This is a genomic window from Pontibacter beigongshangensis (assembly GCF_014332515.1).
Lineage (GTDB): Bacteria > Bacteroidota > Bacteroidia > Cytophagales > Hymenobacteraceae > Pontibacter > Pontibacter beigongshangensis.
Map to the genome: position 1 here is coordinate 1 of NZ_VFSD01000021.1, position 57,671 is coordinate 57,671.

Genomic DNA, 57,671 nt, shown 5'->3' on the forward strand with positions numbered 1-57,671 from the left:
TAATACTGAAATGGCTCAAGATTTAAGTGAAGGTGAAAAAACCGCAATTGCTTTCATTTATTTTATAACAACACTTAAAGAAAAAGGAAATAAGCTCGATGAAAGTATTCTATGGATTGATGATCCTATTTCAAGTTTTGACACCAACCATCTATTTAATGCATTTGTCTTTCTAGTTAAGAAATGTCATAGCTGTAAACAACTCTTCATTACAACTCATAACTTTTGGTTTTTTAAGCTAGTTAGAGATTGGATGACTAAAGATGGTAGACGCAGAGAATCTTCTTTTTATGTAATTGATTCATTTTTTATAGATTCAAATAGAATCTCTACAATAACTGAAGCCAACAAATCTATAGTTGATTTTCATTCTGAATACCATTTTCTATTTTCTCAGATTGTAAAGCATTATGATAAACCTGTTATAGATTTTGAAACCAGCTATATGCTGGCAAATGCGGGCCGTAGAGTTTTAGAAAGTATTCTTACTTTCAAGTATCCTAAGACTAAAGATTTAAGAGCTTTGATTAACAAGACTAGCTTTGATACTGATAAGAAGGAAAGAATCTACTGGTTCGTACAAAAATTTAGTCATAGCGACAGAATAGAGACACATGAAAGTATTCCTGACAATTTGTTTTCTGAAGGCCATAATGTAATTAGGGATATAGTTGATTTGATTAAAGAAGTAGAACCGGAGCATTATCAGGAGTTGGTTGAGATAGGGAGTTAATATGACAAATTGGAAAACATGTAAGCTTGGAGAAATTAGTACTGATATTTCCTACGGCTACACAGAAAGTGCAAAGCAGGAAAAAATTGGTCCTAAGTTCTTACGAATTACGGATATACAAAATGATCATGTCGATTGGGAAACTGTCCCTTATTGCATAATCACTCCGAAAGATTTTGAGAAGTATAGGCTTGAAATTGGTGATATAGTCATAGTGTCAGCTTCCCTTTAAATAGAACGGTTTAAAAGTAGAGGAAAAGTAGTTAACTTTAAACTGTTAGATATGAAAAGGAAGACATTTACCCCCCAGCAAATCGCTAAGCTTCTCAAGGAGTTTGAGGAAGGGAAAAGTGCTGCTGAAATTAGCCGAGAGCATGGCGTAAGCCAAGCGGCCTTCTACAAGTGGCGCCAGCGCTACAATGGCATGGATGCCACCGAGCTAAAACGGCTAAAGGAACTGGAGGAGGAGAATCGCAGGCTCAAGCAGATGTATGCCGAACAGGCCCTCGACCTGAAGGTGGCCAGGGAGATTATCGAAAAAAAGCTTTAAAGCCCTGCCAGAAAAGACAGATAGCAAAGGAAGTTGTAAAGGAGAAGAAGGTAAGCATCAGCAGGGCGTGCAGGGTATTGAACCTGAGCAAATCTGTATATTACCACCAGTCCCAGAAGGATGACAGGCCCGTGATAGATGCCTTGCGCAAAAAGGCAGAAGAACATCCAAGGGAGGGGTTCTGGAAAGCATTCAGGCGCCTACGCAACGAAGGCAGCCCATGGAATCACAAGAAGGTCTACAGGGTCTACACAGCTATGGGGCTGAACATCAGGAGAAAAGTGAAGAAAAGGCTTCCTCAGCGAGTGAAGGAGCCATTGCAAGTGCCTTCAGAGCTGAACCATACCTGGTCCATAGACTTTATGAGTGACGCTCTGATGAATGGCAGGAAGTTCCGTTCTTTCAATGTGATGGACGACTTCAACAGGGAAGCGCTGCATGTTGAGATAGATTATTCCCTGAAGAGCAACAGGGTGGTGTGGGTACTAAACCATCTGATAAAGCGCAGAGAAAAGCCCGAGCGCATCAGGATGGATAACGGCCCTGAATTCATTGCCTCCCTCATGGAGGAATGGAGCAAGATGAACGGAATCGAGTTTGTTTACATACAGCCTGGCAAGCCGACGCAGAACGCGTTTGTGGAGCGGCTCAACGGCACTTACAGGAGGCATGTGCTGGATGTTTACCTCTTTGATTCCTTGAATGAGGTACGGGAAATCACGAGCACCTGGATGGAAGATTATAACTGCTTCAGGCCTCATGACAGCCTGCAGGGGCTTAGCCCAGTCCAATATGCCAAGGCTAAAGGCGGGGCGTTAACAGTGGATAACTCTACCGAGTTAACCACAATTAACACCCATAGTAAAAGTAGTAGTAACTAATTTATTGATTGATTGGAAAAATTGATTCTCTCTACTCCAGAGCAGTTCTAAGGAGGGGAAGCTGACACTGCGCCAGCTGCCCGAGCTGAAGAACCCGACCATTGTGGTGCAGGTAGACCGCTTCGACCTCAACCGCCAGCTCTTCGACGATTTTGTGGCCGCCAAAGACCTGGTAGGCGACGTGCAGATCGCCAACACCACCGACGAGCTGCGCAGCCTGCTTAGCGGCGAAGGCGGCGGCGTGGTGTTCAGCACCGTGCAGAAGTTCAACCTCAAAGACACCGCCACCGGCCGCGAGCTGGAGCACCCCGTCCTCAGCGCCCGCGACAACATCATCGTGATAGCTGACGAGTGCCACCGCACGCAGTACGGCCTGGTGCAGGGCTTTGCCAACAACCTGCGCCGCGCCCTGCCGCAGGCCTCCTTCATCGGCTTCACCGGCACCCCCGTCGACAGCAAAGACGCCGACACCGTAGCCGTGTTCGGCGACATCATCCACACCTACGACATCCGCCAGGCCACCGAAGACAAAGCCGTGGTGCCGATCTATTACGAGCCGCGCCTCGCCAAGCTGCACCTCGCCAACGCCCTCCTCGACGAAGAAGCCGAAGAAATAACCGGCGACCTGGACGACAAAGACAAAAACAGAATACTCTGGGCCGCCATGGAAGACGCCGCCGGTGCCAAAGAGCGCGTGGAAGTGGTTGCCAAAGACATTCTGCAGCACTACCTGTACCGCACCAAAAGCCTGGAGGGCAAAGCCATGATCGTGTGCATGAGCCGCCGCAACTGCGTAAAGCTATACGATGCCTTGACCGCCCTGGAAGGCTGCCCCGAAGTAGCCGTGATCATGACCACCAACATCGCCAAAGACCCGGAGGCCTGGAACCCGCACGTGCGCAGCAAAGAGGGAATGGAGGGCATCAAAACCCGCTTCAAAGATCCGGACGACCCGCTGAAGATGGTTATTGTGCGCGACATGTGGCTCACCGGCTTCGACAACCCCGCCCTGCACACGCTCTACGTCGACAAAGTAATGAGCGGCCACAACCTGATCCAGGCCGTCAACCGCGTCGCCACCGTTTTCCGCGACAAGCCCAGCGGCCTGATCGTAGACTACATCGGCATTGGCGACAAACTTCGCGACGCCACCAAAAAATACACCTCCGCAGGCGGCGCAGGCAAAGTAGCCTTCGACATAGAAGAAGCCTTTGAGCTGGCAAAAGAAGTGATACAGCAGCTAAGGGAGCAGTTGCCAACTGGTCCGGTTACCATCTCAACGGCTGCTGTTGGCACTGGTAACGGTGCTGCGAAAAAGTCCCCCTTTGAAGGGGGCAGGGGGATGACCATGGCCGCTGAAGAGCCAACCGGCTACGGCACTACACAATGTAATCCGGAAGAAACAAATAATGATTTTTTCAGCACGCGTAAACATCCCCCTACCCCCTTCAAAGGGGGACTTTCGGTTTTCGCTTCTTTGCTGGAGGCTATTCCGTATTTTTCGGCTCTACCAAAAGGTGAACCACTTAAACTGGTGCAGCACGCCGTTAACCATCTGATTGCCGATGATGAACTGTGCAAGTGCTTCATGCTGAACGAAAAGAAGCTCAGCGGCCTCGCCCCCATCATCAAGAGCCACGACAACATACAAGAGCTGGCGGCTGATATTATTTACCTGCAGCACGTGGGCGCTGCCCTGCGCAAGCTCAAGAACCCGCAGCAGCACATCAAAAAATCAGCCAATCAGATAAAGGAGCTTATTCACCGCAGCATCGAAAGCGAGGAAGTGGTAGACGTGTTTCAGATGGCCGGCATCGAGCGCTTCGACATCTCCATCATCAACGACGATTTCCTGGCCACCGCCAAAGAGCAAAAGACCGGCAACGAACTGAAGCTGGAGCTCCTGCGTCAGATCATGAACAACGAGATAAAGCTCCGCGCCAGCAGCAACCTGGTGAAGTACCGGAAGCTAAAGGAGGCGGTAGAGAAAATAATACAGGACTACCACAACCACTTCTTCGACAGCCTGGTGGCCATGGAGAAAATACGCGAAACAGCCCGCGAAATGCAGGACGAAGACCTGCGCCGCCAGCAGCTCGGCCTCACCGAAGAGGAAGAAGCCTTTTATGAGATCCTGGCCAAACACCCCAACGCCGTGCAGGATTTCGAGCTGATAAAAGAACTGGTGCGCAAGATCCTGGCCGTGGTCAAGAAAAGTGCCACCCAACCCGACTGGTACAAAAAAGACGACACCAAAGCCCAGCTGATGCTAGCGGTAAAGCAGGTGCTCCGGTTTAAAGTAAAAGCTGAGCTGCAGGAGATATTGGAGGAGGTGATGGAGCAGGCGGAGGAGCGGTACAAGGACTGGGAGTTTGGGGTGGCCTAATATACAAGTTGTAAAACCAACCATTTTTATATAATGTCAAAATTTATTACCGGAAAGGAGCTAGAAGTAGCTGTAGACAAAATTATCTGGGAAGCGAATGAGAGTTTGATGATTGTGTCGCCTTATATTAAATTAGATGATCACTTTAGAAAGTTGTTTGTAGAACACCTTCAAAAGCCAAAGCTCCACATCACGTTGATATTCGGTAAAAACGAAGGTCGTGTAGATAAAAGCTTCAACAAGACGGACCTGCAGTTCTTCCTTCAGTTCCCTAACGTCACCATCGTTTACGTGCCCAACCTGCATGCTAAATATTATGCAAATGACCTAATGGGGGTGGTCACATCCATCAACTTATACGATTACTCCTTCGTGAACAACATTGAGTTTGGAATTCTCTATGAATACAAACTACTTTCCTTGTCCAATAGCTCCGATGACAACGTATGGGAGACCTGCGTGGATATAGCTAATAAACATGAAGTAGTATATGTGAAAAGGCCAATCTTCGAGAAAGGGTTTTTGGGACTAAGTAAAAGCTACATGGGTTCCAAAGTACTACTCGACAGAACTGAAGAGATGTACAGCGGAAAGCCACTTGCCAAAGGCACACAGAAAATGGAAGATTTTAAGGTAGAGCTTGATGCTAAGGAACAAACTGAGAGGCCAAGCCGCGAAGTGGTAGAAAAATCAGCTGGTTTTACATATAACGAAAAGAAACCCACTACTGAAAAGCCATTTGAACCGGGTTACTGTATCAGAACCGGCATTAAAATAGCCTTCAATCCTGAGCGCCCTTTATCTTACCAGGCCTACCAGAGTTGGAGTAAATACAGTGATGAAAATTACGCTGAAAAATATTGCCACTTTTCCGGAGAACCTTCAAACGGTGAAACCAGTGTGAAACGACCTGTCCTGTACAAAAACTGGAAGAAAGCGAAAGAGTTAAGTGTTTCATGAAGGCGGTTCATTATTTTCATTCCCTACCTCATCAGTACGTAGGATCATAGCAACTCAAATCAACAATAATAAAAAGCCAGTAGCTACTCTGACGTGGACTAGCTACTAGCTTTTATAAGCCGGAAACAAATCCTTTCTAAACGTCCTCACGATATTCCACCTGGATGGCTCTCATTCTCCTCCAGTTGCCACCTCGGCGCGCTTTCCGGCAACTGTAATTTTCAGATAAACAGGAACCACTCCTGTTTGGTAGACTTTTAAAACAAGAAAGCCTGCAATCATATGATTTGCAGGCTTTCTTGTTTTTGATCTGATAATCAGCAGAGAGGGAGGGATTCGAAACACCTGAATTTCTAACTGATAATCAACTTGTTGCTATAACAGTAATTATTTACTCACCGAATTACTCACCAATCTTTAACTACAGCCTAACTGCAAATTATGGAAATAAATATACGAATTATATGATGAATAAGCAAAGGCACATTCCATTCATCACCCTCTTGCTCTACACTTTATCCAATAAAAATATCAGTTTTAAACTATTATAATACTTTTCCTTTGATTCTTCATTTAATGTTGGTGCACATCTTTATAAAGCATGATAGGCTCTCATATTTAGGCTCGACATGCCCAGACCATCGATACCCAGTCCTACCACATCATCCGGCTTGTAGTATACGGGCGGATTGAAGCATTGTCCCACACCGGCTAGTGTACCGGTATAAAACAATATCACCTGGCAGCAGGGTCATGAAACGACTCACATAGGACACCAGGAGCGGAATACGGAAGATGAAATTGGAGTTGTCGCCGTCCTGCATCATGTGCCAGAAATATGGAGGTGCCCAGTTGCTAAAATAGCTCCACCACTTGTTACTGTTTGATCTCATCACATTGCTGCACATGGGCCTCGCCTCCAACTTCACGTATCTCAGCCACCGTCTGCTCTGCCTGCTGCGCTTTCAGGTTCAGCACATGCACCACAGCGCCTTGCCGGGCAAAAATAGGAGCAACCGCTTTCTCATATGCTACGCCACTACCAGCTACGGTTACCACGGCTGTTTTGATTTTTAATTAAACATGATTGGTTGGTATATTTTTTCACAATTTATATGAACTCCATCAGGATTAGCAGAAATTAACATAATTCACTTTTCAAGTTGACCTCTTTATCACAGCATCAGATCTATATTAAACTTTTCCACAGTGAGCATAAATAGAAGTCGATATAACGTGTTTTTGCTATTCTTATAAATAATAGATGGTGGCATAGTTTTTAAATTCAGAGGCGCCTCTTGAACAATACAAATAATGAAAGATGCTTTTATTTTACCGGAGTGGTTGCATTGATATATTCTTCGATATTCGTGTAGCCATCCCCATCCTTGTCTTGCGTGGCATCTGCCGCGGAATGAGGGTTAAGGCCATACTGTAGTTCCCATTCATCGGGCATTCCATCCCAGTCTGAATCTCTAGGTGCTTTTGCTTTAGGGTAGGTGGCAAAGCCACCACCCGGCCAATCAGCTGGATTTCCTGGAATGGTTCCAATGCCTTCTAATACAGTTTTGGCAACATAGCGGGTGATTATATCGCGTACTGGAAGGTTGGCTCCTCCCGACTGCAACACCTTTTGGTAAGCCAGCTCCGGTGTATCGGTGGTTACCGGATAGGCTTTAAATGGTTCGGACATCAGGGTTTCAGACAGCACTTTCAGGTCGGATGGACCGTCGGCAGGCATCTTATTATTAATGGCATAAAACCGCGCGTACACCGACTCGCTCTGAAAACCCCACTTCCAAGGCCGAAGCCTCTGTGAATCCGGCCCTTCCTGCTGTACGTTGCCAATGTAGTTCAGCCTTATATAATCGTTGGGACTTCCGTAGCCGGCGCCGCCGTAGTTGTAGAGAATGTTGTTGCGGTAATCGAGCGAGAGCATTTCTGCGCGTATGTTGCGGCGCTCACCATGTGCTATCAGGTTGTGATGAAACGAAATATAACCCCATCCATTTGCAGCTGCCGACATAGAGTGATTTCCTTTTTCGTGCGTGGATTTGCGCGGCGCTCCATAAATGTACGACCACTGCACCGTCGAAGCCACACGCTTTTCTGCTCCGTAAATATTAAAAATCTGGTCATTGGCAAAGGCTGCTTCGCAATGGTCCACCACCACGTTCATCGCCCGTATGTCAAGGCCGTGTGTCTGGTCGCCGAGCACCCGCTGCAGTTTTCCGGGCCCTTTAGTTTCACCAACCCGGATGCGCAGGTACCGCAGCACCACATCGTGCGCCCGCACATCTATTCCCCAGTTTTTTAGCTGAATGCCGGCACCCGGCGCTGTGTTTCCGGCGACTGTCAGGTAAGGATGCATGATGGTGAGCGGGGCCTTTAGTTCGATAGTACCGGTAACGGCAAACACGATGATGCGGGGTCCCTCTGCTTCTATGGCTTCGCGCAGGCTGCCGGCAATTGGCTTCTCTTTCGGAATCATCGGGTAGCCCGGCAGCTTTGGTCGCGCCTGTTCCGGATGCTGTTGCCCCAGTGCGTCCACATAGGGTATCCAGTTACCTTTCCCCAGTGTCTTGGCAAATTCGCTTGGCTGCCCGTATAAGCCTTCTTCCCGGCCGGGCCTGTCTTCGGGGAGGTAATCTTCCAAGGTGGTCACAACAAACACTTTGCCGCCCCTGCCTCCGGGGGTATAGCAGCCATAGCCTTCCGCACCCGGAAATGCAGGTATGTGCTTTTCCTGCATGGCTCTGATAGGCTGTTCCGGCTCCAGGGTGAGCTGTATGTAAACAGTTCCGTTGGTTGAGCCGCTGTAATCGCTGACGGTAAGTACTATTCCTTCCGGAAGCAAATATTTTTTAATTTTAGGATGGTTGAAAGGAAGTTCTTTTGCGCCATAAGGTGCCAGTGCCTTAACAACCTGCGAGATGTTTTCAAAAAGCGGCTGCTTCATGGATTCATCCAGGTAAGGAAAGATTGATTTGCCCTTCTTCGATGCTGCCAGCGCCTCCACACGCCCATGCTGCATGTCGAACCGCAAGGGCCTGCCGATGTGGATTTTGATGACGGGCCGGGTCAGGTCAAAAACGTAATATTCTACCTCGTAGGCCAGTTGCCCAAAAACAGGAAGGCCGGGCCAGGTGGCGTTCCGCTGTGCAGTGTAAAGGAGCGGGTACTTTTCAGTGCCCTGCGCCAGCCTGAGCTCTTTTGGGAAAATGGTGTCTTTGAGCAACAACGGGTTTCCTTGCCACGGCTCCTGCACCTGGAGCAGCTGGGCAAGCAGCGGAAACTCTTTAGTTAGAGGCACCACAGCAGCAGCAGCTTGCGGAAACTTGTGCTCCAGCTTTTCCTGTCGTGCCTGGGCCGCTGAGCCTCCAGCTATCATCAGAAACAGAATAATTAAAAAGAATAATGCAGGTCTTTTACTCATGGCTTTTCCGGGAGCTGCTGTTTCAATGTATACTCAGTGGATTTGAACAAGTCAAATGTAATGGTTGCATAGAAACTGAACACGCAGTTGTATTTAAATAAAAGTGATTGGGGTGTACGACAAAGTACATTAAATTATATTGAATCTTGCCTTACTGGTTCAGAAGCAATTATTCAAATGAAAATAGCCTTCCAAAGCCATTTTACTGTATTGGAGGCTGTTACCAGATGAACATATAGGAACCGGTATAGATGAAAATTGTGCACGTTGTCCTACACCCAAGTGATTGTTGTCAATAATACCTGAAGCGCTGCATTTACAGCTATTTTAATTTCTTTTGCATTAGATTCTATTCATCTTCACGTTCAAAGATGTTCTCTAAGGTATATATCTCCGCTACCTTTTTTGAAAATTGCCTTTACCAGGCAGGTAACAGTATATCATAGACTGGCTTCTGCGAGAAATCCAACTACTTCACCAGTACTTTAGCACTACCCTGCCTACCATCCGAAGCATATCGAACGATGTACAGGCCAGGCTTCAGGTTACGAAATGAAACGGTTTTAGAAGTTGTCTCGCCTACTATCACTGCACCGGTTTCGCTATACACTGAAACAAAAGTTTTTGAACCAGTAATGTAAAGCGTCTTTTCAGCGTAGTCAATTAGTTTGTTTTCGATGTCCTTTTTTACAGAAGTTACGTTAGCAACGACAAGAGAACCAGTGCCTTCGAAAACGGCAGGATGTGTAGTGACAGTGTAAGTACCAGGTGCCATGTCTGTACCATTCAGCGTGAAAGCATCTACACGAACTGTTGTATTTAGCACTGCTTTGCCGTTGCCGCTGGTATTAAGTTTCAGGTGGTCGCCTACACTTTTCTCGTGGCTGAGGAGCACCTTGTTGTTTAAGCCTACCTCTATCAGACCTGCACCGAATGCATGGGCAGTAGTACCTTCCATACGAACCACACCATCTGCATGCGCAGGGGCATTGGTTACATCCCAAATGCCGGTGAAATTGCTGTTGTCTCCCCCAAGAATGAGTGTAGCTACTTCAGTACCGTTTCTGGTATTTCGGGCCGTAATCTTGCTGTTTCCACTGATGTTACCGATTAATACCATTGCGTTTCCTGCACTATTGCCACTGTTCATTTCCATACGGACATCACCTAACACTTCTATAGGGGCATCCAGCGTAAATCCTGTGCCACTGGTGGCATAGCTCATCCGGGAGCCCTCCTCCATCCGAATAACACCTGTTGCTCTGTGAGCTCCTCTCAAGCGAACGTTACCGGTGCTGCTCAACATAATATCAGCAGGGAAAACAAAGTTTGTAGTCTCTATCTCTCTGGCAACCATAACCGTTTCACCTGCCTCAGGCAGTAGCTGTGGCGAGAAGTGTGCAGGATTATCCCAGTTCCCGTTTGTTCCACCTATAAAGTCAAAGCTGCTGGGGCGGCCTACAATTACCTTACCGGTACCACTAATTAAGCCTGCATGGGTGGTTGCGGAATATTCACCCAGAGACTGCATGGTACCATCAATATAAAACTCACTTAGCGTTACATCTGCGTTGAGTACAAGCTCTGAGCCTGTTACCACTCTCAGAGCTGCCGTAGGCTGCATTGCGCCACCGTTTCCGATAACAAGTGTGGCTCCACTGTTTACTGTTACATCACCCTTACCAATGGCACTGGCTACGTTTACTTCCAGTGTGCCGGCCGTTACGCTCCAGTTTCCTGAGTAGTCACTGTTGTTAGCAGCCAGCACTACGCGTCCGCTACCTTCTTTCGTGAAGGTGTGCACTCCGCTTAATGCTGCATTTAGGGTAAGCGTACCTGTTCCATTCAGTTTATTCGCTTCTTTGGTAGCTATCTTACCTTCCAGGGTTACATTGTCGGCAGTAGTGAGTTCGGCCCCGGCCATGGAGATGTAAGTAGCGGTGCTGTTACCTGTCACGTTCAGTTTGGCTCCGTTCTGCAGGTGCAGGTCGGCCAGGAAAGAACTGCCGGTCGCCAAGACTTCATGCTCTCCGTTCACAGTTGCAGATTCTCCAACGGCAGGCACTTCGCCCGGATTCCAGTTTCCGGCTACTAACCATCCTTTCGTATTGCCGCTGCCGGTCCAGTTAAAACTCCGGGCAGCTGGTGCCTCTGCGGTTGGGTCCCATCCGTCAGAACCTCCCATTACATTCTGTATTGTAAAGGTAGCTGCTTCTGCTTCTGACAGTGCCCGGAGGCCAGTCCAGTTGGCACGCTGGCTCATATCAGCACCTGGCCCGGTGTTGTTGTACTCGTAGAGGTGCAGGTCCGGACTGGTATCGGAATAGTCCATCCCCCACTTATCACCCCAGCCTTCTGGATGGATTTTTTCCGTCATATAAGAATTAAGAATTGCCACTTTAGGATATTCATGCCACGGACGGCCGATTCTTACAAGATTTCCGTCATCTCCAGCACGGGGGCTATTGGTTGCGTATGTAAAGCGGCTGTTGTTAAATACATAGCCATATGGTTGGGATCGCGGTGTGGAGGGAGCTGTAATCCAGCCACCACCCCAGCTGCGGATTTCGCAGTTTTCGAACCATGCAATGCCTCCGCCATAGATGTAGTCGGTACGGCCCAGCACAAGGCAGTTCTCAAAATAGCTGCGCTTGCCGGCATCCCATAAGTAAATAGTATCCTGGTAACCCAGAAAATTACAATTCAGGAATACATTCTTGTCGGATTTAACTGTAATAGCCAGCGCCTGCCCTACCGGACCTGCCGTATTCTGGAAGGTAAGGTTTTCGGCCCGGAAGCCATCGCCCTGCAGGGTGATGGTTGATGAAGTCCGGATATTCTCGCCTGTCCACTTGGCAGCATCGGCAGCCGGGCATTTATTACCTGAGCCCGGACTGTTACAATCGTAAATGTGGTAACTGATAATGGTTTCATCACGGCTTTCCCCGATGAAAGTTACATTCTTCTTATCACTTGGGACGATCAGCTTTTCGGTATTGTAGAGGCCGCGCTTGATGTAGATGACCGTGCGCCTGTCGCTGTTGGAAGGCACAGCATCGATAGCGTCCTGTATCTTAGTAAAATTGCCACTGCCATCTAGAGCCACAACCATGTCGGCATTGAATGGATTCTGAGCCCTCGCTGAAAAAATAATCAGGAACAGGAATAGCAGTATTGAAATCTGCGGTAAAGGTTTAGTCATTTTCATACGCATTGAAAGGTTAATTAAAGAAGTAAAATCATATTTTAGTGATTCGCAAATGCTTGTATTTTGAATATTATTCTATCACGGAAGCAGAAGTCTGCAGGTCAAACCTCTGCTTCCATAACAGCATATTCGTGACTTAATTTGCTACCAGCTTATAGGTTTTGCCTTTCCGCGTTTCCAAATCGAGTAAAATCGTTTGCGGCAGCTCGACATTTGCTGTGTTTGCCTTTGGCGAAATCAGCGGCTCTTTAATATGGGAGACCTGGTAAAATGCATTCGGATTCTCCCCTGCTGCTTTTTGCAGCTTACCCTTGCCCTGCATTACCAGGTTATCCGCCACTCTTATCCGGCAGTTGCCGCCCAGCTTTGATTGTATCGCCAGTTGCTTCACTTTTCCGTTCTCCCAGCGCATGTCTACTACAAAGCCCCCGCGTGCAACCAAACCTTTTACCTCACCGGAGGACCATCTGTCGGGCAGGGCGGGCAGCAGGTGCAGCGTGCCGTCGTGGCTCTGTAGAAGCATTTCGGCAATACCGGAGGTACAGCCAAAATTGCCATCTATTTGGAAAGGTGGATGCGCATCGAAGAGGTTCGGGTAAGTACCGCCACTCTGGCCTGTTGCCTCATAACCGGCTGGCGATAGCTGGTCTTCAATAAGTTTATAGGCGCGGTTTCCGTCCAATAGCCTGGCCCATAGGTTCACTTTCCAGCCCATCGACCAGCCTGTAGATTTGTCCCCACGGTAAACGAGGGAGTTTTTGGCTGCATTGAACAGCTGTGGATGGCTGTAAGGCGACACCTGGTTGCTCGGGTAAAGCCCGTACAGATGCGAAACATGACGGTGTTTATCATTGGTGCGGTCCCAGTCGTGCATCCACTCCTGCAACTGCCCGTGCTGGCCTATTTGCATAGGCGGCAGGCGGTCGCGAATGGCTTTCATGGAATCAGCGAAGGCTATGTCTGTGCCCAGTATTTCAGCTGCCCGAATAGTGTTGCTGAATACATCAAACACTAATTGGTTATCCATGGTGGTGCCAGCGGCAATAGACACGCCGCTCTGATGCCCGTTTTCAGGCGACATAGAAGGCGTTACTACCAGCCATTTATTCACCGGCTCTTCCTGCAGCACATCGGCATAGAACAAGGCTTTACCTTTCAGGATGGGGTAGTACTCCTGCAGGAACTTTTTATCGCCGGTGTACAGGTAATGCTGCCACAGGTGCTGCGTAAGCCAGGCACCGCCCATCGGCCACAGTCCGTAAAAAGCGCCGTCGATGGGTCCGGTCATGCGCCAGATATCGGTGTTGTGGTGCATGTTCCAGCCACGGGCACCGTACATGCTTTTCGCGCTTTCTTTTCCGGTCTCTGCCAGGTCTTTGAGCATGGCGAACAGTGGCTCGTGCATCTCGGGCAGGTTGGTTACCTCGGCCGGCCAGTAGTTCATTTCGGTGTTGATATTCACGGTGTACTTGCTGTCCCAGGGAGGCGACACTCTATCGTTCCAGATGCCCTGCAGGTTGGCCGGCTGCGTACCCGGCTGGGAGCTGGAAATGAGTAGGTAGCGCCCAAACTGGAAGTATAGCGAAACAAGCTGCGGGTCGTTGCCTCCGGCGAATTGCTCCACCCGTGCATCGGTAGGCTTGTTTGCTGCATCTGTTTTACCTAAGTCAAGTGACACCCTGTCGAAATATTTTCGGTAGGCTTTGATATGCTCCTCCCGGGCTTTGCTGTACTTCTTTTTGGTAGCAGCAGCCAGAAAACCGGCTGCCCTGGAAGCTTCATCACCGCTCAGGTCTTTGTAGTTTTTGAAGTTGGTGCCCATCGACACATAAATGATGGCCTCGTCGGCACCGGTTATTTGCAGCTGGTCGGCTGTGGCTGCTACCGTTCCTCCCTTCACGATCGGTTGTATGCGAGCCTGGAATTTTACTTTTCCTTTTTTGTTGTCGCTGTCGCCCGATATTCCTGCCAGCACGAGCTGTTTATCCTGTGTTTTTACGCTATAGCTTTTATGGGGGCTATCGGCTCCGAGGGTACAGGAAATACTTTTAGGCTTATCTGCGGTTAGTCTGATAATAATAACTTCATCCGTAAAGGAAGAGAACATTTCGCGCTTATACGTTACGCCATCCACCTTATAAGAGACCGAAGCCAGTGCGTTCCCGATGTCCAGATCGCGGGTATAGGCGGTAGCTCCTTCGTGACCAGGGAAGGAGATGAACATGTTGCCCACAGGCTGGTACTGCATTCCGTAATTCAAATGAGCCGGTGCACCTCTTGGAATCTTCTCCAGCGCCAGCGCCTGAGCTTCCTTGTGTTTGCCTTCGAAGATTAACTGACGAATCTCCGGCAAGGCACTGTAGAGGGCGGCATTGACATTGTTGCCCGGTTCTCCTGACCAAACGGTTTCCTCATTTAACTGGAGCTGCTCCCTGGCCGTTTCGCCAAATACCATGGCGCCTATACGGCCGTTGCCCAGCGGCAGAGCTTCGTTCCAATTTGAAGCGGGCTTGTTGTACCAAAGCTTCATGTTTGTACTTTTCTGTGCAGAGGCATCAACAAGGACAGTCATTATTAATACAAATGCACAAATAACACTTCTAATCATAATCATATTTTTTAAAAACTTAAAACTTGTAATTTTCTACTTTTATAGCAGTAACAAGAAATTACCAATTCTTTTTCTTAATTATTCAAATTTCTTGCCTGCAGAGGATTTATCCGGAACCAATCAAAATCGGCATAGCCTGCGTCATTTATCTTGTCTTGTCGCACGGCAAATAAACCCACTTTGGCGCCTATCCATTTGCCTGGTTTAGCTGCAAGCGGTGTGCCTACCAGCTTGAATTGGCTGCCGTCTTCGCTGTAGCTAAACTGGCATACAGCTCCCTTGTCCACATCCACTCTAAAGTAGATTTCGTTGCTCTTCACCTTGCCCAGCAGCTCCTCTTTGTCGGGGATGCCTTTCTCGGCTTTCTCGCCTTTGGTGTAAGCCAGGTAAAGCCCGTCTTTTTTGCTCACCAGCGAAAGGTGCGCATAGCTGTCGCTCATCACAATCAACCCTGCCCGCTCGTTTACTAGTTTCTCGTTTGGCGTGAACTTCATCTTTGTAATGACAGTGAACTGCTCGGCCGGGAACTTCTGCAACAGGAGGTTTGGAATGTCCCAGAAGTTTTTATAGTTCTCCGGAAGCTGCTCTGTAAACAGCCTTATTTGTTCTTGGGCAGGATTCACAAATGCCCAAGTAGCTTTAGGATTAGCATGCCACTGCCACTGTAGCCCTAGCCTATGCCCCTCAAACTCATCCGAATCCTGCGGCGTTACCACCGGATAAGTTTTGCCAACGTTTGGCTTTTTGTGCACCAGTACAGGCTGACCCTTGCCGTCGCCATCAGCGTCTTCGCCGATTACCGGCCAGCCGTTCACCCACTTCATGGGTTGCAGGTGCACAATGCGGCCATAAGCCTCCACGTCCTGGAAATGAATAAACCAATGTTCTTTGCCATCGGGTGTGTCTATCCAGGCGCCCTGGTGCGGACCGTTAATGGGAGTTTTTCCCTGGTCCAGTACGATTTTCTCCTCGTAAGGGCCATAGATGTTTTTGGAGCGCAGCACCAGTTGCCAGCCTGTAGACACGCCGCCGGCAGGGGCAAAGATGTAGTAGTAGCCGCTACGCTTGTAAAATTTAGGACCTTCTACGGTGGGGTGGGCATCGTGCCCATCGAAGACCATCACGCCTTCGTCGAGCACTTTGGTGCCTTCCGGGTTCATGCGGTTTATTGTCAGCACGCTTTTGATGCCGGCCCGGCTACCGGCCCAGCCGTGCACCAAGTAAGCCTGTCCGTCCTCATCCCAGAAAGGGCAGGAGTCGATAAGGCCTTTGCCTTCCTTTACCAATACCGGTGCCTCCCATTGCCCAGCAGGATTTTTGGTCTTCACCATATAGATGCCGAAGTCAGGATCTCCCCAGTAGATGTAGAACTCGCCTTTGTGGTAGCGGATAGCCGGCGCCCACACCCCATTACCGTGCTGCGGCCTGGAAAAGTGTTCGAACGGGGGCAGGCGGTCCAGCGCATAGCCTATGATTTTCCAGTTCACCAGGTCCTTGGAGTGCAGCACCTGAAGGCCAGGCACGACATTGAAGCTGGAAGAGGTCATGAAGTAATCATCTCCTACTCTACACACATCCGGGTCGGAGTAGTCGGCATTGATGATAGGGTTTTTGTAGCGGCCATCACCCAGGTCCGCCACCCATACTTTCGACACCTCGCCCGTGGGTGCGGGTAGCGACACCCAAGTCTGTGCTTTGTCGGCGGATGCTATTTCAGTACGTGTTTTCTCACTCTGGCAAGCAAGCAAAGCCAGTAAACTTAATGTCAGATATTTCTTTGAAAGCATAATTGGTTTTATTAATATAATCATTAACTGAAGCAGCCACTATTCTCTTAGCAGTGCCAAACGCTTTACTATAAGTTCATTTTCCGTCTGAACAGACACCAGATAAATGCCCGCAGGCAGGCTGTTCTCTCTGACATCGGTGCCGTTCCACTTCACTTCATGGTTACCAGGCGCCAGGCGGCTGTTGAGCAGTATATTTACCTGTTTCCCTGTCAGGTCGGTTACCGCAATTCGCACCTGACTTTGCTGTTTCAGTGCAAAGGCAATGGAGGAAGCCCCTGAAGATGGATTCGGATAAATCTCAGTTTTCTCAAGCATTTTCTCCTGCGGCAGCCTGGTCACATTTCGGGCAACGAGGCTGTTGAGGTATACTTCCAGGTTGGTATAACCGCTGGAATGGAGGGTATTACCGTCGGCAGCACTATTCGAGTTGAGGCCGTTTTCCTGCTCCCAAGCATCAGGCATGCCATCACCGTCTGTGTCGGTGGGAGCCGGCAAAGACTGCAGTTCCGGCCAACCGCCCACATCGGCCTGTGAGTCAATGATGCCGTTGTTGCTACCCCTGGAGCCTGGGGCTGTAAAGGTTTTGTCACGAACTGTATTGACAACACGCTCATCTACAGCATCGCGTTTCAAAGAAGCACCAGCCTGCTGCAGTACCAGCTCAAAAGCTTCTTCCGCTGTATGGGTGGTTACATTGTTATTGACAGGATGAGGTTCAGCCATGCGCATAGCAGCCTTATCTACTTCTGAAACAGTGCCGTAACTGCCATGAAACTGGTTGTAAACACCATAGGTCCAGTTGTCGTTGGTGGCGCGGGTGCTGCCATCCACATAGTTGCCAGTGATATAGAATTTGCCCCAGATATCTGATGTTGGAGTGCCTGGGGTTTTATTTTTATCTATTGAAAATATGCGTTCATTTTTAGTAGTGGCAGGACCAGGCTTGTAATAACAATTTATAATGTTAACATTCATCGCCTCACCGCCATAGGCGCTGTTGCCACCCCAGTTATAAATAACGTTATTGCGCATATCCACCAGTTCTGTTTGGGCACCGCCAAGCCTAGGATTACGGCTGTCGTGGTGTGCCAGCAGGTTGTGATGGAAAGAGGAATATTTTCCTCCCCAGATGCCCCCATAGCCATGGGCTCCTTTTTCGTGCAGCGAATTGCGCAAGCTTTCGGAAATAATGCACCATTGGAGTGTAAAGTTTTCATTGTCATAGAACGACACACACTCGTCAGTAGACCAACTCATGGAACAGTGGTCTACAATAATATTTTTTCGGTACCTGCCGCCAATGGCATCAGCCTCTTGCTGTGTCTCATCTCCCATCCGGAAGCGGATGTAGCGTATAATCACATTGTCGGCATTTACATTGACGGGGTAATTTTTAATGGTAATTCCATCACCAGGAGCCGTCTGTCCGGCAATGGTAATATTGGGGTTGTTGATGTTGAGGGCAGAGTTCAGAGAGATGGTTCCGGAAATTCTAAAAACAATAGTACGCGCACCCAACCTGGTTACGGCGTCCCGTAAGCTGCCAGGTCCGGAATCGCTCAAGTTGGTAACGGCATACACTGTGCCGCCCCTTCCGCCAGTTGTAAACCGGCCGAAACCCTCGGCTTCCGGAAAAGCTAATTGCTGTGCCTGTAAAGAAATACAGCTTAACAAAAAAAGAATCAATATATTTAATTTAATCATAACAGTATATTTTTTAATAATACCAAATTAGAATATTTATCTACTGTTGCAGAATTCCAAGCATTGGATGCAAATGTTGGCATGAAAATCTACTACAGATGAATAAGCTGGCCAAATTTTCACACCCTCACTCTTTATCTTTTTATAGTAACCTTTAAACAATATTGGTAGATGAGGAGCAATGGCTATGGTGGAAGGAGTAGCAAAATTTTGAAACAGACCTATATCCAGCTAAACATTCAGCAGAATAAATTCAGCAGTTTTGACTGGATAGAACCATCCGACGATGATGCTAAACAATGATGATTTTTGTTAAGAGGTGCGGTCATTAATTACCGCACCTCTATAAAAACCAATTCGCATTATCACCACCAACGGGGGTCGCCTGCCGTGCCTCTTCCACCAAAACCAGATTCCGGTTTCACAGCAAAGTTCTTATTTCCCGGGTCGACAAATAAGTCATTAGAAGAACCGTTAAATAAGGTAATGCTAGCAAAGTCATACCTGTTAATGATTAATTCATTTGTAATATAGCTTCCTCCAAAAGAAACATTAAGTCCCGTAGTGGTCATGTCGAAACTAAGTGAGTTGATTTTTGCTCCTGCATTATTACCCGCTAAAATGTTTGCTTCTGTTTGAACTGATAATGGCAAGGCATTGGTATCAAAACGTAATAGCTGAGATAAGGCATTTGTTACATTATAGAATGTACAATTGCCAATATAGATATAAGGAACAGCAGTGCGGACATCCATCAGTTGAGTTGAAAGTTCAGTAAGCGTACTGTTTTGAAATACTATTGAATCCAGTTGTACATTACCTCCACCAACATTTACTACTCCGTAGCCTCCTATGTTATTTATTAAACAGTTATCAAATAAAACCTTGTTCATATCCATTTGGTTATTCCCCAGACGCACTAAGCTCCTGTAGTTTGCAATTCTGCAGCCTTTAAAATTGAATTGCCCAACCTGTAAATTATCTGTACCAAGAGAAAATAGGTATTTCCCAATATCACCAAGCAGTTCAATATTCTCAAATAGCAACTGCCCATAAATTAAATCTGAAAGTTTTACTTCTAGTATATTCAACTTAGGTAGGGCTCCGGCTTGAGCAGGTTTACCTGTAAAACTTAGATTTGACACGCCAGCGGGAATTGTCAAAGTGGCTAAGTCGTAGGTTTGACCTCCATCAAATAGTAGAGTGATATTAGATTTACCTTGTGCAACGGCACCCGAAATCAAGTCCGGAACAACATCGCCAGGATGAACACTTATGATTACCCCCCCTTCCAATCCGGAAGTTTTCAGTGTTTTGACTCCTCTTACAACATCGTTATTATAAATTGTTATCTGGTAAGTAGTTCCGGAATCCAGATTTTCTAATACAGCGGAGGCATTGGCCTTTTCTACAGCAGTAAGAACTCTCTCCTGCACCACCTCACCGGTAGCAGGGTTAATTACCGTTATTTTCGTTACACGATCTGTTGGTATCCAGAGCATCTGAATCCTGTCCGTAAAGGTATTCCATTCTGTAAAAAGCTGTTCCTCCCCGGTTTTGAAATAGAACTGTGAATAACCAGATGCTTTGTTCGTCAAAGTGTCTACACCCTTCATCCGTACAGAATAACCGGTAGTTCCATCCAAATCATCAAAGATTGTCCTGTATTCTACCCGGGTAGCTGTTGTAGAATTCGCAAAGGGAGTCAGAGTATCGGCTAAAACCTCAACAGTCTTCACAATATTGCTAAACTGCAGACTATCCTTACTGAATTCAAATAAGTATTTATCGGCCGAAACGGATTTTGTGTACCTGATTTCTACGTCAGTCGCTCCCACTTCAACTACTTCGAACACAAGCGACTTAAACAGCCTGTCATGACCTGGCTCTACTCCCCAATCGTTGAAGTCCTTCTCACAGCTCATCAAACAGATAATAGCAGCAAAAAGAACTATTGTTTTAAATATATTTTTCATATAACTTTCTTATTTGTAGCAATTTTCCTGGCATAAACTGGTGCTTCATAAAGAATAAACTGTCGGTTATTGAAGAACGGCAGCAACAGTAGCAGAAAGCTCTGGAAGGCCCATTCCATTTAAATAATTGCTCAGAACCCGACAAACAATTCTTTATGCAACACTAATAGCCAAAGGAGTTTTGCAGGTTATTTTTCGATTCATAAATGTCCTCGTAGAAGATGGCAAATGGATGCCTGTAGTAGCAAGTCCCGTTGCCCATAGTATATTGGACAAGGTTCGATTGTATCTCCGCTCCATTTGTTAGCGTACCCAAAAAGGCTGAATAGTCATAAGAAGGGTATAGACCTGTGCCGGCCAGCAAAGTCCTTACTGGCCAATTCACGTAGTCCTTATTGGTACCGGTTTCAGGTTTTTGTGCACTTTGTGGGAACCACGTTACAGAAAGATAATCGCCACCTGGATTTGCAGGTAATTCTCTGTAATAGTTCAATGAATTAGGGTCTATATATTCAGCATCTTTATAGCGGTAATATACAGTATGCGGAAAATCAGATGGCTGGTAGGTTTTGTCAAAGATGGTGACAGGCTGCTTGTTATCAAACATCAAACACAAACTCATCTTCATCTCTTCAATTTTGTCGTATAAAAGCCCCCATCTTACCAAATCCTGCTTTCGTATCGATTCACCTCCGAATTCCCAGGCCCGTTCATTCACAATGGCTTTGAAGAAATCAGGATCATATGCCTTAATTTTTGGCGAACCAGACCCAAATGCTCTTTCACGCACTTTTTCCAATGCCTGCTGTGCTGATATCCCTGCCGCAGGGTTAACAGCATCTGGCCCCTGAAGTTCGTTCATTGCTTCGGCATACATCAGATAAACATCAGAGTACCGCATGAGAATCCAGTTGACACCGGTAGAGACACGAGATGTCGCCGTTTTGTGCATAGTCAGATAAGAATCAGACATCCAGTAGATTCTCCATTTGGCAAACTTCACGTCCAATGGATTGGTGCTTACTGCTTCTTGATTTTGATTTGTGTATCTCAACCAGGTTAACGTAACATCTCTGCGTTTATCCTCCTTATCAAAAGAATAGAAATAGTATGCTGTTGAGGTTACATAGCTTCCTCCAAACCCCCGTGTTCCATATTTGGAGTTGCCGTCAACGGCATATCCCATCAAAGAACCGATATCACCATTATTTCCTAACCCAAAGGCTATCTCAAAAAGGTTCTCATTAGAACTGTTTTGCCTTTGCCCGCAAACTGACTCCCAGATATTCTGGTAATTCGGATCGAGTGTATGAGGGTTCTCAGAGGCTCCGATGATTTCAGCACTTTGCTGGGCGGCAATTTGGTAGTACTCACGCCAGTTCTGAGCACGCCCTACAAAAAATCTGTTGCTTTCAGGAATGGCAGGATGGTGCTCCGCAGTAGAGTTAGAGAAAATGTTACCGTCTCGCAGCGACCATCCGCCTGCAAATAATGCCACACGGGCTAACAAACCCTTGGCAAAACCCTTAGTAATTCTCTCGCTTGTGGAATACTCTGCGTTAGCATATAACCAGGGTAAATATTGTATTGCCTCCTGCAGATCCTGTACGATATTTTTGTAGATGGTGTCTCTGTCTGTTTTGCTCATATAAACATTAGCCAAATCAGATCTGGAGGGCTCAACCTTAAATGGAACGTCTCCCCAATAACGCACCAGCTCAAAGTAGGCCAATGCTCTGAGTGTTAAGGCTTCCCCTAGTAATGGTTGCATCTGTGCCGCTGAACTTTCCAGAATCGGAGATTTACGTATTCCATCCACTGCTGAAGTAGACAATTCGGCAAACTGATACAGGCTTTGCCAGCGAGTGGTCATGTTATATGGATTATCGAAGAAGTTACCTGCCCCATAATCACTAGTACTCTGATTATAGTTAGATTCACTGAAAGAGCCATTTGATTCGATATCAGAAACCCCTTGCCAGTTAACCGATAACTTTTGCCCATAAATATAAGAGTCTGTCATCTTCCCATAGAGTCCCATAACAGCTGCTTTTGTCATGGAGGGAGTTTCAAATACTGTTTCTGAGCTCAAAGTAGAGGGGGATGCTGTCTCCAGGTAATCTTTACATGAAAAAAGATTCAGCAGCAGTATAGTAGATAGTATGAATGATATCTTTTTCATTTCTTTTCTATTTAAAAAGTAACATTAAGACCAAACAATAATTTCTTAGCCTTTGGATAAGCTGAATACCCAACACCAGGAGTTAAAGGAGTCGAACGCCGGGTATCTACTTCAGGGTCCTGTCCGGTATAATTAGTCCAAACTTTTAAATTGTAACCGGCAACATAGACACGCAGTCTTTGCATCAGCATCCTTTTCGAAATGTTAGTTGGAAGCGTATAGCCCAAAGACAAGTTGCTTAGGCGTAGAAACGAACCATCTTCTATAGCCCAATTAGTCAGAACTGATGAGTTGGTAATCGGGGACCAGATTTGAGCATTTGCATTTAGCTCCCGTAGAAGATCAGGATCAGCATTGTTGCCGTACATGATATTGTTTCCTGTAACCGGGTCAATGGTTGTAAACCTTTCGGAAAGTGCCATGATAGAACTTAAATTCTGGTATCTCTTGGAGCCGGTAAAAGTGGTATTATCAATTTTATCAGCATTATAGATATCATTACCATAAGACCAGTTGAACATAGCACTTAAATCAAATCCCTTGAATGCAGTATTTAACGTAAAACCACCTGTGTGCTTTGGTTGCGCCTTCCCAATTACAGTCCGGTCTTCGTCCGGAGAAATTTTTGTCCCTTCACCGCTAAGTTTCTTCAGCTTGATGTGACCTGGTCCAAAATAATTTCCTGAAGTAGTAATTACCGAAGAGGCATCAACCACACCTTCCTTTAGAATCCATTTTTTCTGCGTATCATCCCAGTTGAAATCATCAAACGTGTAGAAGCCATCTACTACATAACCATACATTAAACCAACGGGTTGGCCAACGATAGCGCGGTAGTCGTCTGAACCTATGCCCACTCCCCAGCCGGAAGAGGCAATAAGCTGATCAGACCCGTCCAATGCCAGAATCTGGTTTCGGTTAAAGGCAATGTTGAAATTGGCAGATAAACTAAAATCTTTTTTTTCAATGATATAACCTGAAGCAGAAAGCTCCAGACCTTTGTTAGAGGTGCTTCCTATGTTCTGATATTGCGTAGAATAGCCTGAATTGGAAGGCAAGGCTACCGCCAGTATAAGGTCTTTGGTGGTATTTTCATAGGCATCCAACGAAACCGTATATCTATTGTTAAAGAATCCTAAATCCAAACCAAGGTTGGTAGAAACTGTGGTTTCCCAGGTTAAATTCTCATTCTTCAATACAGATGCAGTTGCAAGTGCACTTTGAGGCTTTTCATCAATATAGTAGAGGCTTCTGCTTGAGCTTACAAAGCCATACTGCTGTCTCCAATAAGAGCCAACCCTTGCATTACCTACCTCACCATAGCTGACACGTACTTTAGCGTCAGACAGCCAATCCTTAGTGGGTTGCATAAAGCTTTCATCAGAGAGCCTCCAGGCAAAAGCGCCACCTGGGAAAAGTCCCCAACGCATACCTGGAGCAAAAACATTTTTGCCATCTGCCCGGCTAGTAAGCGTGAAAATATACCTATCCTTGAAAGTATAGTTCATACGACCGAAGAATGAGGATGTGCGGGATGGTTCGCCAATGGTTGTATAAGTAGGCTGAGGAGTTCCGTAATTCCACATAGCCAGCACTTCGTCTGCAGAAAAGTCATTTGGAAAGAATTTTGACTCGGAAAGCATCCGATTGTTCTCAGAATTTATCATCTCCTGCCCTAGCACAAAGGAGAATCTGTGTGCATCCTTGTTCAGATTGAGGTCGTAAGATAAGACATTTTGAAAAGACCAGCGGATACCTTTCTCATCGGTACGACGGGCAACCGGCTGACCTCCGTTTGCACTTGCTTCGCCTGTGTTTCTCAACCAGATATTATCGGTAAAATCCTTATCGAAAGAATAGGAGCCTCTTGTTGAAAATTTTAAGCCTTTAGTAATATCCCAATTTAACCCGGCATTAAATGTAAGGTTAAACCTATGCTGGTTTTTATATTCGTTAACAATGTTGTAAATAGGGTCGTTCAGAGAGCTTAATGCTTCAGCAGAGGTAACATCATCCGCACCACCCAAAGCACTTTCAGTCAAAAAAGATAAACTTCTGACAGGAGCATATTTCACACCATCTCTTAATTTCCTTCCACTGGAAATACTAGGCCCGGCAATAACGGTGTTTGCCATTCTTGAATTAAAATCCAGGCTCAGCTTTGGGCTGATTTTCTTAGTTAACTTCGCGCTGAAATAATCACGCTTGTACGTAGAATTCAGCATGATGTAATCCTCTTCATCATGCGTGTAGTTCAGATTATAACTGAGGGTTTTTTCGCCTCCTGTGAATCCCAGGTTGTAGTTTTTTTGAACTCCTGTGTTTCCATAAAGCTGGTCTTGCCAATCAATGCCGGGATTCGATTTGTAGATATCTAAATCATCCCACAACCCATACATATTGTAAAAGGAAGTACTCGTAATAGAGGTGCCGGGATCAAGCTCTTTCTGATAATAAACATACTCGTAAGGAGACAATACGTCTGTAAGTTTATAAGTTTGGCTTACCCCCACATAAGTGTTGAAATTAATTTCAGATTTTCCGGACTTTCCTGACTTTGTAGTTACCAGCACCACCCCGTTTGCCCCTTGAGCACCATAGATAGCCGTAGAAGAAGCATCCTTTAAAACATCTATTGTTTCGATATCGCCAACTGGAATATCATTGATATTGCTTACTTGGAAGCCATCTACGATATACAAAGGTGAGTTATCCTGTGTTATTGAACCACCACCACGAACACGTACTTTTACATCGGCATCTGGCGAGCCTTCCGGAATGGTGATGTTAACTCCTGCCAGGCGCCCGGAAATTGCCTGGAGTACCGAAACTGCGGGAATATCTTTTAATTTCTCAGCATCAATTGAGGCAACTGATCCGGTTAGGTCTTTCCGTTTTGTAGTGCCGTAACCAATTACCACGACCTCATCCAGGGCCTTAGAATCAGGATCAAGCGTTACATTTACCGTTGACCGGTTGTTGATAGCCAGTTCCTGGCTGCGATACCCTACAAAGGTAAATACAAGTGTAGCATTCCCAGCTGGTGCCTTTAATTCATACTTTCCATCTCTGTCAGTTGCGGCACCGGTACTGGTTCCCTTAACCAAAACAGTAACTCCGGGCATACCTTGCCCACTTTCGTCAAAAACTGTCCCTTTTACCAAAAATCCTTGTGCAAATGTCGGAGCAATTGTAAAGATGAAAAAGGGCAGGATTAGTAGATACCTTGCTTTTTTGTGTAACTTTTTTTTCATGCACATTTTTGTTATAATTTAAATTCTTTTCAGTACTACAGTATAATCTAGATCAATCTTGTTACATTACAAGTAGGAAGCTCAAGTTCAAAGGACTGAGCCAACGTTGGCATTGAGTAGTATTTTTTTCAGTTCCAATGCTTATCGCACGTAAATACAGGAACAGGAGAATGTATTCCCACGTATATTGTTCTACTTATAAAGGCCTTCCAGAGCCTCTGTCGGTGCTGCTGCTGCTACTTGGCAAGTTTGGCCTGCTAATATCTTGCTATGGAAAGATCAATAAATTGATGCTACAGGTAAGCCTGAACTCTTTGGACTTACCTGTAGCATAGATATTTATTACTTATTGATATTCAGGATTTTGAATAAACTCATCTTTATTTGTCACGGCATCAATCTGTTGTTGTGGTATTGGCCGGAGTATGTGATGTGGTTGTATGTGTACCGCATTATCAGGATTATAAGCATTTATGCGCTCAATCAATTTTCCTGTACGCTTCAAATCAAACCATCTCAATTGCTCTCCCGCCAGTTCCCTGGCCCTCTCATCCAGAATGAAATCAAGTGTTACCTGAGCTGGTGCAACCTGCATTTCAGCTTCGCGGCCAGGTTTGGCAGCACGATTACGCAGAACATTAATGTAATCGGCAGCGTTGCTTAAATTATTTAGGTTCATTTCCGCTTCTGCCGCAATCAGATACATTTCAGCTAGCCGAATTACAAAAGCATCCCGGGCACTCTGAGCTTCATTAAAACTAGCTCTTGTAGGATCCATGAATTTTGACAGTTGCTCAAAACGGTTGTTATCCTTTATGCTTCCATCCGGATTATAGGTGTCACTACGGTCAAAAATCAGATAGTCTTTTGAGGCCTCCACATTATCAGGCACTTCTTTAACTGTGATATAAACCGCTGTATCTCCAATCTGAAGAGTAGAAGTAGGCGTATTAGCAAACCAATACTGCTTAAAAGATCCTTCATGCCGGGCATCTGCATCATTAAAAAGATCCAGTAAAAAACGGGTAGGTGCATAACGAACAAATGGACGGCCGTTCGTAATGTCTCGTGTCAGGCCAGGCAGGTTATCATACTTCATCAAAAATAAGAGATGACCGCTGTTGCTGCCTCTTCCATGGCCATAAGGGTTCAAACTGGAGTTAGCCAAGTCATTCAGAGCCAGATCTTCGTTGTAATTTACGGCATAGATCACCTCTTTATTCTTCTGATTGCTCATAAGCCACAGATCCGCGTAATCTGGCAACAACTGGAAATCATACTCATTGATCACTGTTTTGGCCATGTCTAAGGCTTCCTGATTCCTGCCTCTTGTTAGATACATACGGGCTAAAAATGCCTGTGCAGCAGGCTTGGTGGCTCTACCGTACTGAAGTTGCGTAACCGGCAGGTTCAGTACCGCATATTCCAGATCTTCGAATATTTGTGCGTAAAAAGCTTCAACCGGTGTGCGATTGGCCGTTGAGACAATTCCATTGGTCTCAGATAGTGTAAAATGAACGCCTCCCCAGGTTTCTACAATGTGCCAATAGTAAAAGGCACGTAAAAAACGTAATTCTCCTTCTCTTACACTTCTAACCTGAGGCGAAAGGTCAGCGTTCTCGATGTTATTAAGCCCTCCGTTAATGAGGTTTATGGCAGCATAAAATTCCCTCCATATGTTGGCCAATGCCCCATTGCCAGCCTGCAAATTCAGGTAACGGGTCAGGTCAGGGTATGCATCACCGCTTCCGCTGGTCCAGAGGTCGGTACCGGTTTCAGCAATATTATAGCCTTCTTCTTTGCCATACCACCAGCGTTGATACGAGTAAGCTGCATTTACAAGCGTTTCGAATCCTTCTGGCGTGGTATAAACAGTTTCTGCAGTCAAACCGCCCGGATTGTACTCTTCCAGCTGGTCTTCGCACGAGGTAAAACCGATCATCAGGATTGCCAGTGCGGATATTTTGATATATAAAGACTTCATCTTAGATTCTGGTGCTTTAGAGGTTTACATTTATTCCAACTATGATCAGCTTCGTCATCGGGAAGCTCTCAGATCCCCCTCTTTCAGGGTCATAATCCAGGTTTTCTTTTGTCCAAGTATAAAGGTTTTTGGCGGTAGCATATACTCGTACACCACTTACGAAGGTGTTTTGCAACAAACCTGAAGGCACTGTATAACCCAGGGAAACATTGCGCAACCGGATATAGGAACCGTCCTTGTAGGGGAGAGTTGACAAATATTGCAGGCCACCATTTCGGTTAGGTCTTGGATAATCGTTTGTTGGGTTCTCCGGTGTCCAATAGTCTAGTCCTGCGGTGCTGTTTCCTGTCACCTGCTGGTCAAAACGAGCATATCGGTCGGCCCTGATCATCTGTCCCATCCGGGCAAAGAAGAAGGCACTCAGGTCGAAACCTTTAAATCTAATCGTGTTGTCAAATCCGCCGCTCCAGTTAGGCCTGGGCGTTCCCAAAATAATGCGGTCGTTCTGTGAGTCAATTTTGCCATCACCATTCTGATCCTTCACTCTGATTTCCCCAGGCATTTGACCGAACTCTTCCGCTTCTGCTGCATCTGCTGTTTGCCAGATGCCTAACTTTTCATAGTCGTAGTAGACATTGGTAGGATATCCGATAAACCAGCCGTTGCCTATGTCATCTTGTCCGGTTACCAGCTCTACGAATTCTTCTTTATTTCTTGTAAAAGTAAAGTTGGATGCCCACGTAAAGTCAGTGCCCTCAATGTTTGTAGTTGCCACGGAAACCTCAACCCCCCTGTTCCTCGTTTTTCCAATATTCTGAACAACTGTGGTAACACCGGCAGTAGGGGGCAAGCCGCGGGTCAACAGAAGATCAGTGGTTACGGCATCATAAACATCGACCGAACCGGAAATGCGGTTGCTTAATATTCCGAAATCCAATCCTGCATTTTTTGTAGTTGTTAATTCCCACCCTAACGCGGTGTTACCCACATTTCTGGAATAGGTATAGGCCTGGGCGTTTACGTTATCCCAACCGTAGGCCAATCTTTGCAGCTGGCTCTGGGTGCTGTAGATAAAATTGTTGCCAGGGTCATTTCCGGCAATTCCGTAACTTACCCTCAGCTTCAGATCACTCAGCGCATTTAAATCTTGCATAAAGTCTTCCTCAATCAATCGCCATGCAAAAGCTGCAGATGGGAAAAGAGTCCACTTATGGCCAGACGCCAGTTTAGATGAGCCATCTGCACGTGCTGTTAAGGTTACTAAATATTTACTTTTCCAGCCGTAGTTGACCCTGCCGGCAAATGACACAAGATCAGATTCCAGGTAATCAGAACTGATTTTCACTTCTTCGGAATTGTTTTCCAACGCATAAAACAATTGAGAAGACAAGAGCTGGTTGACACCGGAAGCATTGACTTCATCAAAATTGTAACCCACGTAAGAAGCTACGCCCGTAACGGTTATGGAATGATCGGCTATCTCCTTCTGGTAGGTAGCTACGTTTTCCCAGTTAATGTTTTTACTGTTGTTAGCGATGTAAGTAGATTGTGATTTAGCCTGCAGGCCTCTGTCGAGCGACCTCGGAGAGGCATAGATGCCATTTCTGCTGTAACCTAAAGTGGCACCGAATGTACTGCGCAACGACAGTCCCGTAATTGGCCTTACTTCCAGATAAGCATTTGCCAGCAAGCGCGTATTATCCATGGCATTGGTATACACATTAGGCTGTTCATCAGCAAGCGGATGAACGGTTTGCCCGTCGATTAACAGGTAATTGAAGTTGCCTTCCGCATCATACATGGCGCCCAGAGGGCTTACTTTGTTTGCCTGGTTTAACGGATCTCTCCTGATGCTCTGATCGTAATACGTTACCTGACTCTGCATACCTGCCGTTATCCAGTCATTTACAGAATAATCCAGGTTTAGGCGGCCAGTGTAGCGTTTGAGCTCATCCATTTTCAATACACCTTTTTCATTAAAATAATCTAACGACATATAGGCTTTCAACTTATCGGAACCACCGCGTAAACCAACCTGGTAATCCTGCTGAATACCGTTGTGCAGCAATTCATCCTGATAGTCAGTCCAGATGCGATTTTGCACCGCATCCAGTTCTCCATTTCCCTGAAAAGCAACGGCATCATCTGCCGGGCTGTTCCACAGGCCAGCAGCTCTGAATGCTTCTCGCCTCATGGCTACAAATTCATCCAGGCCCATCGCTTTCGGATACATCGTAACCTGCGACACACCGGCATAGCTATTAAAGGTAACCTCAGGTTTTCCACTTAGCCCTTTTTTGGTAGTTATTAAAATAACACCATTAGCAGCTCTGGAGCCGTAAATAGCAGTTGCAGAAGCATCTTTCAGAATCTCCATCGACTGAATATCATTCGGGTTGATATCCTCGATTCTTTGATACTGGACTCCATCCACAATAATCAGCGGCTGATTGCTTCCGCCAGCAACAGAACGAACACCACGAATCTGGATAGAAACGCCCGCTCCAGCTTGGCCGCTGTTACGTACAATATCGGCGCCGGCAATTTTACCCTGGGCGGCTTCCAGCACGTTCGCAGATGGCACCTCTCTAAGTTCTTCACTTTTCAGTGAAACGACAGAGCCTGTTACATCAGATTTCTTTACAGTTCCATAGCCAATTACTACCACTTCGTCCAGTGCTTTCGCATCAGAAGCCATTGTTACATTAACAGTGGACCTATTATTAATTGGCACCTCCTGCATCTGGAAACCTACAAAAGAAAAAACGAGCGTCCCTCTTCCGTCCGGGGCAGAAAGGGTATAGTTACCATCATTATCTGTTGGTGTAGCTGTAGAAGTACCTTTCAGCAGGACTGTAACACCTGGCAGCCCCTCCCCTTTCTCATCCACAACTTTCCCGCTCACGGAAAAATCCTGAGCGTATGCTGTAGTCATTGCTAAAAAGAAAAAAGGCAGCATCAATACATACCTTGTTTTCTTAAGTAGTGCTCTTCTCATACATTAAAAAATATATATTTAACAGGATTCATTTATTTTTATAAAGCGATTCATCAGGATTGATTTCACTGATCAGTAGTAGATTATTATTTGTCTTTGCACCTTTCCTTTTTTATGTTCCATCATATTACCTTTTCAAGTGTTCCCCCAACATTAACTTATAATAAAATCACATTTACTACAAGGCCCTCTATTTAATACCAGCTTGCCAGGACTTGAGGAATTGCCTCATTTAGCTTATGTTCTGAAGCTACCACCTCAACCGGATATGTTTCGCAGCAGCATCTTCTTAATACCCTGCACGAACGTTAGTTAAAATTCAGCACTAACAAACAATCGTATATTATTTAACCTATTGCTGCCAGACAAATATAGACAGACCGGAAAGATTAGAGTTTTAAAAATTGGTGAAATCCTTATAAAAATCATCAAAAAGCGTTTAAAACAAAAATTCAAGCACCTAATGTTACCTGATTTGAAGATAGAAGATGTGGAGCCTGTATAGCCGAAAAGCCATGTAGCTACGGCAGCAACAGAGATCTTGCTGCCGTAGCTGCATGAGAAGAATAGCCTTGTCCCCCAATATTGAGCTAAACGATACTTAAACCAGAGGAGCCGTTGATGGCTTTAAATATTCCACTGGAGTAACTTGGTAAAACATTTAAAACATACGCTGAAAAAGGCTGCTATGCGCAAACCTAGAAAATATACAATATAAACAAAAAGCACCTTCACCTGTACTTCCTGATTTATATCCTTATTTAGCCCGCATTCCCGCACCAATTCAACAGGAGCCAAATTGGTCGGTATTTTGGAAATTTTTCTAATCAAAAAAGCCTTCCGGAGGTTTCACAATACTCTGCTGCTTCTGCTGCTGATAAGGGAATACCAAATAGTATACGCCCACAACATCTATCATAGGATGACAAGAAGATAAGCCTTAATTGGAGGGAGGTTTATGCGATTCGATATAACTTTTCTGTATTTAGGAGAACAAAAGCCTCTTACCTCCCCTAAGGCTTACCTGGTGCAGTTCAGCCCGTAATGGCTGATACTGATTTAAACGATGGCATGGCCAAATGTATAAAAACAGTAGAACCTCCGGTATAAGCAGTATTGAAATTTCCAAAACCGGAGGTTCTACTATTTTTACATCCTCATTAAGTTCAGGAGATGACGCATCTACTCCAAAATCTAGTTATAACCAGGATCTTGTTTAAACTCCTCCTTATTCTGCAATACATCAATTTCGATCTGAGGCAATGGGCGCAGGGTGTGGTAATCCTGGATGCTTGGAGCAGCATCAGGGTTATACTTCCTCATGCGCTCCACCAGTTTACCCCTACGCTTCAGGTCGAACCACCGCAGTTTTTCGCCTGTTAATTCCAGAGCCCGCTCAAATGCTCGGCAAAAGTCTCCTCTGATGCTGTTGCTGATCAGGCTTTTCTGCGGCAGATCTTACTTGCAGGTACTGAGGGCAGGTTTTGCCGGATGCAAGTGAAAATACGCTGATGTAAAAGAACAGCCACCGGAGCTTTTGGATTTTTAATATGTTGGGGCCAGCTTACTGGCCTGCCTCTGGCAGGTACCACTTGTTATCACGCCCGAAAATGTTTTCCAGGGTGTGTGTCTTCGCCTCTTTTTGCGAAAGCTGCTTCGACCAAGCAACACGCTGCCCCGACGGTGCCCCAGCTCCTGAGCTTTGAAACTCTGCATAAAAAGCCGTTTTTTCTTTGTCAGGGAACATTTTGTCGCCTGGCCAGGCATGCCAACCTTCAGGCCTTATGTGAGGCCCCATCTCTGTCCGGATAAATACAGTTTGAGCATAGGGGCGCCAGGGCCGGCCTAAATACACCTTTTCAACCCCGGGAGCTGCTACCAGTTTGCAGTCTATAAACACATAGCCAAACTGCTGCGATTGCCTTTGTGCCGAAGCCGTAATATAGGAATCTGCCAGGCTGCGGATGGTGCAGTTCCTGAAAACACAGGTTGCCTCGCCAAAGATGAAATCTGTGGTGCCCTCTATCAGGCAGTTTTCGTAATATTGGGTGCTTTCTTCCTTTGCTGTAAAGAGTGTATCCTGGTTCCCCAGCAGGTGGCAGTTTCGCACAACGACCCGGAGGCCTTCCACATGCAGTGCCACAGCCTGCCCCACACGGCCTGCCGTATTCTCAATCGTCAGGTTCTCCAGTATGGCATCGTTACCCTGCACCAGCACCGTATAAGAAGTGTAGGTAGAATACTCTGCTAGTCCATAACGGTCTTTACCTGTTGCGACCGGCTTGCCCGAATAATCATTTCCGGTAATAATGGTAGATTCCGGGCTTTCGCCAATCAGGGAGATGTTTGTTTTCCAGGAAGGAACGATTACTTTTTCATTATAAGTTCCTGCTGTTATGTAGATACGCACCCGCTCTTTGCCTAAATCACGAACAGAATTTACAGCTTCCTGTATAGTTTTATAATCGCCGCTGCCATCTTGTGCCACCGTTAGTGTAGGCGGGTAAGTTTTTTGAGCGAAACTGTGATGCGCGATAAGAAAAATGAAAAGAAATACTCCTACTAATTTGTTTACCATCGTATTTTTAAAGAAAGTTTACGAAACTTAAAGCTTTTATTTCTTTTTATCAGGCTTTACAACCCACTTCAGCAGCTCAAGGTCCGATCTTTTCATCTCATCTAAAACTAATTCGGCTAATAACCTTGCACCGAATTCACTGAAATGGGTATTGTCGCTAATACCGTTCGGAAATTGCGGATTGGTACCTGCTTCCGAAACATTGAACAGCAACTTGGAATGTTCCGGGCCAAAAGACTCGTACAATTGTCGGCTTCTGGTGTCAAGGTCTATCAGGGGTACTTTTTCTGCTTCTGCCACTTCGGCTACCACCTTAGAATACTCCACGTGCGTCTCCAGGGCCTTGCCATCCTCACTAAATTTGCGTCGCGAAACAGGAGTTACCAGTACCGGGTGCGCCTTTTTTGCCTTGGTTTCGGAGACAAATAGGATCAGGTTTTTGCGGTAATCTTCCGGCGAAGTGTATCGGGCTTTGTAAATCTCTTCTTTCGCCTCATCGTTGTGGCCGAACTGCATAAAAACGTAATCGCCTGGCTTTAGCGCCTGCTCTATGGGTTGCCAGCGGTTCTCACTTAGGAAGGTCCTGGTGCTTCTCCCCCCTCTGGCATGGTTCTCTACGGTCACATCTTGATTAAAAAACACGGCAAAAGGAGTTCCCCAGCCAGTAACAGGGGCCTGCGAAACAGGTTGTGTACAAACGGTGGAGTCTCCGATAAGGTAAACAGTTATTTTCGCCGGCTCCGACAGCACAAAAGAACTTAAGGCTAATACCATGGCCAAAGCGGCTACTTTATGAAATATTTGCATCATAATCAGTTTATTTTTTGGGTACTGGTTTGAAAAAATGAACCGCTATTCCGCCAGGGTTCTGCGAGTTGAGTTCTTTGTACACTATTTCTGCCATTTTGCGGGCTCCCAGTTCACTAAAATGCGTATCGTCTACTTTGCCTTCTGGGTAGTTAGGATGTTGGCCTGGCTTTAGGTGGTTAAACAGCCATTTGGAATTTTCGGGGCCAAAGGATTCTAATACGGCCTGACTTTTTTTATCCAGTTCAACTAGTGTCACGCCCTCCTTTTTGGCAACCTTCCGAACCAGCGCCGAATACACCTGATGCGTATCCTGTAGATTTCCTTCGGCATCAAAGCTTCGCCTGGCTGCAGGCGTGATCAGCACCGGAATGGCTTTTTTCGCTTTGGTATCGCGTATGTACTTCGCCAGGTTTATCTGGAACTGCTTTTGGGTGGTTGCCTGCGGCTTAGTAGGTACTTCGTCGTTATGCCCGAACTGGATCAGCACCAAATCGCCTGGCTGAAGTTTATCCACAATAGGCGCCCACCGGTTTTCTTCCACAAATGATTTGGTGCTGCGCCCGTTCTGCGCGTGGTTGTAGATAACGGTATTGCTGGTATCTATGAACTTCGAGAACATCATGCCCCAGCCTGTTTCGGGGTAGGCTGTAACTCGCTTTTCTGACATAGTAGAATCTCCTACGAGAAAAATCTGGCGCTTTGGTGTTGGGCCACTAAAAGCAAACCCAACAAGGGCCAGAAGCAAAAGGATATATCTTATGTTATTCTTCATAGTTCTGTTAGTGTAATTGTACTGATTTTGTTCTCGCTCCATTCATGGCTTCCACTTTATTGACAGAATTGGAAGTATTTGTGTTTGATACTTTGATATTTTTGCTTCGATTGCCATTCACTTTAATCAGCAGGTTGGTCTTCTTATTATAAGTTAGATCATCCACCAGCACAGTGCGGCTGTTCTCAACATATACCACCGGGTTCGTTTCAGAAGTATGTAAGGAAACTTTTTTTATGGTGATATTTTCTGCCTCTATTACTTCTGCACCCATAGTAGACTTCAGCACAGCATTGGTGATGCTGATGTTTTTGACGCTCATTTCAGGCAGCCCTCTGATAAATATCCCTTTTCTGGCTCCATTACACACAACATTGCTGATCTCTATATTTCTGAACTGCGGCGTTTCCTCTGTCACAGCAGGTGTTTCGACTTTTTCGCCCGGAGCAGGTGGCTTTGTAAAGTAGTACATATCAAAATAGATCGCCTCGTCCACGATATCCTTCATATAGATATTCCGCATGTAAATATCCTCTACCACACCTCCCCGGCCTCTCGCTGTTTTAAACCGCAGGCCTTTGTCGGTGCCTACAAAGCTGCAGTCCGTGACAAAGATGTTGCGGGCGCCACCGCTCATTTCGCTGCCCACCACAAAGCCTCCGTGCCCTTTGTATACCACACAGTTCCGTATCACAACATTCTCTGTAGGCATGCCTCTGTCACGCCCTGGTTTATCCTTTCCGGATTTTATGCAGATGCCATCATCCCCTACATCGAAGGTGCAGCCCTCCATCAACACATTTTTACAGGACTCCACATCTACCCCATCGCCATTCTGGGCATAATCCGGATTCTTGACAAATACATTACGGAGCGTAATATTTTCGCTCATGAGCAGGTGCAACCCCCAGGCTGGCGAGTTCTGGAATGTAACGCCTTCCAATAGCACTTTTTTACAGGAGGTTAGATTGAGCAGTGTAGGGCGCAGATAGTCTTTTACATCATCATAGTTTTTTTCGGTTTTGCCAGGCACTATGGCACCCGGATCGGCCAAGCTCTGACCTCTCATACTTTGTCCTCTGCGCGTTTTTTCAGAAGGAAACCAAGTTCTACCGTCTTCACTTACCAAACCACCACTGGCTATTTTGGCTTTCCATTCACGTTCTGTCAGGGCATCTCTAGTGACCATGCGCCAGGAATCCCCGTTTCCATCTATGATGCCCTTGCCTGTAATGGCTATGTTCTGCAGGTTAGTTCCGGAGATTGGCGATTGGTTACGCATAGAAGGTTTTCCTTCATAACTTCCTTTTACAAGCGCATATTGATCAAAATCGTTTGTGAAAAGCAGCATGGCATTTCGGCTGATGTGCAGATTAACATTGTTCTGCATCACGACCGGACCTGTTACCCAAACACCACCAGGCACCAACACTACTCCTCCCCCTTTGTTGCTGCAGGCTTTAATAGCGTTGTTAATATTCTCCGTGTTCAGTGTAAGCCCATCTGGCTTTGCACCAAACTGTGCAATGTTGAATGTGTCGCTTTTGAAGGCAGGGGCAGCAACTTTCGGTAGATTACTCCATGAAAATTTTTGTGTCTCCGACTGCCCGTAAAGGTTATCCAAATTGAACAGAGTAAATAGTAACAAAAGGAGCGTTGAGCATATTTTCATGTTGGTCATGGTAAGAGTGTGAAAATTAAAATGGCCCGAGAATTTCCGCTCGTGACTAATTAGTTTACAGCCTGTAGCAATTGAAATCATCTTTCAATTAAGGTAAAGCGGCCTGTTGCCACGGAATAACACTTATTAAGGAAGTAGGTCGCACCATCTTAGATTCAATTATTTCAATTATTCTAATGAAAAGGCAATTCAGAGACCTTTCTATGCTCTGCTACACCTGGTGCTTATAAGTTTGCCTTGGGAGACTTTACATCTGAGTTATGGCAAAATAATTCACCTACTTATGTATTAGCTCACTACAGTTTATTTATTATCTCACTACAGTTTATTTTTTCACCTGCGTAACCACTGACTTCTCTTTGAGGACCTTGTTCAGAAAGTTAGTCGTGTATTTCAGAGTAGGTGTAAACCATGGCTCAAAGAGCCAGAAGGTGTGCGGCGTATCAGGTATAAAGTATGACTCATTATATATTCCTTCCTTCTCCAGTATCCTGATCATATCTCCTCTGCCAGCCAGAAAGCGTGGATGGGAACTGGCTACATACAGGATGGGTGGTGTATTTTTCCCGGTATGGGTAAGGGCTGATGCTTCTGCCCAGGTATCTGGTATATCTTTAGACAGACCTCCTAACCACTGCTCCGCATAAATCCCCTCTGTTGATTCAGGATGCTTCATGGCCAATGTGCCGTCTATGTCTACTATGGCTTGCACCGCACTGGAATGGTTTAGATGCTCCCCCTGCCCTTCCAGCATTTCTAAGTCGCCTGTGGTACCCAGAAGCGCTGCCAGCTGCCCGCCTGCGGAGGTGCCATAGGTGGCAATTTTTGTCGTATCCAGTTTGTACTCACGAGCATGCGCGCGCATCCACCGCAGGGCAGCCTTTAAATCGTGTACCGCTGCCGGATAAGGAGCCTCCAGCGAGAGCCTGTACTCTACTGCCACTGTTACATAGCCCTGGGCAGCCAACTGCTGCGCCATGGGCCACTCCAATGTTTTGTCTCCGGAGCGCCAGCCTCCACCATGGATCAGCAACACGCCCGGGTAGCCTTTCTTAGATTTCTTTGCCGGGTAGAACACATCCAGGTGGAGCGTTCTGTTACCGAGCGTTCTGTAGACGATGCTCTCCGCACTTTTAACTCCCTTTGGCAAAGCAGGCAGAACCGGCCTGATGAAGGGGTGATGTTTCTTCATCTTCTCATAGGTGCCGGATAAGGTGTAGGATGTATCCCGGGGAAAGTCTGCCTGCTGTGCAGTCGCCACGCCAACATACAGCAAGCTTAATAATATGCAGATAATTTTATTCATTGTTGTGCTTTTAGCTTCTCTTCAGGCTATGTTCCGGAAACAGCAGAAGCAGTGCATCCAAAGCCTTTACTGTTCAACCTGTTGATTTTTTTTGAATAAAAAGTGTCTTCCGGAGCTTTCTGCAGCTGCTGATGCTCCTGCTCCAGAGCCATTACCTCCCAGTGTTTGCCCCGGCCTGGCGGTAAGTTAACTGTTGCTAACTCAAAGACTGCAGGTACTAAAGCCTGCCGACTTCTCCGGTAATTCTCCCCTCACGCTTTGCCACACTTACCTAATTTAAACAAGATATCACTAACTAATATTTGTACATATTTCAAATGATGCTGATAGGCAAATATAGGCAGGCAGTAGGGAGCAGGATTTAAAAAATTGTCAAAATGCTTTTAAAAATCGTCATGCAGCGCTAAAAAGACCGGTTATATCAATTAGAAGCAAGTACTTCAGGCCACCGGGGACGCAGTCTGTAAAAAATAAAAACCCGTGGCTATACGGCGACCAAACAAAGTCGGCTGCCGTATAGCCACGGGAAATATAATTTGGGATCAGGTTTTCAAGAGAATGGTGGCAGCACCACCTCCCTCTTCCTTTATGAATGATTTAGCGCCTTGTCCATGGATTTAAGATATGCTGTGGGCGTAACCTGGTATTGCTTTTTAAAACAGGTGCTGAAATAGCCGGCATTGTTAAACCCGACAGCGTATGCTATTTCAGAGATGTTGGTTTCGCCAGCATCCATAAGTTGCTTACCCCGCTTTAGCCGCATTTCCCGCACAAACTCTACGGGAGCCAGCTCCGTGAGGCTGGTAAACTTTTTGTAAAAGGTGGTCCTTCCCATACCTACCGTTTCTGCCACTGTATCGATGTTGAACTCCGGATTGGACATACCGTCTTCCACTATGTGTATGATCTCTTTCAGGAAGGCCTCGTCTTTTGAGGTAATCACAATCTCTCCGGGGCTCAGGTCAATGGTTCTTTTATCTCCCAGCAGGTTCTCAAATATTTTCTTTCGCTGATGGAGCAGGTTTTTAACGGTGGCAAGCAAAAAATCGGTTTGAAATGGCTTGGTAATGTAGTAGTCAGCCCCATAGTTTAATCCCTCTATCTGGTGCTCTACAGAGGTTTTGGCTGTTAAAAGGATAACAGGAATATGGCTTGTCTCCAAGGTGTTCTTTAATTTATCGAGTAGCTGAATGCCGTCCATCTCAGGCATCATCACATCGCTCAATACCAGGTCCGGCAGTTGCTGCAAGGCTTTCCTGAATCCCTCTTCACCGTTTTCAGCCTCTATCACTTTGTAATACAATGTAAGCTGGTCGGCCAGAAATCTCCTTAACTCATGATTGTCCTCCACTATCAATACCAGTGGCAACGTCTCCGATGTAAGTGTGTTATTGGCTGCACTACTGCCTTCAGCAGGTGTCTCCTCAGCAACCATATACCTTCTGCTTAGCTCCTGTGGAGCATCTAACCAGACCACATCATCGGCATTGAAATGATCCTTGCCCGATTTCAGCGTAACGGTAATGGTCACGCCCTCTGTCGGGTTGTTAGTTGCTTTGATTGTCCCGTGGTGTAACTCAACCAATTCTTTTGCCAGCGCAAGACCAATACCGGTACCTCCCCAGTTATTACCGTCTTTTTTGTCACCTTCGTAGTAGAGCTCAAACACATCACGCAACTTATCGGCAGGAATACCCATGCCTTGGTCTATCACTCTAATGGTAAAAGAATCAGCTGGTTCGTTAAAACCAACATCCATGGTAATAGACTTCCCGGCAGGAGAAAATTTAAGCGCATTAGACAGCAAATTATAAATAACAATATCCATTTTCTCCACATCTATCCAGGCGGGCAGCTCTTTCACCTTAGAAGTAACTGCCAGTGTTATCTGTTTCTCGGAGGCCGCTTCTACAAAATGGCTGCCTATATCTTTTAGAAAGGACAATATTTCGGTTTGCGCAATATGGAGCTTCATTTTACCGCTTTGCGCTTTTCTAAAGTCAAGTAGTTGGTTTATAAAACGCACCATTCTGTTTGTATTCTTTCGCACCACCTGAATGTATTCCCTGCTTTTTGGCGTTAAATCTTCCTGCGTAGAGATTGCCTCAATCGGATTTACGATTAAGGTTAGTGGTGTGCGCAGCTCATGCGAAATATTGGTGAAAAACCGGAGCTTGAGTTCTGTCAGTTTTTGCTCGATCGCAATTCTGTTCCGCAGCTTTATCATTGAGAAAGCTACCCTCCTGATTACCTCAAGCAGGATAAGGGCTAAAACAAAATACAGCACGTACGCCCACGTGGTACGCCAGATGGGCGGGTGTATGGTAATAGCCAATCTTTTATAGGGTAAGGCTTCGAACAATTCACTGTCCTGGCTCTTTACCTCAAATAGGTAGTCGCCGGGTGGCAGGTTGGTATAGGTGGCTTTCCGCTGGTTTTTCACCTGATGCCATTCCTCATCAAAACCAACTAAGCGGTAGGCATAGTGCAGTTTGTTGCTGGAATGGTAATCCAGTATCGTATATTCTATTTCTACTATGTTTTCGTTATAGGCAAGCTCTATGCTTTCGGTGTGGTTAATACTCTGCTTCAGGGGCGAATGAGCACTACCGAGGCTTATGTCTCTGTTGTTGATCTGGAAATTCGTGAATACCATATTGGCTGCCACTTTCCGGTTCGTTATTTCAAGCGGATCAAAGGTCAGGTATCCGTTTCTGGCGCCAAAGAGTAAATTGCCGTTTTGTAACGTTAAGCCTGCAGTCTCCGAAAAACCGGATTGTTGCAAGCCATCATAAGAGTCAAAGTTCTTAAACTGCTGTGTGCCCGGATTAAATCTGGAAACGCCATTCTCCGTCGCCACCCATACATTGCCGTTCTTATCCTCTGCCATGCTTAAGATATAATCGTTTGGCAAGCCATCTTCTTTCGTGTAAACTTTAAACTTAATGCCGCTTTTATCAACTATGGCCTTGTTCAGCCCCCCACCCGATGTGCCAAGCCACATGTTGTTTTTACTGTCCCTGAACACAAACTGCACATCGTTATTACCCAGACTGGACTTATCGCCTGCAATCCTCCTGTAGCGCGAAAAACGAAAATCATTTTCTTTGTCCGGATCAACCACCAGCAGACCATCTGTTGTCGCTACCCATATTTCACCGCGGCCCCCCTCGCTCAGGTGCCTGATTTTGTTATGCGCGTTGAATTTAAAATTGCCTAGCTTATTGTTAGCATTAATAAACCGAACCCTGTCACCTGACTCCTCCACCAGGTTAAGACCATGACCATAGGTGCCTACCCAGATTCTGCCCTTTCTGTCTTCGAGAATAGCATAGACCATTTCGCCGCTCAAACTGTAAATGTCGTTCTGATCCGGTAAGTATTGCGTGAGTTGGTAGGAGGTATTGCCCTGCCCTATTGGTTCCGCCTTAAAAAGACCATTGCCTTTGGTGCCAAGCCACATATTTCCTTTACTGTCTTCGGTAATGGTGTATACGATGCCTATGCCTTGTTTCGGCGCATTTAAAAAGCTATGTTTAACAAGGCCATGCTGATCATACACCAACAGCTTACCTGACTTGGCTGCCAGCCAGACTCTGTTTTTACTGTCGTTATATAATCCTCTTATTTCGTTGTCAGAATCATTGGCTGAATTGGGGACTAACATTCTGTAGTCGAAATAATTTTCCTGGAAAATTATTTTATTGATCCCCCTGTCATTGGTACACAGCCAGAGCACGCCCGTCTTATCTAAATAAAGGCTGGTGACATAGTTAGAAAACCGATGATCTATGCTACCAGGCTCGTTATAGAAGTGTTTTATGTTATCTTCAGCCGGATCGTAGTACCCGAAACCTCCCCCCTGCATACAGACCCACACTCTCTTTTTATGATCCTCGATAACTTTAAAATTCTTTAATGAAGGATGAAAGGTAACATCTATTGTTTGGGAGAAGTACTTGAAGGTTCCGGAAGCAGGATCATACTTAATGGCACCCTTAAATTCAGGCTGAATCCATAAGCGCCCTGCACTATCTTCAAAAACAGACAAGAAAGCACCTTTACCGCCCATAGTAGCCGTAGAGGCGCTTAGATCGGAGGTATTGACAGTAATTAGTTGGCCTTCAGGATTTACCAGGTAGAGCACATCTCTCTTTTTTGATAAACACATGGCGTTTATTTTACTGTCGCAAACTTTTCGCTTTACAAATGACTTTGTCTTTTTATCGAACAGAACCAAGGAACCGCTATTTGTCCCGAACCAAATTTTGCCCCTGTCTTCCGCAACAGAGGTATAACTAAACTTGCTCAACGAATCTGAGAGCACACCCAGGTTCAAGTAAGTACCTCCTTCCTTGGCAGCAAGCCGATTGAGCCCTTTGGAACTTCCTATCCAGACTGTGTTTTGCTGGTCTGGGTACAGGAAAGTTATTTTATTGGAAGCAAGCCTTTTACCCACTGGCTGATTGATGGCATACCGGATAATCTCCGGCTTAGACGAACCAGACTTTTTTATGCAGAATACGCCCTGGTTACTTGTAGTTAACCATACAATGCCGCGCTCTGCAGGAATAATCTTGTTGAAAGCGATATTGGAAATACCCTTTTGCTGTAGCAGCTCCGCTACAGCAAAAAATTGCTCTGTTTTCTTATCAAATCGGTATACCTGGTTATCGTAAGTTGTCAGCCACAAAAAACCAGCCTGATCTTCCACAATTTCTCCGATTCTATTATTCCTGAGCCTGGAGTTATCGCCCGGGTAGGCTTTGTAAGTAATAAAGTTATGCCCATCGAACCTGTTGATGCCATCCCAGGTGCCAAACCACATAAAGCCTTCCTGGTCTTTGAGTATTCCCATCACGCCATCATGAGACAAACCGTCTTCTGTGGAATATCGCTCTATCTTACATTTAATCTGGGCACGAGCTTGTGTTGCCATTATACAGCAAAGCATAAGTAACAACAACTTTATACAGGCACCTTTAAACATTTTAGTAGCAAAGAATCTGAAAACAAGAATGATTATGTAATGTAATTCAAACTTATTTAAATGTTATAGTAAATAAATAAAAGTTAGTGAGAAGCGTATATGGTGGTGTATGTAAATTTCCGCGCTAAAGCCTCATAGGCACTTTTCCTACCCAAATTATTCAGAAAATAACTTTCCAATGAAGTTGTCTGCTGCTGATGTTCTTGCTTAACGCAGGTTAACTTCCCAATTGTTCCTTACCATTCAAATCATTGATCTTTAAATATTTAAAAACTTCTCAACGGATCTATATTTTGCGTTGCCTAATAGTGAGAATAGGAGCGAGGTGAAAGAGTTGTTTGGCAGCCTCCAGGCTTCAGAAAGGCTTTCTCGTGAGAGGTTGCTAAGGCTCCTCCAATCTGTTTATTGAAAATAGCTTTATTGTAGGTAGAGAAAAGAGATTATCCACCAAACATTTCTAATTTCAACAAAATCTAACGAAGCACTAAATAGAGCTTTTTCTAAAACAGTTCGCAGGTGGTGTAAACCACCTGCTACCATCATTATTTTGTCCCGAGCATTTATTGCCTGTATCCTTATTTTCTCTTTTGCAATGTTGAGTCGTTTCACACCTGCCATCACATGCTCGACTGGTACTCTGAAATGATTAATGTGCCTGTTGTCGAGCTTCTCCTGTTTGGAGAGTTCCACGTTCCGGGACCTCTTTTTTGAGATCAGCAAGATGCTTACATTCTCCGTTCCATAGCCTAGATAACCCAGGTCCTCCACCAGCACTGTGTGTTTTGGGAACAGTTGGCCTGCCTGGTCAGCTATTGGTTTATCGTGCACACCACATGGATAGGTGCTACTTAGAAACATAATGCTGTCCCGTTATTCTGTTAATAAGTTGCTCTTGACCGTGTGTGCCTTCTTCTTACCGCTGTACTCATGCTTTTGCCGCTCATAGTCCACAGAACGCGGTATATCCCGCTCCCGTGGCATCCATCAGCAGCACAAAGCGCGTGAAGGAGAGCAGGAAGGCGTAAAGCTGGCTGCCAAGGCGCTGCAGCAGTGCCCATAGGCGAGCAAGTGCCTGCTCAAGCAAGGGCAAGAGCAGTTTTAACCTAAGGTGCTCCCCATAGTTTGGACAGTAAAAGCTTCTTCCACATCAAAGTGTTCTTTTCATGTTATTAAAAGACAATGCTTTTTGTGCCTTTTGCATTACCTCCTCTTATTCCTAGCCCCTTCTCAAAACTCACCAGGTTAACATTGGAGTTGCTACCTTTGACTGGAGACCTTTTTCGGGCAGATTTAAATAAATGTTTAAATTTGACTAAGATGGAAAGACGCGTATTTGATGCCTCCTTCAAACGGATGGCCATTAACCTCTCCTATGCGAGGGGGTCAGTAAAAGAGGTAGCCGACGAGTTAGGAATTGATCCAGGCCGGTTGAGCAAGTGGCGGCAGCAGGAGAGCTCACCCGTAAGATCTTCTGAAGGGCTCAATGATGATCAGAAAGAGATTAAGCAGCTACAAAAGGAGCTGAAGGAGGCGCAGTTGGAGCGTGGTATACTAAAAAATGCGGTCAGCATCTTCTCCAGGGGAGACGGGCGGTATACGGATTCATAAAAGAACAGCGTCACCAGTTTCCCTTCGAGAAGATGTGTCGAGTACTCCAGGTCAGTGCCAGCGGCTACTACTACTGGCTGCATCATCCGGTCAGTCTGCGGGAGCTCAAAGAGCAGGATATCGTGGCGCAAATTAAGGAGGTATATCAGCAGAGCAAGTGGCGCTATGGCAGCCCCAGGATCAGCGTTGAACTCCGGGAGCAGGGTGTCCGGGCCTCCCGCCCAAGGGTAGCCCGCCTCATGCAGAAACACCAGATACAGAGTGTCATAAGAAAGAAGTACCGGGTACAGACCACCGACTCCAGCCATACCTATACAGTAGCTGAGAACCACCTGGCAAGAGATTTTCAAGCAGTAAGACCGGCAGAGAAGTGGGTCTCGGATTTGACCTACATCAGGACCCGGGAAGGCTGGCTTTACCTGACGATCGTACTGGACCTGGCCGACAGGAAAGTGGTGGAATGGGCGCTGAGTGAGACCATGGAGGCGGAGACGACCACTGGCTGCCTTTCAGATGGCCATCAGAAACAGGCCTGTATTTTATTCCCTTTTGTTTCATTCTGACCGAGGTGTGCTTACGCCTGCAGTGCCTTCCGAGAGCAACTCAAGGGGGTAGCAGTGGTGCAGAGCATGAGGTACTGTTTTAAAAGTCAAACATTTGTATTGAATTTTTCTTATCTTCACTCTACCTGAAAGAGAGCTCTCGGGCCGACAGGTGCTGGATGCTCATCTTGTGTAGCCCTGGCAAGAGCCGGGGCTACTTTGCTTTTGTCAGCTGCGCTGACACCTGAAGGAGAGGCTCCAGCCTCCAAGCTTTGGATGTTTCTTTTTGGTTCCTGCTACCCATAACGCTCCTCCTGCCAGGCCACATCGTTCTTCCATAAAGTGTAGATCAGGATGAGCCGTTCCTTTTGCACGGCCACGTAGGCGGCCATTTTCTTGTTCCCCTTCTCCGTCAGGCGATCGTAAATCGCCCGGCAGACCGGCACCTGGTAGAGAAAGGGCTCACCAACTACTGGGGCTACAACGGCATCGGGTTCTTTAGTCCTGATGTGCGCTACTCCGGCTCCGGGGCATTGGGCGGCCAGGTTACCGAGTTCAAGACCATGGTGCGGGAACTGCACAAGGCGGGCATTGAGGTTATTCTGGACGTAGTCTACAACCACACAGCCGAGGGAAACCATCTTGGCCCCACGCTTTGCTTCAAGGGCATCGACAGTGCCTCCTAGTACCGGCTGGTGGAGGATGACAAGCGCTACTATATGGACTATACAGGCACGGGCAACACACTCAATGCGATGCTACCCAGTGTATTGCGCCTCATCATGGATAGCCTGCGCTACTGGATACAGGAAATGCACGTGGACGGCTTCCGTTTCGATCTAGCCTCCACGCTGGCGCGGGAGCTGCACGAGGTAGACAACCTGGGCTCCTTTATTGACATCATTCACCAGGACCCTGTTATATCACAGGTCAAGCTCATTGCAGAGCCTTGGGATATAGGGGAAGGGGGCTACCAGGTGGGTAAATTCCCGCCGGGATGGGCCGAATGGAATGGTATGTACCGCGACTGCGCGCGTGACTACTGGCGGGGGGAGGACAGTATGCTGGGGAAGTTTGCTTATCGCTTCACAGGCAGCCCGGACCTTTACCAGGATGATTACCGGAAGCCAACAGCCAGTATTAATTTTATAACGGCACACGATGGCTTCACGCTACATGACCTGGTGAGCTACAACGGAAAGCACAATGAAGCCAACGGGGAGGGCAACAACGATGGGGAGGGCCACAACCGCTCCTGGAACTGCGGCGCAGAGGGCGATACCGACGATGCAACTGTAAACGAGTTGCGGGCAAAGCAGAAACGGAATCTGCTGGCCACGCTTTTCCTCTCTCAGGGGGTGCCGATGCTGATGGCAGGCGATGAATTTGGCCGTACCCAGAAGGGCAACAACAACGCCTACTGCCAGGACAATGAGACATCCTGGCTGGACTGGGCAAAGGCCGATGAGGAACTGCTCGCTTTTACGCGTAAGCTCATAGGGCTACGTGGTGATCACCCTGTCTTCAGCCGCCGTCGCTGGTTCCAGGGGCAGCCAATACGAGGCATGGGGGTGGAGGATATTGCCTGGTTTCAGCCCGATGGGCAGGAGATGAGCGAAGAAGACTGGAGCAACGGGCATGCCAAGTCGCTGGCGGTTTACCTCAATGGCAAGGGCCTGCATTCATTAGGTCATAAAGGCGAGCAGATCACTGACGATAGCTTCTATCTTATCTTTAATGGCCATCATGAGGCAATAAGCTTTAAGCTTCCCTATCGCAAGTATGGGGAGAACTGGATTAAGATAATGGACACAAGCGAGGATGGGGTGGAGGGTGAGCCGGATAAAAGTTATGGATCGCGCAAGACCTTGAAGGTAGAAGGTCGCTCGGTTGTACTACTGCAGCATCCGCTCGCCTGATACCAGCCTTTGAAAATAATGCGACTGCTGTAAATTATACATTCCATTCTACTTTCAAGGTTTATAATTAGCTTCCCTGACGAAAGGCGCTTCTGCTGCTGGATGTTGCTTGGGAGGAACATGGGCTTTCTGCAATGGTAAACGCTCAGACTTGAGCCTGCTTCAGGTACGGACTGCCAAAGGAAGAGAGGCTCAAGGGGAATGTTTCTGGAAGGTGAAAGCGGCGAAAGCATGCTTCTGATATGTTGCCTTACGTTGCTTTGGCTGGCAACAGCCCGTTGTGGGGTAATGAGCACTTTGCAGAAGGTCCTTAAAAAGAAAAGGGTAGCCACAGACTACCCTATCAGACCAACTAATCTAAAACTATGAAAATCAACTTTGGCTAAAAGTTAAAAGACAGACAGAAAGGCGGCCGCATTGATTCCATCTTTAGTGGAACAATTCAACTTAGTTTTAAACATGATATACTATTATTGTCCGTGCAAATGTCTGAAAATCACCGGCGCTCTCCTATCTGCTGGCGCCACATGGCGAAATACAACCCTTTCTGCCCAAGCAACCGACTGTGGCTGCCCTGCTCCACAATCTTCCCTTTCTCCAGCACATAAACCGTGTCGGCATGCATAATGGTGGAGAGGCGGTGCGCGATCAGGACCGTGATCTGCCCCCGCTGCGCGGATATCTCCCTGACGGTGGCCGTTATCTCTTCCTCGGTCAGGGAGTCGAGGGCGGAGGTTGCCTCATCGAAAATGAGCAGGCGCGGGTTCCGGATCAGGGCCCGGGCAATGGACAGGCGCTGCTTTTCGCCTCCCGACATTTTCAAGCCGCCTTCCCCAATCTGGGTATAGATGCCTCTTTCGGAGCGGGCCAGCAGCCTGGTGCAAGAGGCTTTCCCTAAAGCGGCCAGCATTTCTTCGTCGGAGGCATCAGGCTTCACCAACTGAAGATTCTCTTTGATGGTGCCCGAGAACAGGTTCGTTTCCTGCGTCACGAAGCCCAACTGCCGGCGCGCCTCGTTCAGCCATATGGTTTTTGCCGAATAGTTGTTATAAAGCACCTCGCCGCTGTCCGGCACATACAGGCCCACCAGCAATTTCACCAGCGTTGACTTCCCCGCACCCGACGGCCCCACAAAGGCAATGGTATCGCCGGTATTGGTCTCAAAAGAGATGCCGTCGATGGAGTTGTAGGAGGTGCCCCTGTGGCGAAACACGACGGCATCGAACCGCAACTGGCGCAGCGGGCCAGTGTCAATCGCAGACTCTGGGCGTCTCTCGATGGGCTTCCGCATCAGATCATCGAAATTGGCCAGGGAGGCCTCGGCTTCCCGGTAGGCAATGATAACAGCGCCGGTATCCTGCAGCGGCCCGAAAATGCTGACAGAGATGAACTGCATCGAGATCAGCTCCCCGACACTGAGCACGTCCCTGAAAATAAGCCAGAGCAGCGTGAACAGGATCGACTGCTTGAGCACGTTCAGCGCTGCGCCCTGCAGAAAAGACAACGTGCGCACACGCTTCACTTTCTCCATCTCGAGGCTGAAGATCTGCTCAGTCTGCGCCCGCAACCGCCTGACCTCCTGAAATGTGAGCCCCAGGCTCTTCACCAGCTCAATATTGCGCAGCGACTCCGTGATCACGCCTGACATCTTGTTCGTGGCCCGGTTAATGGAACGCTGCAGTGTTTTGATTCTGGCGCTCAGCAAGCTGGTGAGCCCGCCCAGCAACAAAATGCCGATGATAAAAGCAGGCACCAGCGCCCAGTGCTTCGTCACGGCATACCAGACCAGGAAGCCCACTCCCACCACCGAGGAGAACAGGATATTGATGAACGCCGTGATAAAGCGCTCCGTGTCGCGGCGCACCCGCTGCAGGATAGACAGAGTTTCGCCGCTGTTCTGGTTGGCATACTCCTGGTAAGAGAGCCGCAGCGTCTGCTTCAGCCCGTCGTTGAAGATCTGCACCCCGAATCTCTGCACCACCAGGTTTGTCAGGTACTCCTGAAAGACCTTCGCGAGGCGGGAAAGCAAGGCGATGGCAACCGCCAGCAGCATTAGCCAAAGTGCGCCCTCCACACGCTCATCAGGCGACAGTGTATAAGGGGGCGTCGCGTATTTATCGATGATCTTCCCGAAGATCACTGGGTCCAGGAGAGCCAGCACCTGGCTGGCGCCTGCCAATAACAGCGAGAAGATCACCAACCCGCGGTGGGGTTTGAGGTAGTTCCAGAGTACGCGCATGCTGGTTCTGTATGTGAAGTCTGTTCTTACGGGCGAAAACGGAATGGGTATAAACCCAAGGGCCCTCGGAACCAATACCTTCGGCCCGGACTTCAAGGACTATCCAGTGGGGTCCTGTCCTGATATAGGTTTATAAATAATCATCCCAAGAAAGGGCGGTATCTCGATACAGCAAAAACAGCAGTTGCTAAGCGTTGCCGGACGTTGCTGAAGCTGTTGATAGCCGTTGCTGAGTTTTGTTGCTCCACGTTTCTGGCTGTTTCTGCTAACTTAGAACTTGTCTCTTTTCAGTAGCCTTCGCTATAAAACATGGCTGTTTTTAGCCTCTAATTCGTGTTTTACGCTGTGATCACTACCTAATCTATAGGGCTGATACAGCAGCAACGTCTAGCAACAAGCCCTTTAGGCGGTATCCCGGAAAACGCTGAAAAATGAGGCAGCAGGGTGTACTTAGTGTCTCTGAGACTTTCCGTTTACCTACTCCCCCAAGAGCCACTAGTTGGGGAGACTCTTGGGGGAGCACACAATGTCACCGGATAATCCTGGCATGTTTTTAGCAATTACATAATAATAGAAGGGGGTGAAGAGATGTCTAATTGGCTTTGTAAAGAAGGAGTCTTCTCCAAATTCCGCTCCGGAGGAAGCTCTTTTAGTACCCCTTTCTGATTTGTTGTTGCAGTGACTGAGGCCTGGAATCACGAAGACAAAAGTATTCCATCAAATGCTAACCTCAGTACACCAAACCCCCATGTCACAGAAAGTAAAGTTCATCAATACCAACCAATCAACATTCTTTGCCACCACCCAGAGAAGAGTGGAGGCCTATCTTAAGGAAAAAGGGATCTCCAAGAACGCCAACAGGTCTATGTGGGCCAAAGCCACATTTTTCGTAGCGGGCTTCTTTTCCCTTTACCTTCTTATCCTTTCCAGCTGGTTCGGTACCTGGGCAATGCTTGGAATGACCGTAGCGCTTGGCGCATTCGCAGCATTTATTGGCTTTAACATTTGCCACGATGCCATTCATGGCTCTTTCTCGAGGAAGGTTGGAATAAACAAAGGCCTGGGTTATTTATTCTACCTCATAGGCACCAATCCATACCTGTGGAATATCTCCCACAACATCGTGCACCATACCTATACCAACATACCTGGGCATGATGAGGATATTGAGGTGGCGCCGGGCCTTATCCGCCTTGATGAAAATGAAGCAGTCAATAAGATTCAGCGTTATCAGCATTTGTACGCCTTCTGCTTGTATGGTTTGGCGTCTCTTTCCTGGGTACTGCGCAAGGACTATGTGAAGTTCTTTCAGGAGAGGATTGGCCAGCACCGCACACAGCACCCAAAGCGGGAATACTTTAACCTGTTCTTTTACAAAATCCTGCACTACTTCCTTTTTATAGGAATACCCGTGCTGGTGCTCTCCAACAAATCCCCCGTCCCCTACGACATCGACTTTGTCCGCTTCAGTCTCAGGGACCGGAAACAGGTAAAGCGCACCGCCACGCAGGAAGAGGAGCGAATCCCGCTGTATGCCTATGGCTACGAAGAGAAAACCGTGGAGGCGGGCGGCACGAAAGTACTTGTCTTTGCCCTGGAGAAAGCGCCCATCACCAAAGGCAGGGAGCTGGTCGTGGAGCTCTTTGAAAAGAACGGCGGCAGGCACCTCCAGCTCAAGGTACGCGGCAAGGACATCCTGCAGGCATGCCCCCTGCTGCTTTAATTTCCCTATCCAAAGGTGCTTCCACCATCACGCTAAAACAGCTATTTCATCCACTTAAAATTCACTACTATGAACAAGAACAACCTGGACTACCTGAAAGATGGCCTCAAATACACGGGCTTTGGCACCAACCTCCATGAGGAACTGGAAAAAAACGTGCGGGAGCAGAAACCGGACTTTGAACTGAGGCTGCAGAAGCCCTACTTCGACAGCACGGTGGACTACAGGCTGCACTTTCGCCGCTCAGACCAGAGCGACCTATACTTTTTCAACAAGTATGAGGCCACGCTCAAGCCCGACACCTCCGCCGGGGAAACTTCGCAGACCTTCTACATCAACAAAAACAGCGGCATCACCGCCCGCGAGGCCTATAACCTCTTAAACGGCAGGTCGGTGCACAAGGAGCTGGTCAATGCCGAAGGGCAGCCCTACAAAGCCTGGCTGCAGCTGGACCTGGGGGAAAAGGACCAGCACGGCAACCACAAGGTCAAGCAATACCACGAGAACTACGGCTTCGACCTGGAGAAAACGCTGAAAGGATATGCCATCAAAGAGCTACAGGACCCGGAGCAGAGAGAGCGGATGCTGCGCTCCCTGCAAAAAGGCAACACCCTGCAGGTGACGGCCCAGCAGGAAGGTCAGGAGGTGAAACGCTTCATCGAAGCCAGCCCGCAGTACAAGACCATCAACGTGTATGACGAGCATATGAAGCCGGTGAAGCGGGAGACCATTCAGCAAAAGCAGGAGACTACACCAGCGGAATCGGTAAAGCAGCAGGCTTCCACGAAAAAGAGCCAGCAACAGGATGTTGTTTCGGAGGAGAAGCAGGAGATGAAAAAGTCCCGCAAGAAAGGCATGTCCATCTAATAGAAGCTTTTCCTCTCCATTGCGCATACCTGCACACGCCTAAATGTTCAAATAAGAATGCCCCTGCCCCAACTACAGGGACATTCTTATGATAGCCCTATGAGCAGAAGCATACAACACAAATGACCATTAAATTTCAGGAGCGTCATGCCCGGCAGCAGTGGGTTTGGTGGCAGGTGCAGTATAAGAAACAGGGCGTGCCGGCAAAGCCGTCGGGCTCTCGCGGCTCGCTCTCCGGCAGAAAAAGCCGGAGGAGCTCAAACAACCGCTCCATCCCTCACGCTTTTCCACGCTATAAGCTACAGCCAAAACCTCCACAACGAAAGGTACTTTTTCCGATTTGGTATAACCGGAAACTTTCACTTACGGCAAGGACGGTCAAGTCTTTACAACCTCCAACACACCAAAAGAGGCACCAAGCCACTGCCATGCCAAAGTCCATGGGCATTCATTCTGCTGCAAAGGTAGCCTGCGGGCCGGACACGGGACAAGGTAGTACGAAAAAGAGGGGGATCCCTGAAGGGAGGCCCTCCGCATTTTTTTCGTCTCCACCTTGCCCTTAGTCCGGCCCGCAGGCAGGGAGGGCACCATAATCAATTCCTTAAACCTTCAAAGATCATGATTATGGAAAAGCAAACTAAAAATTCCGGACAGACTGCTTATCAGAAATTCTATCAACTGGCTGAGCAGGTGACAAACGAGGTCATTTCGCAACTGGAACAAGGGAACGTCCTCTGGCAGAAGCCCTGGAGCTCCTTCGGCCTTCCGAAAAATTACCAGTCCGGCCGGTACTACGAAGGCTTCAATGCTTTCTACCTCCACTACATGACCGAAAAGCGCCACTTCACGGCCCCCTTTTTCCTTACCTTCAAACAGGCGCAGGAGCTGGGTGGCCACATCCGGAAGGGCGAGAAGGGAACTCAGGTAATTTATTGGAAGGTGTATGGGCCGCAAACCAACCGGAAGGACGAGGTGCAGGAAGAAGAGATGCCACAGGCCATCAGATTTGTCCCTTTCCTCTGGACGGTGTTCAACATAGACCAGGTAGAAGGCATTGACTTTACATTACCGGCAACCTTTGAGCGGACCGACCAGCAAATCATTGAAGACTGCCAGCAGGTAGTGGAACAGTATCCCCAACCTGCCCCACGTATCCTCCACGGTGGTTCACAAGCCTATTATGCACCCGCCAGCGATACGGTACAGGTGCCGGAGCTTAAAAACTTCGTCTCCGCCCAGGCCTATCACGCCACGCTCTTCCACGAGCTGATCCACTCTACCGGCCACCCCGACAGGCTCAACCGTTTTACAGCGCAGGAAAGCCGCTTTGGAGATGAAAACTATAGCAAGGAGGAGCTTATTGCCGAGATGGGAGCAAGCTTCCTCAGTGCCTTCACCGGCATAAAGGAAGCAGTATTTCAGAACTCGGTGGCGTACCTGCAAGGGTGGGCCAGCAGGTTCAAAGATGATAAAACCATGCTAATCTACGCCAGCACCAAGGCATTTAAAGCAGTCAGCTACCTGCTGGACCTAAAAGCGGACACGGCCCAGGAAACAACCCCTGCCGTCCAGTCGGCCGCTTAAAAGTGGCTATGGGCTGCCTCGTCCCGGCAGCCCATAGCTTTTCTCACTGTTATAAAATAGTTGTTCTGTTCCCAGATGTTGTACTGCTATGAAAGCACGGAAAGACCGGATCTGATTTCACTATCCTGCCAGGCTCTTTTCAATGTCCAACCTAAAACATTTAACAAGTCCCTTTGGGAGACACATCAATGCAAAAGTCCGGGGGCATTCATTCTGCTGCAAAGGTAGCCTGTTCGTCCGGACACGGGAGCAAGGTAGTCCTGGAAAAATGGGTATCCCTGAAGGGAGCCCACCGCATTTTTACAGGCTCCACCTTGCCCTTAGTCCGTCCGCCAGGCAGGAAGGGCACCATAATCAATTCCTTAAACCTAAAAAGACAAGATTATGGAAAAGCTGACTAAAAAATCCGGACTGAACAGAGTGGCAGAGATCAAGCTGACTTACCGCTCCAAAGTGAAACCATCCGAGCGCCCGCAGGTTACCTGCCCCACCGACTGCGCCGAGGTCCTCCGCCAAAGCTGGGACACCGGCAAGATCGAGTTCGTGGAGCAGTTCAAGGTGATGCTGCTCAACCGCGCCAACCGGGTGCTGGGCATTTACGAATTATCTACCGGCGGCGTAGCTGGCACCATAGCAGACCCGAAGCTTATCTTCGCTGCGGCCCTGAAAGCCTGCGCCAGTTCCATCATCCTCTGCCACAACCACCCCTCCGGCAACACCAAGCCCAGTGCGGCCGACCTGCAGCTAACTAAGAAAATGAAACAAGGCGGTGAGCTGCTCGACATCGTCTTGCTGGATCATATCATCCTCACCAGCGAGAGTTACCACTCCATGGCAGATGAAGGGCTCTTGTAGCCCTTTTTTTGCTCATAGAAGGATGGCTCCCGAACATGCTACTTCTCCTGCGCCAGAATCTTGTCAGACTGCTGCTTCATGATGTGCACGTTGCGTTCATCAATAACAGTAGTGTTCAGGATATTGTCTTTTCTGAAGGGTCTGTTGTGCAGGATATCGTGCGCCAGCTGTATAATCTCCTCGCCTCCGGTCGGATACAGAAAAGTGGCATCCAGAATGCCACCCTGCACCAGTTGCAGGCCGCCTAAACCATCGAAGCCTATAAGTTTTGCTGCTGTTGCGCACTCCTGCTTTGCAGGCTTTCGTAAGCTCCCAGCGCCATCACATCGTTATGGGCAAATATCAGGTCAATGTTTTCATGCTGGCTGTACACCGCCGGGAAACGCGCTTTTGCCCCTTCCTTCTCCCACTCTCCCCTCACCTCTGCTACAATCTCTATATCCGGGTAGGCTGCAATGGCATCTACAAAACTGTTGTGCCGCTCTATAGCCGGAGAGGAACCCCAAAGGCCCCAGACTTCTATAATCCTGCCTTTGCCGTTGAGAAGCTTTGCAACATATTCACCGGCCAGCTTACCAATCTGGTAATTGTTGGCTCCCACATAGGCCGTGTACATCGAGGAACTGGTCTTTCTGTCGACCACTATCACTGGAATCCCTTTGCTGAACGCTTCCTCTACCACAGGAGTAATGGGCTCCGCCTCGTTTGGCGAAACAATGAGCAGATCCACCTCCTGCTCCATAAACTCCCGGATGTGACCTGGCTGAGCGGTGCTGCTATTTTTAGCATCCCTGTCTGGCTGAGCTCCGGATAAAAAGAGGCCTCCCGCTCCATCTCCTCATGCATGGCTTTCCGCCAGGCGTCGCCCTCGGTGCACTGCGAAAAACCAATGACAAACTTCTTCTCCTCCCCGACCGGCCCACAGCCAGACAGGGATGCCAGAAACAGCAGCAGCACAAATGTCAAAAGTTTTTGAGAATGAGTCATGTTTAGTAACTAATCAACAGGAGTTACTATTGTAAACTCGAATCTACGGGTTATCGTTAAAAATCCAAAACAATTGCTAGTTATTTTAATCGATTAAGCATGTTAGCTACTGCGTTTTAAAACCTATAAATGGCCCTAAAACGCAGTAGCTAACATGCAAATGCATAATATGTTATAACATAGAACTAGATTGCTGCATAAGGCCTTTTTAATCTTAAAGCTTCACCAGTTTAAGTACGGTTCGCTCCGCTCCCTTTTCTATCTGCAGATAGTAAATTCCTCCGGCCATATGGTGCAGGCTTAACTGCTGCTGCAGCGTCTGGCTATATTTTGTAGGCCGCAGTGTTCTCAGTACCCTTCCGGTATTGTCCATTACTTTCATCTCTACGGCACCACGGTAAGCTCCTGTTACTTCTACCCAAGCTGCATTTCTGGCCGGGTTAGGGTACACCAATTCCTGCTGAGCTGCAGCAATTGCCTCTCCGAATGAGAGTACCAGCCCTTGCCATGGCAGCAGATCCGGAGCGGGTGCAGGTAGTTTTACAGAGGTAAATAAGTGGAACTCGCCGGGCTGCAGGTTAATTCTTTCGGCTGTGTTAGTGATTGGAACCTCATCGCCTGTAAAATAGTCGTACCAGGTGCCTGTGCCCGGGAAGTTGGCATTAGGGCTCTGCAGTTTCGTGTCGAAGTTACCGATGATGTGGACGTTCATGGTCTCGTGCCGCAGGGTGATGCGCTTTACCAGGTTGTTAAAGTCGAGCGTGAAATCTGTGGTCTGGAACGCCGGTTCCGTCAGCTTCAGGTGGATAAGGGCTGCATATACCTGGTAAAGCTTTTGCCGCTCCGGATCATCTTGGTATTCCCAGCGGATAGGTTTTTCGCCGGTGCGGCCGTTATAATTGATGGCTACATCGTAGCCCAGTTCGCCGAACTGCCAGATAAGTTTCGGGCCGGGAACAGGCAGGAAAAAGGCAGCTGCCAGTTTAGATCTGTTCAGGGCGGTAGTAAGGTTCCGTGTATTATAGGCTCCCTCCGATTGGCCAGCCTGCTGCACATCATATAACAGACGCTCCTCGTCGTGGCTCTCCAGGTACCCTACCACATGCGGCTGCTGCCAGTTGCGCTGCTTATAGCTGATCCAGGATGGGTTGGCCTGTACGCCTTTGGCCAGGTTGCGGTAATCGTGGTTGTGATTGCCCCAAAAGAGCATGCCATAATCTGCCAGTTCCTTCTCTTCCTGGTTATCGGCAAAGTGTTCCAGCATAACATAGGCAGTGGCATCGTAAGAGCGGATCTCGTCATAGATTCTTCTCCAGGCGGCCACACGGCTGGCGTCATAGGCGCTCCAGGTACTTACATTGTTCCCGCTGTTCTTCTGTGTAAAGCCTTTGGAAAGGTCGAAGCGGTAACCATCTATGTTGTATTCCTGCAGCCAGTAGCGGTTTACCCGCTCCACCAGCGCCTTAGTGGCCTCGCTCTCATGGTTAAAATCAAAGAAAACGTTGAAGGGATGGGTGGCTTCCTGATTAAAATAGGGGCTGTTAGCGGCGGGTTTAGTACCATCCCAATAAAGCTTCACATACGGGAATTCGTAGTCGGCCTGGTTCAGCACCATGTCCAGGATCACGGCCAATCCAAACTCGTGGCATTTGTCGATAAAGGCTTTCAGATCGTTTTTGGTACCGTAGGCTTTGTCTGGCGCGAAGTAGAAGATCGGGTTGTAGCCCCAGGGATTGTTGCCGGAGAATTCGTTGACCGGCATCAGTTCAATGGCATTTACGCCCAGGCGTTTGAGATAAGTGAGGGTATCGGCAAGGGTTTTATAATTCCGTGATTCTATAAAATCGCGCACCAGCAGTTCGTACACGACCATGTTGGTAGGATCAGGACGCTCAAAATCCTGTATCTGCCAAGTATATGGCTGCTGGTTTGTCTGCAGCACCGACACAATACCAGTGGCACCGGCCGGGTAGGCTTTCAGGTTCGGATAGGTGGCGGCAGGAATATACTGGTCGTTGTTCGGGTCCAGAATTTTATCGGTATACGGGTCTGCCACAGCCAATGCACCATCTACCAGGTACTGGTAGGCCACCTCCTGTCCCGGTGGGAGTCTGGTCAGCTCAATCCAGTACCGGGTGCCATCGGGCGTCCGGTTCAGGAGGTATTCCGGGGCGGGAGTCCAGTTGTTGAACTCGCCGATGGCGTAGACAAAGCTCTTATGCGGCGCGAAAAACGAGAGTACCACCTTATCGCCGCTAATGTAGTTTACGCCATCCTGCATGCCTGCCGGCAGTTCTGCTACCGTAGGAACCGGACGCACTGTAAAGTAGAACGTGCTAGTGGCGGTTTCAGTAGCCGTTTTGGCTTCTACATCCACTCTTTTGCGCACTCCAGCCGCCGCACCAGTATTCAGGCTGTATTCCAGCAGCGTTTGCTGCTGCACGGTATGCACGACTTGATTATCTACTTTAAGCGTGATATTTGCTGTTGCGGAGGCAGTGGCTTTTATAGGAATGGTTCTGTTGGCTTCGGTAAAAAAGGAGGTTTCGGCAGGCGT

The 57,671-nt window shown here is 47.4% G+C and carries 34 protein-coding genes and 1 pseudogene (1 of these 35 running past the window's edge); 11 read left to right on the top strand and 24 right to left on the bottom strand.

What is annotated here, in order from left to right; translation table 11 throughout:
* The 4 genes from FJM74_RS16370 to FJM74_RS16385 form a co-directional block, all read left to right on the top strand.
* Nucleotides 1–733 (top strand): AAA family ATPase (locus FJM74_RS16370; protein WP_187263721.1); only part of this gene is annotated, 733 nt, incomplete at its 5' end.
* 283 nt (nucleotides 734–1,016) lie between these two features.
* A protein-coding gene (locus tag FJM74_RS16375) for an IS3 family transposase (RefSeq protein ID WP_241739206.1) occupies nucleotides 1,017–2,164 on the top strand; the annotation gives its coding sequence in 2 pieces (ribosomal slippage) (nucleotides 1,017–1,278 and nucleotides 1,278–2,164; 1,149 coding nt in all).
* 76 nt (nucleotides 2,165–2,240) lie between these two features.
* Nucleotides 2,241–4,550, top strand: coding sequence for a type I restriction endonuclease subunit R (locus FJM74_RS16380; protein WP_262890445.1), 2,310 nt, complete (start codon nucleotides 2,241–2,243; stop codon nucleotides 4,548–4,550).
* A 33-nt stretch (nucleotides 4,551–4,583) separates the two neighbouring features.
* On the top strand, nucleotides 4,584–5,510 hold the full coding sequence (locus FJM74_RS16385; protein ID WP_187263722.1) for a phospholipase D-like domain-containing protein: 927 nt from the start codon (nucleotides 4,584–4,586) through the stop codon (nucleotides 5,508–5,510).
* 662 nt (nucleotides 5,511–6,172) lie between these two features.
* On the opposite strand, the gene FJM74_RS22760 is transcribed toward FJM74_RS16385, so the two are convergent.
* The 20 genes from FJM74_RS22760 to FJM74_RS16480 all read right to left on the bottom strand — a co-directional run bounded on the left by FJM74_RS22760 (nucleotide 6,173) and on the right by FJM74_RS16480 (nucleotide 43,648).
* Nucleotides 6,173–6,418: a fumarylacetoacetate hydrolase family protein gene (locus FJM74_RS22760; RefSeq protein WP_394353900.1), complete on the bottom strand. Its 246-nt coding sequence runs from the start codon at nucleotides 6,416–6,418 to the stop codon at nucleotides 6,173–6,175.
* Nucleotides 6,387–6,569 (bottom strand): hypothetical protein, encoded by a 183-nt coding sequence (locus FJM74_RS16390; RefSeq protein WP_187263723.1) that lies wholly within the window; start codon nucleotides 6,567–6,569, stop codon nucleotides 6,387–6,389. The genes FJM74_RS22760 and FJM74_RS16390 overlap by 32 nt, the downstream gene beginning before the upstream one ends.
* 268 nt (nucleotides 6,570–6,837) lie before the next feature.
* A complete protein-coding gene (locus tag FJM74_RS16395; RefSeq protein WP_187263724.1) occupies nucleotides 6,838–8,946 on the bottom strand; it encodes a hypothetical protein in 2,109 nt (702 codons plus the stop codon).
* A gap of 469 nt (nucleotides 8,947–9,415) precedes the next feature.
* On the bottom strand, nucleotides 9,416–12,148 hold the full coding sequence (locus FJM74_RS16400) for a pectinesterase family protein (RefSeq protein ID WP_187263725.1): 2,733 nt from the start codon (nucleotides 12,146–12,148) through the stop codon (nucleotides 9,416–9,418).
* A 142-nt stretch (nucleotides 12,149–12,290) separates the two neighbouring features.
* Nucleotides 12,291–14,684 (bottom strand): glycoside hydrolase family 95 protein, encoded by a 2,394-nt coding sequence (locus tag FJM74_RS16405; RefSeq protein WP_241739207.1) that lies wholly within the window; start codon nucleotides 14,682–14,684, stop codon nucleotides 12,291–12,293.
* 155 nt (nucleotides 14,685–14,839) lie between these two features.
* Entirely contained in the window at nucleotides 14,840–16,552 is a 1,713-nt protein-coding gene (locus tag FJM74_RS16410; RefSeq protein ID WP_187263727.1) for a glycoside hydrolase family 43 protein, read from the bottom strand.
* Between the two features lie 39 nt (nucleotides 16,553–16,591).
* Nucleotides 16,592–18,259 carry a T9SS type A sorting domain-containing protein gene (locus tag FJM74_RS16415; protein ID WP_187263728.1) on the bottom strand — a complete coding sequence of 556 codons (1,668 nt, stop codon included), beginning with the start codon at nucleotides 18,257–18,259 and terminating at the stop codon, nucleotides 16,592–16,594.
* Between the two features lie 365 nt (nucleotides 18,260–18,624).
* Entirely contained in the window at nucleotides 18,625–20,235 is a 1,611-nt protein-coding gene (locus FJM74_RS16420) for a DUF5123 domain-containing protein (RefSeq protein ID WP_187263729.1), read from the bottom strand.
* Nucleotides 20,236–20,398: 163 nt separating this feature from the next.
* The gene (locus FJM74_RS16425) at nucleotides 20,399–22,417 is read right to left on the bottom strand and encodes a RagB/SusD family nutrient uptake outer membrane protein (RefSeq protein ID WP_187263730.1); all 2,019 of its coding nucleotides are present in this window, start codon (nucleotides 22,415–22,417) and stop codon (nucleotides 20,399–20,401) included.
* 11 nt (nucleotides 22,418–22,428) lie between these two features.
* Nucleotides 22,429–25,671 carry a SusC/RagA family TonB-linked outer membrane protein gene (locus FJM74_RS16430; RefSeq protein WP_187263731.1) on the bottom strand — a complete coding sequence of 1,081 codons (3,243 nt, stop codon included), beginning with the start codon at nucleotides 25,669–25,671 and terminating at the stop codon, nucleotides 22,429–22,431.
* 346 nt (nucleotides 25,672–26,017) lie between these two features.
* Nucleotides 26,018–27,655 (bottom strand): RagB/SusD family nutrient uptake outer membrane protein, encoded by a 1,638-nt coding sequence (locus FJM74_RS16435; RefSeq protein ID WP_187263732.1) that lies wholly within the window; start codon nucleotides 27,653–27,655, stop codon nucleotides 26,018–26,020.
* A 16-nt stretch (nucleotides 27,656–27,671) separates the two neighbouring features.
* Complete coding sequence (locus tag FJM74_RS16440; RefSeq protein WP_187263733.1) at nucleotides 27,672–30,653, bottom strand: SusC/RagA family TonB-linked outer membrane protein; 2,982 nt, start codon at nucleotides 30,651–30,653, stop codon at nucleotides 27,672–27,674.
* A gap of 1,194 nt (nucleotides 30,654–31,847) precedes the next feature.
* Nucleotides 31,848–32,108: a RagB/SusD family nutrient uptake outer membrane protein gene (locus FJM74_RS16445; protein WP_187263785.1), complete on the bottom strand. Its 261-nt coding sequence runs from the start codon at nucleotides 32,106–32,108 to the stop codon at nucleotides 31,848–31,850.
* A gap of 109 nt (nucleotides 32,109–32,217) precedes the next feature.
* Nucleotides 32,218–33,231 (bottom strand): pectinesterase family protein, encoded by a 1,014-nt coding sequence (locus FJM74_RS16450; protein WP_187263734.1) that lies wholly within the window; start codon nucleotides 33,229–33,231, stop codon nucleotides 32,218–32,220.
* A gap of 36 nt (nucleotides 33,232–33,267) precedes the next feature.
* On the bottom strand, nucleotides 33,268–34,041 hold the full coding sequence (locus tag FJM74_RS16455) for a rhamnogalacturonan acetylesterase (protein ID WP_241739208.1): 774 nt from the start codon (nucleotides 34,039–34,041) through the stop codon (nucleotides 33,268–33,270).
* 7 nt (nucleotides 34,042–34,048) lie between these two features.
* The gene (locus FJM74_RS16460) at nucleotides 34,049–34,855 is read right to left on the bottom strand and encodes a rhamnogalacturonan acetylesterase (RefSeq protein ID WP_317175570.1); all 807 of its coding nucleotides are present in this window, start codon (nucleotides 34,853–34,855) and stop codon (nucleotides 34,049–34,051) included.
* Entirely contained in the window at nucleotides 34,821–36,437 is a 1,617-nt protein-coding gene (locus FJM74_RS16465; RefSeq protein WP_241739210.1) for a glycoside hydrolase family 28 protein, read from the bottom strand. Before FJM74_RS16465 ends, FJM74_RS16460 begins: the two co-directional genes overlap by 35 nt.
* A gap of 382 nt (nucleotides 36,438–36,819) precedes the next feature.
* Nucleotides 36,820–37,800, bottom strand: a complete 981-nt coding sequence (locus FJM74_RS16470; RefSeq protein WP_187263737.1) for an alpha/beta hydrolase — start codon at nucleotides 37,798–37,800, stop codon at nucleotides 36,820–36,822.
* A 586-nt stretch (nucleotides 37,801–38,386) separates the two neighbouring features.
* Nucleotides 38,387–42,739, bottom strand: a complete 4,353-nt coding sequence (locus FJM74_RS16475) for a hybrid sensor histidine kinase/response regulator transcription factor (RefSeq protein ID WP_187263738.1) — start codon at nucleotides 42,737–42,739, stop codon at nucleotides 38,387–38,389.
* Between the two features lie 468 nt (nucleotides 42,740–43,207).
* Nucleotides 43,208–43,648, bottom strand: a complete 441-nt coding sequence (locus FJM74_RS16480; protein ID WP_187263739.1) for a transposase family protein — start codon at nucleotides 43,646–43,648, stop codon at nucleotides 43,208–43,210.
* Nucleotides 43,649–44,107: 459 nt separating this feature from the next.
* On the opposite strand from FJM74_RS16480, the gene FJM74_RS16485 reads away from it, so the two are divergent.
* The 3 genes and pseudogenes from FJM74_RS16485 to glgX all read left to right on the top strand — a co-directional run.
* Entirely contained in the window at nucleotides 44,108–44,398 is a 291-nt protein-coding gene (locus tag FJM74_RS16485) for a transposase (protein ID WP_187263740.1), read from the top strand.
* Nucleotides 44,395–44,961: an IS3 family transposase gene (locus FJM74_RS16490; protein WP_317175574.1), complete on the top strand. Its 567-nt coding sequence runs from the start codon at nucleotides 44,395–44,397 to the stop codon at nucleotides 44,959–44,961. Before FJM74_RS16485 ends, FJM74_RS16490 begins: the two co-directional genes overlap by 4 nt.
* 416 nt (nucleotides 44,962–45,377) lie before the next feature.
* Nucleotides 45,378–46,859 (top strand): annotated as a pseudogene (gene glgX / locus FJM74_RS16495) (glycogen debranching protein GlgX); the annotation flags it as partial.
* A 496-nt stretch (nucleotides 46,860–47,355) separates the two neighbouring features.
* On the opposite strand, the gene FJM74_RS16500 reads toward glgX, so the two are convergent.
* Nucleotides 47,356–49,098, bottom strand: a complete 1,743-nt coding sequence (locus FJM74_RS16500) for an ABC transporter ATP-binding protein (RefSeq protein ID WP_187263741.1) — start codon at nucleotides 49,096–49,098, stop codon at nucleotides 47,356–47,358.
* Between the two features lie 748 nt (nucleotides 49,099–49,846).
* Here FJM74_RS16500 and FJM74_RS16505 point away from each other — a divergent pair.
* From FJM74_RS16505 to FJM74_RS16520, 4 genes are all read left to right on the top strand, one after another.
* Entirely contained in the window at nucleotides 49,847–50,821 is a 975-nt protein-coding gene (locus FJM74_RS16505) for a DUF4138 domain-containing protein (RefSeq protein ID WP_187263742.1), read from the top strand.
* Between the two features lie 69 nt (nucleotides 50,822–50,890).
* Nucleotides 50,891–51,688 carry a hypothetical protein gene (locus FJM74_RS16510; RefSeq protein WP_187263743.1) on the top strand — a complete coding sequence of 266 codons (798 nt, stop codon included), beginning with the start codon at nucleotides 50,891–50,893 and terminating at the stop codon, nucleotides 51,686–51,688.
* Nucleotides 51,689–52,312: 624 nt separating this feature from the next.
* Entirely contained in the window at nucleotides 52,313–53,272 is a 960-nt protein-coding gene (locus FJM74_RS16515) for an ArdC family protein (RefSeq protein ID WP_187263744.1), read from the top strand.
* Between the two features lie 384 nt (nucleotides 53,273–53,656).
* Nucleotides 53,657–54,127, top strand: a complete 471-nt coding sequence (locus FJM74_RS16520; RefSeq protein WP_187263745.1) for a JAB domain-containing protein — start codon at nucleotides 53,657–53,659, stop codon at nucleotides 54,125–54,127.
* 38 nt (nucleotides 54,128–54,165) lie between these two features.
* Here the strand turns inward: FJM74_RS16520 and FJM74_RS22425 are convergent, their stop codons facing one another.
* From FJM74_RS22425 to FJM74_RS16530, 3 genes are all read right to left on the bottom strand, one after another.
* Complete coding sequence (locus FJM74_RS22425; RefSeq protein ID WP_241739211.1) at nucleotides 54,166–54,357, bottom strand: hypothetical protein; 192 nt, start codon at nucleotides 54,355–54,357, stop codon at nucleotides 54,166–54,168.
* Nucleotides 54,358–54,386: 29 nt separating this feature from the next.
* A complete protein-coding gene (locus FJM74_RS22430; RefSeq protein ID WP_241739212.1) occupies nucleotides 54,387–54,869 on the bottom strand; it encodes a substrate-binding domain-containing protein in 483 nt (160 codons plus the stop codon).
* A 459-nt stretch (nucleotides 54,870–55,328) separates the two neighbouring features.
* Nucleotides 55,329–57,671, bottom strand: the 3' portion of a protein-coding gene (locus FJM74_RS16530) for an alpha-amylase family glycosyl hydrolase (RefSeq protein WP_241739213.1). The gene runs 501 nt beyond the window's last position; 2,343 of the gene's 2,844 nt are visible here — the last part of the coding sequence; its start codon lies off the right edge, out of view; the stop codon is at nucleotides 55,329–55,331.

Coding starts and splice junctions, on each gene's coding strand:
- FJM74_RS16460 (WP_317175570.1), bottom strand. CDS start 34,855: ATGGAGCGAGAACAAAATCAGTACAATTACACTAACAGAACTATGAAG.
- FJM74_RS22760 (WP_394353900.1), bottom strand. CDS start 6,418: ATGTGCAGCAATGTGATGAGATCAAACAGTAACAAGTGGTGGAGCTAT.
- FJM74_RS16385 (WP_187263722.1), top strand. CDS start 4,584: ATGTCAAAATTTATTACCGGAAAGGAGCTAGAAGTAGCTGTAGACAAA.
- FJM74_RS16415 (WP_187263728.1), bottom strand. CDS start 18,259: ATGATTAAATTAAATATATTGATTCTTTTTTTGTTAAGCTGTATTTCT.
- FJM74_RS16440 (WP_187263733.1), bottom strand. CDS start 30,653: ATGAGAAGAGCACTACTTAAGAAAACAAGGTATGTATTGATGCTGCCT.
- FJM74_RS16475 (WP_187263738.1), bottom strand. CDS start 42,739: ATGGCAACACAAGCTCGTGCCCAGATTAAATGTAAGATAGAGCGATAT.
- FJM74_RS22430 (WP_241739212.1), bottom strand. CDS start 54,869: ATGGAGCAGGAGGTGGATCTGCTCATTGTTTCGCCAAACGAGGCGGAG.
- FJM74_RS16395 (WP_187263724.1), bottom strand. CDS start 8,946: ATGAGTAAAAGACCTGCATTATTCTTTTTAATTATTCTGTTTCTGATG.
- FJM74_RS16480 (WP_187263739.1), bottom strand. CDS start 43,648: ATGTTTCTAAGTAGCACCTATCCATGTGGTGTGCACGATAAACCAATA.
- FJM74_RS16505 (WP_187263742.1), top strand. CDS start 49,847: ATGTCACAGAAAGTAAAGTTCATCAATACCAACCAATCAACATTCTTT.
- FJM74_RS16485 (WP_187263740.1), top strand. CDS start 44,108: ATGGAAAGACGCGTATTTGATGCCTCCTTCAAACGGATGGCCATTAAC.
- FJM74_RS16455 (WP_241739208.1), bottom strand. CDS start 34,041: ATGATGCAAATATTTCATAAAGTAGCCGCTTTGGCCATGGTATTAGCC.
- FJM74_RS16470 (WP_187263737.1), bottom strand. CDS start 37,800: ATGAATAAAATTATCTGCATATTATTAAGCTTGCTGTATGTTGGCGTG.
- FJM74_RS16420 (WP_187263729.1), bottom strand. CDS start 20,235: ATGAAAAATATATTTAAAACAATAGTTCTTTTTGCTGCTATTATCTGT.
- FJM74_RS16400 (WP_187263725.1), bottom strand. CDS start 12,148: ATGACTAAACCTTTACCGCAGATTTCAATACTGCTATTCCTGTTCCTG.
- FJM74_RS16435 (WP_187263732.1), bottom strand. CDS start 27,655: ATGAAGTCTTTATATATCAAAATATCCGCACTGGCAATCCTGATGATC.
- FJM74_RS16500 (WP_187263741.1), bottom strand. CDS start 49,098: ATGCGCGTACTCTGGAACTACCTCAAACCCCACCGCGGGTTGGTGATC.
- FJM74_RS16510 (WP_187263743.1), top strand. CDS start 50,891: ATGAACAAGAACAACCTGGACTACCTGAAAGATGGCCTCAAATACACG.
- FJM74_RS16410 (WP_187263727.1), bottom strand. CDS start 16,552: ATGCTTTCAAAGAAATATCTGACATTAAGTTTACTGGCTTTGCTTGCT.
- FJM74_RS16515 (WP_187263744.1), top strand. CDS start 52,313: ATGGAAAAGCAAACTAAAAATTCCGGACAGACTGCTTATCAGAAATTC.
- FJM74_RS16520 (WP_187263745.1), top strand. CDS start 53,657: ATGGAAAAGCTGACTAAAAAATCCGGACTGAACAGAGTGGCAGAGATC.
- FJM74_RS16425 (WP_187263730.1), bottom strand. CDS start 22,417: ATGAAAAAGATATCATTCATACTATCTACTATACTGCTGCTGAATCTT.
- FJM74_RS16405 (WP_241739207.1), bottom strand. CDS start 14,684: ATGAAGCTTTGGTACAACAAGCCCGCTTCAAATTGGAACGAAGCTCTG.
- FJM74_RS16450 (WP_187263734.1), bottom strand. CDS start 33,231: ATGGTAAACAAATTAGTAGGAGTATTTCTTTTCATTTTTCTTATCGCG.
- FJM74_RS16430 (WP_187263731.1), bottom strand. CDS start 25,671: ATGAAAAAAAAGTTACACAAAAAAGCAAGGTATCTACTAATCCTGCCC.